Origin of the sequence: Nonomuraea sp. NPDC050556, from assembly GCF_044457355.1 — a bacterium.
Taxonomy (GTDB): domain Bacteria; phylum Actinomycetota; class Actinomycetes; order Streptosporangiales; family Streptosporangiaceae; genus Nonomuraea.
The window spans coordinates 296,325-353,995 of sequence record NZ_JBITGU010000003.1 but is presented as its reverse complement, the minus strand read 5'-3'; the positions used below and the strand labels follow the sequence as shown (position 1 = coordinate 353,995).

The following is a 57,671-nucleotide window of genomic DNA, read 5'->3' as shown; positions in this document are numbered from 1 at the left end:
TCCTGGCCAAGCGCATCGTGCTCGAACGCGCAGCCGACGGCCGGGCCCGTGCGGTCGGGGTGGAGTGCCTGGTCGGACGGCACCTCTACGGGGCCTCGCCGATGGCCGAGCCGGGCGCGCCGCGCACGCTCAAGACGATCAGGGCGCGGCGGGAGGTCATTGTCGCCGGTGGCGCGTTCAACAGCCCGCAGCTGCTCATGCTCTCCGGCATCGGGCCGCGCGAGCACCTGGCCAAGCACGGCATCGCCGTACAGGTGGATCTGCCGGGGGTGGGGGGGAACCTCCAGGACCGGTATGAGGTGACGGTTTCGTCCAAGCACCGGCCGTTCGACCTGATCCAGCTCTGCACGTTCGGCAAGGGCGCCGACCCGTGCCAGGCGATCGCGTCTGGGGTGGACCAGTTCGGGTTCGGCGGGTTCAGCCCGTACTCGTTCAACGGGGTCGTGGGCGGGATCAAGCGGCGGTACGGCAGCGACCCGCGGGCGCAACTGTACGTCTTCGGCGCTCCCGCCGACTTCCGCGGATACGTGCCCGGGTACGGCGAGTCCGGATATGTCCACGACACGTTCTCGTGGCTGGTGCTCAAGGGCTACGCGCAGTCGCGCATGGGGACCGTGCGGCTGCGCTCCGCCGACCCGACGCATCCGCCGTTCGTGAACTTCCGCAAGTTCGACGACGGGAAGGGGGGCGACGAGGACGTGGCGGCGATGGTCGACTCGGTGGAGATGGTCCGCCGGATCAACACCGCCGCCGGGGTGGGCACCGAGGTGTGGCCCGGTCCCGGGGTGACGAGCCCGGAGCAGCTCGCGCAGTGGATCCGCAAGGAGTCGTGGGGGCACCACGCGTCCTGCAGCAACCCGATCGGGGCCGACGGGGACCCGGGGGCGGTGCTGGACAGCAAGTTCAGGGTGCGGGGGACGGTCAACCTGCGCGTCGTGGACGCCAGCGCGTTCCCGCGCATCCCCGGCCTGTTCATCTGGGCCCCGACGGCGATCATCTCGGAGAAGGCCGCCAGCGACATCCTGTCAGAGGCCTGACCATCACCGTCCAGGTGGGAGGCGACGTCTCCCACCTGGAGTCTCTAGGCTCTGGAGACATGACAGACCCCCTTGAGCGGTTCGACGAGGAAGCCACCCGCTTCGTCGCGCTGATCACCGGCGCCGACCTGACGACGCCCGTGCCGACCTGCCCCGGCTGGACCCTCGCCGACCTGGTGACCCACCTGGGCCAGGTCCACCGGTGGGCCGAGCACACCGTCAGAACCCACGCCACCTCTCGCCCGTCCTTCCGCGAGGCCGCCCCAGAGCCCCCGCCCGGCACGGACCTGCCCGGCTGGCTCGCGTCGGGCATAGAGCCGCTCAAGGCCACCCTGCGGGCCGCCGACCCGGACGCGCCGGTGTGGGCGTGGGGCGCCGACCAGCACGTGCGTTTCTGGCCGAGACGGATGTGGCACGAGACCCTCATCCACCGCACGGACGTGGAACAGGCGCTGGGCCTGTCCGTCACCATCCCGGAGGACGCGGCGGTGGACGGGATCGACGAGTTCCTCGCCAACCTGCCGCACGCGCGCAACATCGCGCCGCGCCTGGCCGACCTGACCACGGACGGCCAGACCCTCCACCTGCACGCCACGGACACCGACGGCGAGTGGCTGGTCACGATGCCCCCGGCGTACTCGTGGACCCGGGGGCACACCAAGGCCGACGTGGCGGTGCGCGGTCCTGTGGCCGAGCTCTTGCTGATGGTGTACGGCAGGCGCCCACCGGAAACCCTCACCACCTTCGGCGACCCCACCCTCCTGACCACCTGGCTGAACGCCACCGCCCTCTAACCCACCCCAGGGAACGCCCCGCCCTCACACCCCACCGCGAGGCCCATAAACGCGGGGGCCTTGAGGGCGCGGGGCCTTAGGGGGCGTGGGGCCTTAGGGACGTAGGGCCTTACAGACGTGGGGGCCTTAGGGGCCTGGGGGCCTTGGGGACGCGAGGCACTGGGGCGCGGGACCGTAGAGGCGCAGGGCCTCGAATCCGCGAGGGCCATGGAAGCGGAGCGCACCAGCACAGGCGGGCGGCGCGGCGCGTCTCCCACGACGCGGCCATCCCTGCGACCCGCCCCGTCACCAACGGCGCTCGACGTGTGTGCCGTGACGGCGGGTCGTTGCGCGCTCGGGGAGCGTTGCCCTGGACGGGGCCCGGCCACGGTCGGCGGGTGGCGGGTTCCGTGGCCTGCCGTACCAACAAGCCTCTAAGAAGCCCCGAAAGGGCGTGGACATGGGGAAATCGGCGGGCCCGGGCGCGCTGCCGGTCGGCGGGCGGCGGCGTGCCCGGGCGGGCGGCCGCGAAGACGCGGCCGCTGCATGACGACCGAACGCCGGCCCGGACAGCGGGGAAGGTGCCATCTCGGGGCGTGACGGACGTATGCCAGCTCACCCCCGCGAAGGCGGGAAGGTGCCCCACGCAGGGTGAGCAACCCCTCCGCGACCCCTCACAGGAGCAGCCACGGAGAGCGCCAGCGACGACGGAGACCGCCCGTCGCTGGTTCCGGTGACGGCGGGAAAGTGGCCGTCACTGGGGTCGAAGGGAAACAACCAGAGAGTCAGGCCTGCGTGAACACGCCGAACATGTTGCCCGACGTGTCGTGCAGGTAGGCGAAGTCCGTGCCGGACCCGTCACCCACCGACTTGTGCAGCACCTTCCCGCCCAACTCCTCCGCCTGCGCACACGCCGCCTCCACGGAAGCCACCTGCACGCAGAAGATCGCATGCCCGGGCAGGTCGCCCTTGGTGTTGAACAACCCACCCGCAGGCTGCGAGCCCCCCGCATAGGTGATCATCCGGTAGTCCACCGGCGCGTTCGGATCGCGCTGGTACGTCCACCCGAACAGCGACCCGTAGAACCGCTCAGCACCCTCGGGGTCGTCGGTGGCGACCTCGAACCAGGTGACGGTGTTGTCCATGGCATGCCCTCCTCGTTTGTCGAACACAACAACGATATGACGGCATGGCGACAACCCTATGTCGGTGTTTTCGATTGACTAATCGATAATCGTCCCTCTCACGATCATCTCGGGGACGTCGGAGACGTACCCCTCCAGCGGCCGCTCCGGCGACCGCTCGTTGGTGACGGCCGCCGCCGCGATGCGGTCGAGCCTGAACACCCGCACGTCGTCACGGAGCCTGCACCAGGCCACCAGATACCAGAACCCGCCACGCCCGCCCAGGAACACACCGGGCTCGACGTCGCGCGAGGTCAGGATGCCCTTCCTGTCGACGTAGTCGAGCGTGAGCACCCGCCGACGCAGCAACGCGTCCTCGATCGCGCGCGAGATGCCCTCGCCGCCCAGTGGCAGCGCCACCTCGTCCCCGGGAGCGGGCTCGACGAGCTGCACCCGCCTGGCCAGCTCCCTGGCGAGCTCCCCCTCGGGCCCCGGCATGGCCGCGACCACCTTGCGTAACGCGCTGCGCGCCTGGCGGCCGAAGGGCTGGTCGCCCGAGCGGCTGAGCGCGACGGCGATGGCCACCGCCTCGGCAGGGGTGAAGTTGAGCGGCGGCAGCGACATCTTCTTGTCGATCGCGTAGCCGCCCTTGCGGCCCGGCTCGGCGTAGATGGGCACGCCGGACTCCTGGAGCGCGGCGATGTCACGCTCGATGGTCCGCGCGCTCACCTCGAACCGCTTGGCGAGGTCGCGCGCGGATCGGCACTTGGGGGCGATCGCCCGCAGGTCCTCCACGAGCGCGTAGAGCCGATCGGTACGGTTCACAACCGGGACGCTACGCCGAGCCACCGACAATATCCCGTGGCGAGCCTCCGACCAGCCTGCCTATACTCCGGGACGTGGCTACGTCACGTATTTCCTAGCCGGGAAACCAGGTCCCACACCACACCTGTGTCTTCTGGCTAATACGGAGCGTAACCAAAATGCTTACCGCAAGTGATATTTCTGTCCGCGTCGGCGCCCGCCTGCTGCTGTCCGGCGCCACCTTCCGCGTCGCCCCCGGCGACAAGATCGGACTCGTCGGCCGCAACGGCGCCGGCAAGACGACACTGACCAGGATCCTGTCCGGCGAAGGTGAAGGTGAAGGCGGAGCCGTACCCGCCGAGGGTGAGATCACCCGCGTCGGCTCGGTCGGCTACCTGCCGCAGGATCCGCGCACCGGCGACCTCGACATGACGGCCGCCGACCGCGTGCTGTCGGCGCGCGGCCTGGACGAGATCGTCAGGTCGATGCGTGCCGCCGAGGCGCGGATGGCCACCCACCCCGACAAGGCGATGAAGGCCTACACCAGGGCCGAGGCGCGCTTCACGGCAGCGGGCGGCTACGCGGCCGAGGCGGAGGCCGCGCGGGTCACCGCCAGCCTCGGCCTGCCCGACCGGCTGCTCGCCCAGCCGCTGCGCACCCTGTCCGGCGGCCAGCGCAGGCGGGTCGAGCTGGCCCGCATCCTGTTCGCCGGGCACGACACGCTGCTGCTCGACGAGCCGACCAACCACCTCGACGCCGACTCGGTCACCTGGCTGCGCGACTTCCTGGTCGCCTACAAGGGCGGGCTCATCGTGATCAGCCACGACGTCTCCCTGCTGGAGCGCACGGTGAACCGGGTCTTCGCCCTCGACGCCAACCGCGCCGTGATCGACGTCTACAACGTCGGCTGGCAGACCTACCTCACCCAGCGCGACGCCGAGGAGCGCAGGCGCAAGCGCGAGCGCGCCAACGCCGAGCGCAAGGCGAGCTCGCTGCTCGCCCAGGCGGACAGGATGCGCGCCAGCGCGGGCACGGCCATGGCCGCCAAGAACATGGCCCGCCGCGCCCACCGCATGCTGGACGGCCTCGAGGAGGTACGGCGTGGCGACAAGGCGGCCAAGCTGCGCCTCCCCGACCCCGCGCCATCGGGCAGGACGCCGCTGACGGCGTCCGGCCTGTCCAAGTCGTACGGCTCGCTGGAGATCTTCACCGGCGTGGACCTGGCCGTCGACCGGGGCAGCAGGGTCGTCATCCTCGGTTTCAACGGCGCGGGCAAGACCACGCTGCTGCGCATCCTGGCCGGCGAGATGAGCCCGGACACCGGCATGGTCGTGCCTGGCCATGGGCTCAAGATCGGCTATTACGCCCAGGAGCACGAGACGCTCGACACCGCGAAGACCGTCCGCGAGCACCTGGCGCACCTCGCGGACGGCGAGGCCCGCCGGGTGCTCGGCTCGTTCCTGTTCTCGGGCGACGACGTCGACAAGCCCGTCGGCGTCCTGTCGGGCGGCGAGAAGACCAGGCTGGCGCTCGCCACCCTGGTCACCTCGGGGGCGAACGTGTTGCTGCTCGACGAGCCGACCAACAACCTCGACCCGGTCTCGAGAAAGGAGATCCTGGCCGCCATCGAGAGCTACCGCGGCGCGATCGTCCTGGTCACCCACGACGAGGGCGCGGTGGAAGCGCTGTCCCCCGACCGCGTGCTGCTGCTCCCCGACGGCGTCGAGGACCTGTGGACGGCCGACTACGCCGACCTCGTGTCACTGGCCTGAGGTCCAGGCCAGCAGGTCGTCCAGCGGCCAGGTGTCGACGACGCGCTCTGCGGGGATCCCGCAGAGCGCGGCGCGCTCGCAGCCGAAGCGCTGCCAGTCGAGCTGGCCCGGCGCGTGGGCGTCGGAGTCGATGGAGAAGTAGCAGCCCGCCTCGAAGGCCTGGCGCATCAGGCGCTTCGGCGGGTCGGCGCGGTCCGGCCGGGAGTTGATCTCCACGGCCACGTCGAACTGCCTGCACGCCTCGAACACCAGCTCCGCGTCGAACTCCGACTCCGGCCGCAGCCCGCCCCGCCTGGTGCCCGCCTTGACGATGCGGCCCGTGCAGTGGCCGAGCACGGAGACCAGCGGGTTCGCGATGGCCGTGACCATGCGCCTGGTCATCTCGTAGCGGTTCATCCGCAGCTTGGAGTGCACGCTGGCCACCACCACGTCCAGCCGCTCCAGCAGGTCGGCGTCCTGGTCGAGGGTGCCGTCCGCGTTGATGTCGACCTCGATGCCGGTGAGGATCCTGAACGGCGAGAGCCGTACGTTGAGCTCCTCCACCACCTCCAGCTGCCTGTGCAGCCGCGCGGCTGACAGGCCGTTGGCGACGGTCAGGCGCGGGGAGTGGTCGGTGAGCGCCAGGTAGGAGTGGCCGAGCGACCGCGCGGCCGCGGCCATCTCCTCGATCGGGGAGCCGCCGTCCGACCAGTCGGAGTGGCTGTGCAGGTCGCCCTTGAGCGCGGCGCGCAGCTCAGCAGCGGCGGCGTCCAGGTCGGTGCCCTCGGTGGCCTGGAGCCTGCGCAGGTAGGTGGGCACGTCGCCGGCGAGCGCCTCGGTGACGGCGAGCGCGGTGACCTTGCCGATGCCGGGAAGCGCGGCCAGGCCGCCTGTTTGGGCCAGCCGTACGAGCTCGTCCTGGGGCAGGTCGGCGACGACGGCCGCGGCGTTGCGGAAGGCGCGGACGCGGTAGGTGGGCTCGCCCGCCCGCTCCAGCAGAAAGGCGATGTCACGCAGTGCTTCGACCGGCTCCATTCCGGTTATCTACCCTCCATGAGCGAACGACTCGAAGGTGCCGTGCGTTAGACATTGAACCAGGACAAAACCCGCCGATAGGCTGTGCGGTCACCGAGAGCAGGAGCACATGGCAGCGCCCACCCCTTCGCCGCAACCACCGCAGCCCCCCAGGCCGCCCCAGAAGAAGTCGTCGAAGGTCATCACCCTTACCGTCATCGGCGCGATCTCCGTGCTCGTGGTGGGTTACTGCGCTGCCCAGAGCCAGGACGACGTCACGGCCGACTGCATCGACTCCAGCACGCAGCTGGCCGACGGCTCCTACGCGGTGGTCGACGACGACTACTGCGACGAGAGCAGCAGCCACTACCGCGGCTCGCACGGCGCGTTCCTCTGGTACTACGCGGGCACCAGGATCGGCGCGCGGGTGATGAAGGGCAGCACGATCCGCCCGGCGAACGTGAACATCTCCAGCCGGGGCGGGCACGAGATCCAGCGCGGCGGCTTCGGCAGCCGCTCGTCGAGCGGCGGCTGACCGTGCGCAGGCAGACGGGCGCTCCCCGCGAGGGCTGGGAGAAGATCATCGAGGGCCACGGCCTGGCCTACCACCGCGCCGCGCACCCCGCGGGCCTGGCCCGGCCGTACTGGGACGAGTCCGTTCACTACGTCTTCTCCATGGACGAGGTGCTCGCCCTGGAGGCGCAGGTGGAGGAGCTGCACCAGATGTGCCTGGCCACCGTCGAGCACGTGGTGGCCAACCGGCGGTTCGCCGAGTTCGCGATCCCCGAGTGGGCCTGGCAGGACGTCGCCCGCTCGTGGGAGCGTCGCGACCCGCACCTCTACGGGCGTTTCGACCTGCGTTACGACGGCAACGGGCCGGCCAAGCTGCTGGAGTACAACGCCGACACCCCGACCTCGCTCGTGGAGTCCTCGGTCGTGCAGTGGTTCTGGCTGCAGGACACGCATCCGGACGGCGACCAGTGGAACTCCGTGCACGAGCGGCTCATCGACCGCTGGCGCGAGCTCGACCTGCCCTCCGGGCCCACCCACTTCGCCTGGACGAACATGGACGAGACCGGCGAGGAGGCCATGACCGTGGCCTACCTCCAGGAAACGGCCGACCAGTCCGGGCGCACCACCGTGGCCATCGCCATGGAGGACATCGGCTGGGACGCCCACAACGGCCGGTTCGCCGACGTCGAGGGGCGGATGATCCGGTCGGTGTTCAAGCTGTATCCGTGGGAGTGGATGCTGGCCGACCCGTTCGGGCGGCAGGCCGTACGGCACGGCACCTGGATCGAGCCGCTGTGGAAGGCGCTGCTGTCCAACAAGGCGCTGCTGGCGCTGTTGTGGGAGCTGCACCCCGGCCATCCGAGCCTGCTGCCCGCGTATCTGGACGGGCCGCGCGAGCTGACCTCCTACATCGCCAAGCCGCTGTTGGGGCGCGAGGGCGCGTCGATGCGGATCGTCACGCCCGCCGGGACGCAGAGCACGCCCGGGTCCTACGGCGTCGAGGGGTACGTTTACCAGGGCTTCGAGCCGTTGCCGGTGTTCGACGGGCAGCGGCCGGTGCTGGGCGCCTGGATGGTCGCCGACGAGTCGGCCGGCCTCGGCATCCGCGAGACCACAGGTTTGATCACCGACGACACCTCATCGTTCGTCCCGCACCGAATCGAGCAATGATGACGCTTCTGGAAACCCTCGCGCGTGGCGCCGGAGCGATCGCGGCGTACGCGGCGGTCGGGCTGGTTCTGCTGATCGTCGGCTTCTTCGTGATCGACCTGGCGATTCCCGGCAAGCTCAGCACGATCATCAAGACCGAGCGCAACCCGAACGCGACGCTGCTGACCAGCTCGGGGCTGGCGGCGATCGCCCTCATCGTCGCGGCGTCCATCTGGGCCTCGGGCGGCAAGCTGGCCGAGGGCCTCACGGCGACGGCGGTGTTCGGTCTGGTCGGCATCGCCGTACAGACGGTCGCCATGCTGGTGTTCGACCGCGTTGTCGGCATCTCGGCCCGCGAGCTGGTCAAGGAGCCCGAGCTCCAGCCCGGCACCCGCGTCCTGGCCGTCACCCACGTCGCCATCGGCCTCATCACCGCCGTCGCAGTGATCTGACCACCCCTCCGAGGCCCTGAGCTCCTCCAGGGAGCCCAGGCCGTAACCCCTTGACCTCCTTCCCTTTCGGGGCAGGTCCCCCGGGGATCCCCGAAGCCCCTAAAGGACCTCAAGGGCCAGTCCCTTCAGGGGCCAGGTCGTCCGAGGGGTGGATCCCCTAAAGGTCCTTTGGGGTTGAGGTCTTGTGGGGGTTTTTCTGGGGTCTGGTGGGGGTACGGCTGGCGCATCGGTGAACGAATGGCACCCTTAGGAACGTGAACGACCGAGCGCGCGAGGACACCACGCGGAGACTGGAGCGAGCCATGGGCTCCCTGGGCACCGCCGCCATGTCCAGGATGGACGACCAGCTCCCCTGGTTCAGAGCCCTCAGCGCGGAGGACCGCTCCTGGGTGGGCCTCGTCGCCCAGGCGGGCATCGCCGCGTTCGTCGAGTGGTTCCAGCACGCGGGCGACGACCGCCCCACCCCGTCCATAGAGTTCTTCGGTACGGCTCCGCGCGAGCTCAAACGGTCGATAACCCTCCAGCAGACCGTCGACATCATCCGCATCGTCGTCGAGGTCGTCGAGGCCCAGACCGACGAGCTCGCCGCCCCCGGCGGCGAGGAGGTGCTGGAGCAGGCGATGCTCCGCTACACCCGCGACGTCGCCTTCGCCGCCGCCCACGTCTACGCCCGCGAGGCCGAGGCCAGAGGCGCCTGGGACGCCCGCCTCGAAGCCCTCATCGTCGACGCCCTCGTCAGGGGCGAGGTCGACGACGGCCTCCACTCCTGGGCCGCCGCGCTCGGCTGGACCTCCTCCCCCGTGGTGGTCATCGCCGGCCACGCCCCCGACGACGACCCGAGGTCGGTCATCGACGGCCTGCGCGAGAAGGGCCGCCGCATCGGCATGGACCTGCTGGCCGGCGTCCAGGCCGACCGCCTGATCGTGATCGTCGGCGGCGCGGAGAGCGTCGAGCACGCCGCCAGGCAGGTCGTGGCGCGCTTCGGCACGGGCCCGATCGTGATCGGCCCCGAGGTCCCCGACCTGCACGCCGCAGCCCGCAGCGCCCGCGCCGCGATCGCCGGGCTCAAGGCCTCGTCGGGCTGGCCGGACGCCCCGCGTCCCGTACACGCCGAGGACCTGCTGGCCGAGCGGGCGCTGGACGGCGACGAGGACGCCAGGGCCCAGCTGGTCGAGAACGTGTTCCTGCCGCTGGCCGGCACGCCACTCCTGGACACCCTCGCCACCTACCTGGAGCAGGGCACCTCGCTGGAGGCGACGGCCCGCCTGCTGTTCGTCCACCCGAACACGGTCCGTTACCGGCTGAAGAAGATCACCGAGCTCACCGGCTACCAGCCGACCGAGGGAAGATCGGCCTTCACCTTGCAGGTTGGGCTGATCCTGGGCAGGCTGTCAGAGAGCGCGGTAACGTGGCGAGCCCTAACGTAACAAGGACGAAACCCGCGCTGTAGGGTTCCTACAAAACGTTGGGGACAAAGTTCGTACGGATCTCTACCCCCGTGTCGAACTTCTACAGGGCATGGTGGATTGCGTGCTCGTACTCGTCGCCCCGGGCCAAGGCGCCCAGACTCCAGGCTTCCTGACCCCTTGGCTGGAACTACCCGGCCTCGCCGACCGGCTGTCGGCGTGGTCTGACGTCGTCGAGCTCGATCTCATCGCCTACGGCACCACCGCCGACGCGGACGCGATCCGTGACACGGCCGTCGCGCAGCCGCTCCTCGTGGCCGCCTCCCTCGCCGCCGCCGAAGCACTCGGCGCCAAGCCCGACCTCCTCGCAGGCCACAGCGTCGGCGAGCTCGCCGCCGCAGCGCTGGCCGGGGTGATCACCCCGGAGCAGGCCCTCGCGCTCGTGCGCGAGCGGGGCAGGGCCATGGCGAAGGCCGCCGCCGTCACCAAGACCGGCATGACCGCGGTCCTGGGCGGCGTCGACGTGCTGGAGGCGCTCGACAAGCACGGGCTGACCCCGGCGAACATCAACGGCGCAGGACAGATCGTGGCCGGCGGAACACTCGAGCAGCTCGCCGCGTTCAAGGAAGAGCCCCCGGTTCGCGCGCGGCTCATGCCGCTGTCCGTCGCAGGCGCCTTCCACACCGTGCACATGGCACCGGCCGTGGAGGAACTGCGCCGGGCGGCCGAGGGCCTCACGCCGCAGGACCCGGGCGTGAAGCTGCTGTCGAACGCCGACGGCGCCGTCGTGACCAGTGGAGCCGCCTTCGTGGAACGCCTGATCAACCAGGTGAGCAACCCGGTCCGCTGGGATCTCTGCATGGAGACCATGGCGGCCGAGGGCGTCACCGCCATGATCGAGCTGCTCCCTGGCGGCACGTTGACCGGCCTGGCCAAGCGCGCGCTCAAGGGCGTGGATACCGTGGCTCTGAAGACTCCAGACGACCTCGACGCGGCCAGGGAGCTGACGAAGTGAGAATTCCCGACGCATCGCCGGGCGCCAAGGTGCTGGCTTTCGGCCACTACCAGCCCGCCAACATCGTCACCAACGACGACCTGGCCAAGACCATGGAAACCAACGACGAGTGGATCCAGTCCAGGGTCGGCATCAAGGAGCGCAGGATCGCCCTCGAAGGCGAGTCCGAGGTCGACATGGCGGTCCAGGCGGGCGGCAAGGCCATCGCGGCCAGCGGCCTCGCGGCCACCGAGATCGACCTGGTGATCGTCGCCACCTGCACCCCCGAGTCCACGATCCCCAATGTCGCCGGGCGGGTCGCCCACCGGCTGGGCATCGGCGCCCCTGGCGCCTTCGACGTCAACGCCGCCTGCGCGGGGTTCTGCTACGCGCTGGCCACGGCCAGCGCCGCCGTACGCGGCGGGTCCGCGCGCAACGTGCTGGTCGTCGGCACCGAGAAGCTGTCGCAGTGGCTCGACTGGACCGACAGGGCCACCGCGGTGATCTTCGCGGACGGCGCGGGCGCTGCCGTGGTCGGCCCGGCCGAGACGCCGGGCATCGGCCCCGTGGTCTGGGGCAGCGCGGGCGACAAGTCCGACGCGATCAGCATCAAGGACCGCAACTCCTTCCTCACCCAGGAAGGCCAGACCGTGTTCCGCTGGGCCACCACCGCGCTTCACCCGGTGGCCAGGGAGGCCTGCGAGCGTGCCGGGGTGGACCCGTCGGAGCTGGCGGCGTTCGTGCCGCACCAGGCGAACCTCCGCATCATCCAGGCCATCGCCCGCAAGATCGGCGCGGACAACGCGATCGTCGCGGACGACATCGTGCTGGCAGGCAACACCTCGGCGGCGTCCATCCCGCTGGCGCTCTCGCGCATGATCGAGCGCGGCGAGGTGCAGTCGGGCGAGCTGGCCCTGCTGCTCGGCTTCGGCGCGGGGCTGACCTATGCCGGCCAAGTGATCGAGATTCCCTAGGATCTCGTACGTCCCACAGCTTGTACGGCGTTGCCGTACAGAACCCAGAAATCACCAAAGGAGAACTACCGACATGGCAGTCAGCGAGCAGGAGATCCTCGAGGGCCTCGGCAAGATCGTCAACGAGATCACCGGGATCCCGGCGTCGGACGTCACCCCGGAGAAGAGCTTCGTGGACGACCTCGACATCGACTCCCTGTCCATGGTCGAGATCGCCGTTGCCGCTCAGGACGAGTTCGGCGTCGAGATCCCCGACGACCAGCTCAAGAACCTGAAGACGGTCAAGGACGTCCTCAACTTCATCCAGGCCTGACCTAACCCAGAAGAGGACCACCCTCTGACGGGCCAAGGTCCCAAAAGGACAGCAGCCCTCTACGGGCCGAGGTCCCTGAAAGGACATCAGCCCCAGAGGGACGGGAGGTCCGTGAGGGGTTCTCTCTGGAAGCTCGACCAGCACTGAGACTCGATCAGCAAGGAGCGTAAAACACGTGAGTGCAAACCGGGTACGTGTCGTCGTCACCGGCCTCGGCGCGACGACGCCCGTCGGTGGAGACGTCACCTCGACCTGGTCGGCGCTCCTCGCCGGTCAGTCTGGTGTGGAGACCCTCACCGAGGACTGGGTCGACGCCGTCCCCGTGAAGTTCGCGGGCAAGGCGGCCGTCGACCCGACCGAGGTGCTGCCCAGGCCCGAGTCGCGCAGGCTCGACCGCAGCGAGCAGTTCGCGCTCGTCGCGGCGCGCGAGGCATGGCAGGACGCGGGCGCGCCCGACGTCCCGTCCGAGCGCCTCGGCGTGGTGGTCTCCTCCGGCATCGGCGGCATCAGCACCACCCTGGCCGCCTACGACACGTGGAAGGAGAAGGGCTGGAACCGCCTTTCCCCGTTCACCGTCCCCATGCTCATGCCGAACGGCCCAGCCGCCTGGATCGGCCTCGACCTGAAGGCCCAGGCCGGTGTGCACGCCACGGTCTCCGCCTGCGCGTCGGGCGCCGAGGCCATCGGCTACGCGATGGACATGATCCGCTCCGGCCGCGCCGACGTCGTCGTCGCCGGTGGCACGGAAGCCGCGATCCACGGACTCAACATGGCCGCGTTCGCCGCGGCCCGCGCGATGTCGACGCGCAACGACGACCCGGCGGGCGCCTCGCGCCCCTGGGACCGCGACCGCGACGGGTTCGTGCTCGGTGAGGGCGCCGGCATCGTGGTGCTGGAGTCCGAGGAGCACGCGAGGGCCCGCGGCGCCCGCATCTATGCCTACGCCTCCGGCGTCGGCTACTCGGCGGACGCCCACCACATCACCCAGCCCGAGCCGGACGGCAAGGGCATCATCATGGCGATGACGCAGGCGCTCAACGACGCCGGGCTGACCGGCGCCGACATCAAGCACATCAACGCGCACGCCACCTCGACCCCGGCCGGCGACGTCGGCGAGGTGGTCGCCATCGCCAAGGCGATCGGCACCCACCCGCTGGTCACCTCGACCAAGTCGATGACCGGCCACCTGCTCGGTGGCGCCGGCGGCATCGAGTCCGTCTTCGCGATCAAGGCGCTGGAGAACCGCATCGTGCCCGCCACGATCAACCTCGCCAACATCGACGACGGCATCGAGGTCGACCTCGTCCACGGCAAGAACCGCGAGCTCCCCGAAGGCGACATCGCCGCGGTGAACAACTCGTTCGGATTCGGCGGCCACAACGTGACCGTCGTCTTCTCGTCACACTAAGTCGCACTAAGTCGCACTAGGAACGCCTAACAAGGAGACCTCTCTCATCTCCCTCACCTGTGTGAGCAGGTAAGGGAGACCAGGAGTGTCGGGAAGGGTCCTTTGTTGGGAGCTCCAAGTCGCACTGAGGGAGAGCCCATGACCGTGCTCGGCAACGGGGTGGTGAAGGGCTCCGATCAGGAGCCCGCCGATCCGCGTGACCCTGTCGTACGCCTGTCCGCCCTGCTGGACGAGGGCACGGTCCGGCTGATCACCCCGCAGGACGAGAGCGGCGTGCTGGCCGCCATGGGTCGCGTCGAGGGTGTGCCCGTCGTCGCCTTCTGCAGCGACGCCCGCTTCCAGGGCGGCGCGATGGGCAGTGAGGGCTGCGAGCACATCGTCCACGCCTACGACGTCGCTGTGCGCGAACGGGTGCCGGTCATCGGCATCTGGCACTCCGGCGGTGCGCGGCTCGCCGAAGGCGTCGAGTCGCTGCACGCCGTCGGGCGCGTCTTCTTCGCGATGACCAAGGCGTCCGGCGTCGTGCCGCAGATCTCCGTGGTCGTCGGCGCCGCGGCGGGCGGCGCCGCCTACGGCCCGGCGCTGACCGACCTGGTGATCCTGGCCGACGAGGGCCGCATCTTCGTCACCGGGCCCGACGTGGTCCGCAGCGTCACCGGCGAGGACGTCACCAGCGCCGCGCTGGGCGGCCCCGAGCCGCACAGCAAGCGCAGCGGCGTCGTGCACATCGTGACCAAGACCGAGACGGACGCCTACGTGCAGGCGCGACGGCTGTCGGTGCTGCTCGGCCACCAGGGCCGGGTGCGCACCTCCGCCGTCGAGGAGACGGACTTCTCCACGCTGCTGCCCGAGTCGGCCCGGCGGGCCTACGACGTCAAGCCGCTGGTGAACGGCCTGCTCGACGAGCCCGGTCTCGAACTCCATCCCAAGTGGGCGCCGAACATCGTCACCTCGCTCGGCCGCCTCGGCGGCCGCACTGTTGGCGTCATCGCCAATAACCCGATGCGACTCGGCGGTTGCCTCGACGCCACGTCCGCCGAGAAAGCCGCCCGCTTCGTTCGTATGTGTGACGCTTTCGGGGTTCCTTTGGTTGTCCTGGTGGACGTGCCCGGTTATCTCCCGGGTGTCCAGCAGGAACACGACGGCGTCGTACGGCGGGGCGCCAAGCTCCTGCACGCCTTCGCCGAGGCGTCCGTGCCGCGCGTCACGCTCGTCACCCGCAAGGCGTACGGCGGCGCCTACGTCGCCATGAACTCCCGCGCGCTGGGCGCCACCAAGGTGTTCGCGTGGCCGACGACGCAGGTCGCGGTCATGGGCGCGGTGGCGGCTGTCCGCATCCTCAAGCGCCGCGAGCTCGCCGCCGCCGCTGAAGAGGACCGCGCCGAGCTGGAGCAGAGGCTGGCCGAGGAGCACGAGCGGCTGGCCGGTGGGCTGGAGCGCGCGCAGGAGCTGGGCGTGATCGACGAGGTCATCAAGCCCGAGGAGACCCGCGGCGCGATCGCCAAGATCATCGCCCAGGCGACCCCGGCGCGCGGCGCCCACGGAAACATCCCGCTTTAGGAGCACCGGGAAAGCCCCTGAGAAAAGGCCCCGCACCACTGTGGTGCGGGGCCTTTCTGGTCGGCGGATCGAGAGGAGAGCGGGGCCGCTCGCGGTGGCCGACCACGGAGCGGCCCTACGGGACGACGTTACGGCGGCCCGCCGTCACCGCTGGATGGCTGTGATGGACAGGCGGACGGGAGGTCGGCGAGTGGCCGTCCGCCGGCGCCAGCCGTACGAGAAGGTCATACGGCAGCGTGGAGCCAGCGCACCGGTGCGCCGTCCCCCGCGTAGCGGAAGGGTTCCAGCTCCTCGTCCCACGGCTTGCCCAGGAGCTTGTCCAGCTCGTCCTCCAGGACGCACCGCCCCTGTGACGCCATGAGCATCACCGCGCGCAGCCGGTCCTCGGGCACGAGGATGTCCCCCGCCGCCCCGATGATCGACGTGAACGCGCCCAGTGTCGGGGTGTAGGCGTGGCGAGACCCGTCGACGCCCGGCGAGGCGTCCTCGGTGATCTCGAAGCGGATGCGCTGCCAGCCCATGAGCGAAGAGGTGATCGCCGCGGCGATGCCGGGACGGCCGTCCCACTCCGCCTGCGCGCGCACGACACCGGGCGCGGCGGGTTGCGGAGTCCACTTCAGGTCTACGGGCACGCCAAAAACACCCGCGACCGCCCATTCGATATGAGGGCACAGCGCGGGCTGAGCCGAGTGGACGTACAGCACGCCACGAGCAGACACCGGACCTCCCGTTTCGGTACGAGGTGCGCCTTCCCCAACGGCCTCGAGCTAACAGGATGATCACAAGTGACTAGGGAGAGACTACCGGTGACCGTCAGCGCGCACCAGAGGGGGGCCATACCAAGATGTTGCGGCTGTGGCACGTGACACAGGCCCCTGCTGGGTTAGATACAGCGGCATGGACGTCGAAGCCGCCGGCGCGGCCCTTATCCGCCCAGGTCAGCTCCTGGCCGACCGTAGCGCGCTGTCCGCTGTGTCCCGATGGACGCAGGCGGTCGCAGAGGCGGACGGGATCTGCACGATCAGGCTCTCCCCGGGCGTCGACCCGTGCGAGCTCGCCACCGAGCTGCGCGGCCAGGGCCACCGCGCCTCCCCCAACCACGTCTTCACCGGGCAGCCGCTCTTCTTCGGCGGCCCGGCGTCAAGACCGTTCCCCGCCGACCCGATCGCCTACCGGCCGGGCAGGTCCCGCTCCCCCGTCACCGTCGCCCTGCTCGACACCGGCGTCGCCGAGCACCCGTGGTGGAAGGCCGGCCCGTGGTACGCCAAGGAGCAGGCGGACGCCGAGAGCGGCGCCCAGGCCGGACACGGCACGTTCATCGCCGGGCTGCTCCTGCGCCGCGCGCCCGGGGTGTCGCTGCGGGTGGCCAGGGTGCTCGACGGCGACGGCGTGGGCGACGAGGCGGGCGTGGTGCGCGCGCTGCACCGGCTGCGCGGCAGCGTCCCGCAGGTGCTGAACCTCTCCTTCGGCGGCCACACCTTCGACGACGGGCCACCCAAGCTGCTGGCCGACGCCATCGGCGCGCTCGACGGCTGCGTCGCGGTCGCCTGCGCCGGCAACACGGCGGCCGACCGCCCGTTCTGGCCCGCCGCCCTGCCGAAGGTGGTGGCGGTGGCCGCGCTCGACAGGACCGAGCAGCAGCGGGCCCCCTTCTCCGCGCACGGCCCCTGGGTGGACGCCTGCGCCCGCGGGGAGTGGCTGAGCAGCACGTTCCTCAGCCAGGGCGACTTCGCCGGGTTCGCGAGCTGGAGCGGCACCTCGTTCGCGACCGCGCTGGTCGCCGGGGCGATCGCTGACGCGGCCAGGGACGCGCCGGTGGCCGAGGCGGTCGCGAGGGTGCTGGGCGGCCGACAAATTCCCGATCTGGGGGCTCTCGTCCCCGCGAATCTGTAGAGTTTACGCAGAGTCCTCGTTCCAACACGGGGAGGCAACATGGCGTACACAGGGCTCCCTCACGGGAGTCATCGCGTGGATCCGGCGGAGGAGGGCCGCAGTGACGGACCCGCGTGACACTGTGCAGCAGCTGCTCAGGGCAGCGGCTGAAGGGGAACACGAGGCATGGGATGACCTCGTCGACCTCTTCGGCCAACGTATGTGGTCGGTGGCTCACGCCTGCGGGCTGAGCAGGGCCGACGCTGCGGATGCGGTGCAGGGCGCCTGGTTGAGACTCCTCGAAAACCTTCACACGATCAGGGATCCAGCGCGGCTAGGCGCATGGCTGGCCACAGTGACCAGACACGAGGCGCTCCTGATCGGTCGGCATGGCGATGTACTGGGCACGCCTGTGGACTGCGCCGATTTGTTGTCCGACCCCGCCACACGCGTACTGGAAGAGGAAGGTCTCGATCTTCTGTGGCAGCGGGTTACCTCCCTGCACGAGCCCTGCAGCACGATGCTTCGCCTGCTGGCCATGAACGTCGGCCATCAGCAAGTCGCCGTGCGCATGGGCGTGCCGCCAGGCACCGTCGGTCCTACTCGCACCCGATGTCTGCATAAGTTACGCACCCTGCTCTTACTAGAGGAAACACGGTGCAATGAATGATGACTTTCTCCTCGCTGCGATCCGCCTCGCCGCGGGCAGTGACCCCATCCCACCCGACGTCACCGCCGCGGCGCGTGACCTCTACGCGCTGCGACTGCCCAACGCCGTCACAGCATCCCCTGTCGAATGCTCCGCGACCCGCGGCGTACGAGACGAGCAAGGATCCCGCCTGGCCAGCTTCGAAGCGGCCGGGCTCGCCTTCGAGCTGGAGGTGACGGTGAGCGACGGGCTCATCGATGTAGCAGGACAGGTCTCTCCTCATCCAGGTGCGGGGAGTCAGGTCACGATCAGGACCCCGCATGTGTCGATGACGCGCGAGCTCGGGGTCGGCGGGCAGTTCGCCGCCACCGGCCTGCCGCCAGGCTGGTTCAGCGTGATCTGCCACCGGCCGGGCCGCGACCCGGTCGTCACGCGCTGGGTGCGGATCCGGCCGTGAGGAACACAGGCCCGGTCGCGCCCGCGGTGGCGCCGGCCGGGCCTGAGCCGCACCTGGTCGCCGCCGCGGAGGCCGCGGTGTCGCGCTCCGGCGCCGACCCGCACCAGGCCCTGCTGGCGGGCGCCGAGGTCCTGGCCGAGGCCGAGCGGGCGGGTCTTGTGGAACCCGCCGTCGTCGCTCAGCGCGCCATGGCTCTCGCCGCGCGCGAGCTGGGTGACCTCCAGGCGGCCGAGCGCCACCTGCGCCGGGCGATAGCCACCCCCGGCGCGCCGCGCGAGCGCGTGGCACAGGCAAGGCTCTCGCTGGTGACGGTCAGGACGGAGCGCGGCCACCCGTTACAGGCGTTGCGCATCGCCGCGCTGGCCTGGTCCTACCTGTCGCCGCTCGACAAGGCCAAGCTCGACACCCAGCGCGCCGTCGCGCTGGCCCATCTCGGGCGATACCAGGAGGCGGTCGCGTGCTGCGACCGGGCGTTGTCCGTCCTCGCCGTCGCGCCGGAGAGCCCGGACGACCTCAGGTTCCTGGCGGGCGGGCTGCTCAACAGGGGGCTGGTGCACGGCTACCGGGGCGACTGGCACCGCGCGATGCACGACATCACCGCCTGCATGGAGATCTCGCAGCAGGCGGGCCTCGACCACCTGGCCAGGATCGCCGCGGCCAACCTCCCCTTCCTCGCCGTACGGCAGGGCGACATCGCCACGGCGTTCGCCCACTACCGCGACTGCGAGGACACCCTGTTCGGCTACCCGGAGCGGCTCGCCACGATGCGCGCCGACTTCGCCGCCGCGCTGCTTGCCGCGCACCTGCCCGGCGAGGCGAGGGCGCTGCTGTGCCTGGCCGTACCCGAGCTGGAGGCGTCGAGCGCGCACGTCGCGCTGGCCGAGGCGCGGATGCGGCTGGCCCAGGTCGAGCTGCTCACCGGTGACCCGGCCAGCGCGCTGCTGATCGCCGAGCGGGCCAGGGCCGAGCTAGCCGCCCAGGACCGCGACGCGTGGCTGCCGCTGGCCACCGAGGTACGCCTGCGCGCCCGCCTGTCGCTGGGCGAGCGTGACGCCGAGCTGCTCGCCGGGCTGGTGGAGTGCGCCGACGCCCTGGAGTTCAGCCCTGCGCTCGCCGAAGGCGCGGGCGCGCTCCGGCTGGTGGCCGCCGAGCTGGCACTCGACCTGGGCGACCGGCGCACCGCCGAGACCGAGCTCGGCGTGATCACCTTCTCCACGGCGCCCTGTCCAGCACCAGCCGACGAACGGCTGATCCGGCTCGCCTCAGAGCAGCAGGCCGCCCACCTCGCCGGAGAGCGGTCCGGCCCGGCCTACCGGCTGGTGCGCCAGCACGCGCTGGCCATGGAGGCGGCGATGCAGGGCGACCTGGACGGCGCGTTCCTCGCGGCGCACGACGGGCTGCGGGTGGTGGGGACGAGGGTGGAGTCGCTGTCGGACCCGTCGGTGCGTGCGCACGCGGCTCGGGCGGGCGAGCGGCTGGCCGCCTTCGCCCTGGGGCTGGCGGTCGGCACGGGCGTGGCCGAGCAGGTGTTCGCGTGGTCGGAGCGCTGGCGCGCTGTGTCGGCCGTCCGGGCGCAGGACTCCTGCGACCTGGCCGCGATGCGGTCGGCGCTGGGCGAGGCGGCGCTGGTGGAGTACGTGGCGCACGAGGGCGGGCTGCTCGCGGTCGTGGTCGGCGCGGACATCGTCGAGGTGCGGGCGCTCGCGCCGGTGGCCGAGGTGGCCGACCGCCTGGTCCGCCTGCGTTACGCGCTGCGCAGGGCGACGCTGGGCGACGGGGCGGCCTGCCCGTCCCTGGCGGCCGACGAGGTTGAGGCGCTGGTGATGGCGCCGCTGGCCGACCTGGTCGGCTCGAGGCCGCTGGTGGTCGTGCCCACCGGGCCGCTGCACACGCTGCCGTGGTCGGCGCTGCCGTCCCTTCACGGGCGGCCGGTGAGCGTGGCGGCCAGCGCCTGCGCCTGGTACCGGGCCCGCAGGCCGCCGCTCGCCCAGCCTCCGCAGGTCGCTGCGGCCTCTGGGCCGTGGCTCGACCACGCGGGCATCGAGGTGGACCGGGTCGTGGCGACCTACCGGGACGCCTGGACGGTCCCGGGGCGCAAGGCGGACGTGCTGGCCGTGCTCGACGTCGCGGACGTCGCGCACCTGGCCGCGCACGGCATCTTCCACGCGCGCAGCCCGCTGCTGTCGAGCATCACGCTGGACGACGGCCCGCTCATGGCGCACGACCTGCTGGGCCTGGCAGGACCCGCGCGCCTGGTGGTGCTGTCGGCGTGCGACTCCGGCATGGCCCGCGCCCCGGCCGAGGGCGCGCCGCTCGGGCTGGTGGGGACGTTGTTGTCGCGCGGCACGTCGTGCGTCGTCGCCGGGGTGATCCCGGTGCCCGACGAGGAGACCGTCGCGCTCATGGCCACCTTCCACGAGCTGGTGGCGGCCGGGCAGCCGCCCGCCTCGGCGCTGGCGACGGCCTCGGCCAAGACGGGCGTGCTGGGATTCGTCTGCTTCGGTGCGGGTGATCAGCCGGTCTCGACGGGCCTCGACGGGTCGGCCACCCAGTTGGACCACGAGCCGACGTACAGCGCGGCGGGCAGCCCGGCCAGCTCCAGCGCCAGCACCTCGTGCGCGGCCGTCACCCCGGAGCCGCAGTAGGCGCCGGTCGGCACCCCGTCGGCCACGCCGAGCGCGGTGAACCTGGCGCGCAACTCACCGGCGGGCAGGAACTTCGCGTCCGGCCCGACGTTCTCCGTCGTCGGCGCGCTCACCGCGCCGGGGACGTGCCCGGCGACCGGGTCGATGGGCTCCACCTCGCCGCGGTAGCGCTCGGCCGACCTGGCGTCCAGGAGCACGCCGCGCCCGGCCAGCTCGACCGCCTCGTCGGCGTCGAGCATCGGCATGCCGCCCGGCCTGGCGGTGAAGTCGTCCTCCTCGTTGTGGTGGTCTTCCTTGCTGAGCTCGCGGCCCGACTCGATCCAGGCGCGCAGGCCGCCGTCCAGGACGCGGACGTCCTCGTGGCCGAAGTAGCGCAGCAGCCACCAGCCGCGCGCGGCGATCGTGGAACCGGTGTCGTCGTAGACGACCACGGGGTGGTGACCTGACACGCCGAGCCTGCGCATGGCCGCCTGGAACGCCTCGGTGTCGGGCATCGGGTGCCTGCCGCCCGCGCCGGGCGCCGAGGCCAGGTCCCTGTCGAGGTCGCAGTAGACGGCGCCGGGGATGTGGCCCTCGCGGTAGAGCTCGATGCCGGGCGGCCCGCCCAGGCGCGACCGGATGTCGAGCACGGTCACGTAGTCGAGGGCGGCCAGGTCGTCCGGCGTGATCAGCGGGGTCATCGGGTGCTTACCTCCAGAAGCGGTACGTGCTGCTCTGCCGCGGTCAGCGAGCCGTGGTAGCCGGTGAACTGGGCCTCGAACGAGTGGTTCACCGACGCGGTGATCGCCAGGTCACCGTACGGCACGGCCACCACGTCGCCGATCCGGGGGAGCCATTCCGCGCGCACTCTTGGACCGAACCAGCCTTCGTCGACGGCCTCCTGCCTGGAGACCACCCAGGCTTTACCGTCCAGCACGGACCGCCATGTGCCGAGCACGTCGGCCGCGGCGCCCTCTGCCGCGTAGACGTGCCTGGCCCTGGCCTCGCCGCCGAGCATCGCCACGCCCTGGACGAGCTCGGGAACGGTCTCCGCGTCGATCTTCTCGGTGGAGTTGACCATGCCGTGGTCGGCGGTGACGTACATCGCCGAGCCCGGCGGCAGCGTGGCGGCCAGCCGTTCTGCCAGGTTGTCGACGATGGCCAGCTGCTCCAGCCATTCCTTGCCGCCCCAGCCGACCAGGTGGCCCATGGCGTCGAGGTCGCCGTAGTAGACGGTGACGTGCGCCCTGGGCTCGGCCATCGCCCGGCGGACCTGCTCGACCCGCTCGTCGACGGTGTCCGCCGGCAGGTAGGTGACGCCGCGGTAGACCGCCTCGGTCAGCCCGGTGCCCTGGAACTGCGCCGGGCCCACGTAGGCGGGCGCGAGCCCCAGCGCCGAGGCGCGCTGGTAGACGGTGTCGGCCGGCTGCCAGGTGAGCGGGTCCATCACCTGGTGGTCGGGCAGCGTCCAGCGCAGGCAGTTGAACAGGTGGCCCGCGCCGGGCACGGCCAGCATCATGCCGAGCATCCCGTGCTCGCCCGGCGTCATCCCGGTGCCGATCGAGCACAGGCTGGTGACCGTCGTGGAGGGAAATCCGGCGGTCAGCGTTCTTTCCGCGAGTGAGGACAGGAACGGCGCCGCCTCCGGGTGGTCACGGAGCAACTCGGCCCCGAGCCCGTCCACCAGGAAGAGGCAGACCCGATCGGCGGGCGCCAGCCCCAGCACGTTGCCGTCACCGATGCCGAGCGCGCCTAACAGGGAACCGGATAGGTCGGCGAGCGACGACCCGCCGTAGCCGGGCACCACGGGATCATTCATGCCCCGATCCTAGGCACCCGGCTCCGGCCCTGCCTATGAAGTGGATCTTGCCGTTGCCTCGGAGAGCGCCTTGGCGAAGGACAGGACGTGGGAGACGGCGTCCGCGCCGTCGGCGGCCTCGCTCACCCGGAGGGACAGGTCGTCGGCGGTGATGGCGCCGGTGTAGCCGTGGTCGGCCTCGCAGTTCTCGTCCCCGCAGGTGGCGGGTTCGAGGTCCACGTGGGAGATGGCCCCCCAGCCGATCGTGAGCGTCACCTCGGTCGGCGGCACCCCGGGCACGTATTTCTCCGGCTCGGGCACGAGCCGCGTCACGGCCACCGACTGGACGCGGCTGAGCCGTACGGCCTCGGTCGTCGTGGAGGCGTGCGAGCCGGCCACGCCCTCGACGGCCGGGTGCTCGTCGGTGTGGCACACCAGCAGGCGCGTGGCGGAGAGCACCAGCACGGTGACGTGCCTGCGCACCTCCATCGCGGGGTCGAACGTGGCCTCGTGGTGGACCACGAAGGCGGTCACAGCCTCCTTGCCCAGCGCGGAGTCGACCGCGTCAGCGACGAGGTCGGGGTAGTAGCCGCTGCGATCGATCGCTTCACGCAGGCTCGCGGCTGAGACTCGGGTTTCCCTCATGGGTCCATCCTGCCAGGGTCGCGCCGTGCACTCACCTGCAAGCGCGAACACGGACAAATCCCTTTATAACGCCTTTTATGCTGTTATTTCCACATGTCTGATGGCAAGCATTACCCGCTATGGCAAATTCGGCCGGTTTGTTATCAGACAGAGCTGGTTATCGGTAGGACGTAGACAACGGTTGCCCGTCCCGTTGGCATGCCGTCGAATCACCGGACTTCGCTGATCGATACCGCATTGCCGAAACAGGGGCGGGCATTCTCGATAGATGTCAATTCGGGGGAACAAACATGGACTACGGACTCCTCCGTCCGCACACTCGTGGAGGTACGGCACGCCGTGCCGGCCTCGCGGCAGCGACGGCCCTGCTGGCTGGAATCGGCTTCGCGGCCGCTGCCCTGCCCGCCCACGCGGAGACTCTCAACCAGCAGACCTTCGCCGGGGACAGCGTTCCCGCGTCGGACTGGACGGTCACCAGCCTGGGTGCGGGCGTGGACCGCCCCTGCCTGACCGCCGCCGCGTCGACCCAGCCCGGCTCGCTGGACGCCTGCGTCCAGGGCGCCGCTGACGAGGTCGGCTCCGGCGTCTTCCGCCTGACCGACAACGTCGCCGTCAAGGGCGGCAACGGCGGTGCGCTGATGCTGAACCGGACGATCGAGTCCGGTCGCGGCCTCAGCCTCGAGTTCGACACGTACCAGTGGAACGCCAAGCAGTACAACGAGAAGACGCTCGGCCCGCGCGGCGGCGACGGCATCTCGTTCTACCTGGTCGACGGTGCCTCACCCGCATCCGTCGGTGAGCCGGGCGGCGCGCTGGGGTACCGCAACCTCAAGGGCGCGTTCGTCGGCATCGGCTTCGACGAGTACGGCAACTTCTCCAACCCGACCGTGTTCAAGCCCATCTCGGGCAAGGACACGGGCAAGCCCACGGGCTGCAACACCACCGCCCCGGCGCCGAACGGCTGCGTCGTTCCCAACAGCGTCGTGGTGCGCGGTGCGCAGAGCACCGACTACGCCTACATCACGGGCAAGCAGCTGTCCAAGGACGAGCCGATCGCGGTCGACGAGGCCACGGAGAAGGCTCCGGCCAAGCGCCACGTCGTGATCGACATCACCACCAAGAACCTCATGACCGTCAGCATGCGCTTCGCCGACGGTGGTCCCTTGGTGCCCGTGGTCGAGAACCTGGACCTGGACAACCTGCCCGGCCAGCCGAAGCTCCCGCCGACCATCAAGGTCGGCTGGGCCGCCTCGACCGGCGCCGCCACGGCCAACCACGCGATCGGCGGCTTCATCGCCAACACGCTGAACGCCGACCTCAAGCTGGCCATCACCAACGACGGCCCGTGGGACGGCGGTGGCACCGGTTCCTACACCGCCACCGTCTCGTCCAACCCGGAGTACGGCTTCGCCGACGACCCGATGAAGCTGTCGGTCGACATTCCGGAGGGCGTCACGCCCACCGCTGCCGCCGGTGACGGCTGGACCTGCGCCGTCGAGGGCCAGAAGGTCACCTGTGACCGGGACGAGGACCTCGCTCCCGGCGCGACAGCGCCGCCCGTCAAGATCGACGTGGCGATCGCCAAGCCCACCTCGGGCACGGTGACCGCGAACGGCGTCGTCGAGTCGGTCACCGAGGTTCCCGGTGGCGTCGAGATCAACCCTGAGGACAACAAGGCCTCCAGCGAGACCACCGTCACGCCTGCCGCTCTTCCGCCGGTGCTGACCACGGTTCCCGGTGGGGACACCACCATCCCGGCCGGTGGCACCGGCGAGGTCACGCTGACCACGTCGAACGACCCGGCTGCCGGCCCGACCACCGACACGGTGACCGAGGTCTACACGCCTGGTCCCGGCACCGAGGTCACCGGCGCGTCCGGTGACGGCTGGACCTGCGTGGTCACCGAGGTCGTCACCTGCACCCGTCCGGGCAGCGGCGACGACGCGCTGAAGCCTGGCGACTCGTACCCGCCGATCAAGATCGGTCTGAAGGTTCCCGCGGACGCGGCTCCTGGCGACTCGACCGGTACGGTCACCACCAGCACGCCCGGCAACGAGAACGCGGCGGGCGACAAGGGCACCCCGGTGCCGGTGAAGATCACGGCCGCGCCGACGCCTGACGGCAAGCTCGACGTGGCGATCACCTCGAAGCCGAACCCGTACGTTCCCGGCAAGCCGTACACCTACCAGGTGACGGTCAGCAACACCGGCACGACGGACGTCACCGGCGCCAAGGTCGTGGCCGACTGGCCGCAGCCGTGGGACACCATCAAGTGGACCTGCAAGAGCGACGGCGGCGCCTGCCCGGCCGCCAGCGGCGTGGGTGACCTGAACGAGGTCATCGACCTGGCCGCGGGCGGGTCCATGACCTTCACGGTCACCTGCAAGATGCCTGAGGGTGTCGACGAGTCCTACACCGCGACCGCCACGGTCACGGCTGCGGACACGAACTGCGCCGAGGGCTGCAAGGCGACGGACGAGAACGCTCCGGCCGCCGGCTAGTAACACCGCCTGAAAAGGGGCGGGCGACCTCACCGGTCGCCCGCCCTTTCACGTGCCCACGCTCAGAACACCTGACAGAAGATCCCCCACACACGTCTCTCCTCAGAAGGAGGGGGCAGATCTCCTCTCTGGGCCTTCTGGCCGCTCTCGAGGAAGGGTTCCTTCTGTCACGAGCTCTCAGAGGCGGCGCGGGGTGTCGTCGGGGCGGGGCGCCTGGGGGTGCGACAGGTGGGCGCGGGCGCCCAGCACGATGACGCCGGACTCCCCCACCAGCACCTGGTCGAGGTCCAGGCGGGCCACCTGCGGCAGGTCGTGGGCCAGGCGGCCGACGCGGACCAGCAGATCCTCCAGGGCGTCCACGGCCACGGGCGGGTAACCGTACTCGCCGAACAGCAAGGGAGCGGCCCGCACCGAGCGCACCAGGCCCGCCGCGTCCTCCGAGGTCAGCGGCGCCAGCCGGTACCCCTGGTCGCGCAGCAGCCGCGCCGTCACCTCGCCCAGCCCGAACGAGACCACGGGACCGAACGCCGCGTCCTCGATCACGCTCACCACCGTGGGCACCGCGGGCTGCGGCGCCATCCGCTGCACGGCCAGGACGTCCTGCCCCAGCTCGGCGTAGGCGTGCCGCACGCTGTCCGGCCCGGTCAGCCCCAGCCGTACGGTGCCCGCGCGCTGCGAGGCCGCCGGGTCGGCCACCTTCAGCACGACGGGCCACCCCAGCCGCTCGGCAGCGGCCACCGCCTCGTCCGGCGACTCGACCACCTCGGCCGGCCACACCTCCAGCCCGTAGCAGGCCAGCAGCTCGGCGGCGTCGATCTCGACGGGTCCGTCCTTGACCGCGTCCTCGACCAGGGTCCTGGCCAGCGCGGTGTCGATGTCCTCCAGCGCGGGCGGCTGCGCGAGCGGCTGCCTGCGCCAGTCGGCGTAACGCACCACGCGGGCCAGCGCCCGCACGGCCTCCTCCGGCGCGGCGAAGGACGGGATCGATCCGCGCTGCGGAGGCGCGCCGAGGCGGAGCGCCCGGTGCATGCCCAGGTGCCCCTCGAAAGTGGCGACGACCGGTTTGCCCGACTCCCCCGCCACCTTGACCAGCTCCGCCGCGACCTCGTCGGCCTTGCCGGGGATCGGCGGCATGTAGATCACGACGGCCGAGTCGACCTCGGGAACGGCCAGCACCTCGGCGAGAGCCGTACCGAACTCCGCCGCTCCGGCCGCGGCGCCCAGGTTGACCGGCGGGCGCGGCTCCAGGCCGGCGCCCACGCACGCGTCGACGGCGAGCAGCCCGAGCGCGTCAGAGTTGGTCACCAGGCCGACGCCGGACCCGGCGGGCAGCGGCTGGTAGGCCAGCAGCTGGCCCACGTCGAACAGCTGGATGAGGTCGTCGACCCGGATCACGCCCGCCTGCTCGAACAGCGAGCTGAGCGCGGTGTCCGGCAGGCCGAGCGCGGGCACCGAGTGCCCGGTCGGCACGCCCTGGGTGGTGCCGCCGCTCTTGACCACCACGATCGGCTTGCTGCGCGAGATGCGCCTGGCCAGACGGGTGAACTTGCGCGGGTTTCCGAGCGACTCCAGGTAGAGCAGGATGACCTCGGTGGCCGGGTCCTCCTCCCAGTACTGCAGGAGGTCGTTGCCGGAGACGTCGGCGCGGTTGCCCGCACTCACGAAGCTGGAGATGCCCATGCCGCGCTGCGCCACCCGCTGCAGCAGCGCGGTGCCGAGGGCGCCGGACTGGCTGAAGAAGCCCACCCGCCCGCGCCCCGGTACGGTCGCCGCGAGCGTGGCGTTGAGGCGCACGGCGGGGTCGGTGTTGGCGATGCCGAGGCAGTTGGGGCCCACCACGCGCAAGCCGTACGACCTGGCCAGGCGCGCCAGCTCGTCCTGCCTGGCCCGGCCCTGGGCGCCGGTCTCGCCGAACCCCGACGACACCACGACCAGCCCGCGCACGCCCTTCTCAGCGCACTCCTTGACCACGTCGATCACGCTGTCGGCAGGCACGGCCACCACGGCCAGGTCGACGTCGCCGTCGATGGCGGTGACGCTCGGGTAGGCGCGCACGCCCGCGACCGCCCTGACCTGCCGGTGCACCGGGTAGACCGGGCCGGTGAAGTCGGCGGCGAGCAGGTTGCGCAGCACGGTCTGGCCGACGCCGCCCGGCTCGCGCGAGGCGCCGATGACGGCCACCGAGGTAGGCGTGAGCAGCCTGGCGATCGAGCGGGCCTCGGCCCGGTGCTCGCGCGAGGTGGTGACCTCCTCGGCCGTGTCGGTGGGCGTGAGGTCGAGGATCATACGGACCACGCCGTCGGCGAACTGGCTCTGCGCGGTGTAACCGGCCTGGCGCAGCACGCCCATCATCTTCATGTTGGCCGGGAGCACGTCGGCGACGAACCGCTCGATGCCGCGCTCGCGCGCCGTGGCGGCCAGGTGTTCGAGCAGGACGGAGGCGACGCCGCGGCCCTGGTGGGCGTCCTCGACGAGGAAGGCCACCTCGGCCTCGCCCGGCCCGGTCCTGTCATAGCGGATGACGGCCACCATCTCGGTGCCGATGGTGGCGATCAGGGCCACCCTGGCGTCGTAGTCGACGTTGGTGAACCAGGCCACCTCCTTGTCGGACAGCCGGGGGCGCGGGCCGAAGAACCTGAAGTAGATCGACTCGTCGGACAGCCTGGAGTAGAAGGAGCGCAGCCTGTCGGCGTCCGCCGGCCTGATCGGCCGCACGTGAGCCGTGCCGCCGTCGGCGAGCACGACGTCGGCCTCCCAATGAGCCGGATACTGAGCCTCCACAGCACCGAGCGTAGACCTGTACCCCAGATGGTGCGTCTGCTGGGCAACGCTTGTGCATCGACTGCTGCCGTCTGTCCGATGTATGCCCCACGAGCAGCCCGGAAGCTGTTAGTTTTCTCGACGTCAGCTCGTTCTGAAGCAGCAAGGTGGTGACATCATGACGCGGGTCGTCGTGGTGGGCGATCTCATGACCGACGCCGTGGCACGCGCCCGTTATGCCTTGGCCAGAGCGAGTGACACACCCGCGACCGTGACGATGCACGGGGGCGGCTCAGGGGCCAACATCGCCTCCTGGCTGGCCGTCGAGGGAGCCGAGGTGGCCTTCATCGGCCGTCGCGGCGCCGACATCACCGGGCGCAACCGCGACATGGAGCTGATGGGCTACGGCGTCGACGCCAGGCTCGTCATGGATCCCGAGCGGCCCACGGGCACCTGCGTGGTGCTCGTCACGCACAAGGGCGAGCGCACGATGCTCTCCGACCCCGGCGCCAACGCCGCCCTGTCGCCTGAAGACCTGCCGCGCGACCTGTTCAACGGCGGCGGCCACCTGCACCTGTCGGGCTACACCCTGATCAACGAGGGGTCCCGCGAGGCAGGGCTGGCCGCGCTGGAGGCGGCGCACCGCACCGGCATGTCGGTCTCGATCGACTGCTCCTCCTCCGCTCCGCTGGAGCGCACGGGGGCCGAGCCGTTCCTGGAGTGGACCAGCGGCGCCAAGCTGCTGTTCGCCAACGTCGACCAGGCCAAGATCCTCACCGGGCGCGACGACCCCGAGGCCGCTGCCAAGGTGCTCACCGCCTGGTTCCCGCACGTGGTGATCAAGATGAACACCGAGGGCGCGCTCTGGTACTCCAACGGCCGTCCCGAGCCCGTCAGGGCGGCGGCCGACCCGGTCGACCGGGTGGTCGACGGCACGGGCGCGGGCGACGCGTTCGTCGCCGGGTTCCTGCCGCCGTGGCTGGAGGGCAAGCCGCCGGCCGAGGCGCTGGCGTCCGGGTGCAGGCTCGCGTCCAAGGCCATCTCCCATCTCGGCGCCCGCCCGCGCCTCTAACGGATGGTTCGTTCCCTACGTGCCGGTGATCCCGCACAGGTCGGCGCCTACCGGCTGACCGGATTCATCGGCGAAGGCGGTCAGGGCGCTGTCTACGCGGGCCTGTCGCCGTCCGGCGAGCAGGTCGCGATCAAGCTGCTGCACGCCAGGCTGGCCGACGACTGGCAGGCCGTGGCGAGGTTCCAGCGCGAGGCCGAGTCCACCCGGCGGGTCGCGGAGTTCTGTACGGCGCGCGTCCTCGACGTCGGTGCTGCCGACGGGCGACCGTACCTGGTGAGCGAGTACGTCGAGGGGCCCTCGCTCCAGCACCAGGTCGGCGCTGGGGGGCCGCTTCGCGGGGATCAGCTCGTACGGCTGGCCATCGCCACGGCCACCGCGCTCGTGGCGATCCACCGGGCGGGGGTGGTGCATCGGGACTTCAAGCCGTCGAACGTGCTGCTGGCTCATGGCGGGCCGCGGGTGATCGACTTCGGGATCGCTCGGGCGCTCGACGTGAGCATGAGCCTGACGACCAGCGTGGTGGGGACGCCTGCTTACATGGCGCCCGAGCAGTTCAACGGGACGCCTGAGCAGGCTTCCGACCTGTTCGCCTGGGCGGGGACGATGGTGTTCGCGGCTACGGGGCGGCCTGCTTTCGGGAACGGGCCGCTGCCTGCGGTGATCCATCGGATCCTGACCTTCGGTCCTGATCTTTCCGGGGTGCCTGAGCAGTTGGGGCCGCTGGTGTTCGCCGCCCTGAACAAGGACCCGCGGATGCGCCCCACGGCCGAGCAACTGCTACAGGGCCTCCTCACCCTCCCCGCCCCCAGCCCCGTCGGCCCTTCCGACCCCGCAGGCCCCTCCGGCCCCGCGGGCCCCGGCCCCTCCGGCTTCGCGGGCCCCTCCGGCCCTGCAGGAGCCTCGGCCCATCCGGGCGCGCCCGGCCCTTCGGGCGGCCCTGGACCACTTGGAGGATCCAGCCCCGCGTGGCACTCCGGCCCCGTGGGCACCCCTGTCCCTGGAGGAGCCTCCGCCCATCTGGGCGGACACGGCCCCTCAGGCGGGCCCGGACCACTGGGAGGGCCCAGCCCTGTCGGAGGGCCCGGCCATCTCGGGGGTCCCGGTCCTGTCGGAGGAGCTGGCCAACTCGGGGGGCCTGGGTATCCGGGTGGGCCTGAGTATCCGGGTGGAGCTGGGTATCCGGGTGGGCCCGGGTATCCCGGTGGGGCTGGGTATCCGGGTGGGTATCCGGGGTCTGGGCCGGTTACTCCTACGACCCGGCCGTCGACCCGCAGGCGGCGTGGGTTGCTGGTGTCGGCTGGTGCGGGTGTGATGGCGGTCGTGGTCGGGTTGGGCGTGTGGTTGTGGCCGCGTCACGACACCGCGACGCAGGGCGGCGGCGACCCGCAGAAGGTGACGACCGGCAGCCCCGACGCCGCACTCACCGGGGTGGTCAACCCGTCCGACAGGAAGGGCGGCACGCTGAAGATGGCGACGTCCTCCGAGCTCGACTCCCCCGACCCCGGCGACACCTACCTCAACGACGTGTGGAACGTCGCCCGCCTCTACAGCCGCTCCCTGATGCTCGTCAAACCCGCGAGATCGGGCACCCAGGTGGTCCCCGACCTCGCCGAGAGCGCGGGAAAGGCGTCCGACGGCGGCAAGACCTGGACCTACCGCCTGCGCCAGGGCCTCAAGTTCTCCGACGGCACCCCCATCACCGCAGCGGACGTGAAGCACGCCGTGGCGAGGACGCTCGACAGGAAGGTCCTCGAACGCGGCCCCGCGCTCTTCTCTACCCTGCTCGGCACCAAGGGCGCCGACGCGATCACCGTCCCCGACGACTTCACGATCATCTTCAACCTGGCCAAACCGATGGCCACCTTCGACTACGCGGCAGCCCTCCTCCAGACCGCCCCCGTTCCCGAAAAAGCCGACACCGGCGCGAAATATCGTGAAAAAGTGCTCTCCTCCGGGCCCTACATGATCACGAGCGTCGCCGCCGATCGCCTCACCCTGGGCCGCAACCCCCAGTGGGTCCAGAGCACCGACCCCAACAGGACGGCCCTGCCCGACGCCTACGAGATCACCTTCGGCCAGCAGTCGGAGCAGATCGCCGCCCAGCTCCTGGCAGGCCAGATCGACGTCGGCCCGTACCTGGCTCCCCCGGCGTACGCCAGGGTGTCCGCGCAGCCGGCCCTGAGGGCCCGCACGGACATCATGACCACCGGGGTCCTGCGCTACCTGTCGGTCAACCCGCAGGTGCCGCCGCTCGACAAGATCGAGTGCCGCAAGGCCGTCCTCCAGGCGCTCGACCACACGTCACTGTCCATGGCCTTCGGCGGCGCGACGTCGGCCCAGCAGGCGACCAGCCTGCTGCCGCCAGACGAGCCCGGGTACCAGCCGCTCGACCCGTACAAGGACGACCTCAGCGCGGCCAGGGGGTGGTTGAAGGAGTGCGGTCACCCCGACGGCTTCCCGCTGACCATGGTCTATCGGGAGACCGCCAAGGACACACCGGCCGCTGAGGCGGTCCAGGCCGCGCTGGCCAAAGCGGGGATCAAGGTCACCCTCAAGGGTGTGGAGATCACGAAGTTCTACCGCGACTACGGCAAGGCGTCGACGCTGACCAAGGAGAAGGTCGGCCTGGTCTCCCGGCTCTGGGGCGCCGACCTGCCCGAGCCGGGGTCATTCCTCGCGCCGCTGGTCGACAGCAGGCTGATCCAGCCCGGCGAGGACTCCTCCAACCAGAACGTGCGCATCCCCGAGGTGGACCAGCTCATCGACAAGGCCGACGCCGAGCTCGACCCCACCCGGCGGGCCGCCCTCTGGAGCGAGGTGGACCAGCGGGTCATGAAGGAGGCGCTCCTCCTGCCGACCGTCTGGGACCGCGCGCCGCTGCTGCGCGGCGACCGCCTCACGAACGTGCAGGTGAACCGCGCGCTCCAGAACTACGACCTGCTCACGCTCGGGCTGTCGCGGTAGAAGCGCGCCGTCCCCGCCTCCACGTCGTCGGTACGGCGGGCGAACCCGGCCTTCTCCAGGACCCGGATCGACGGCGGGTTGGACAGCTCCACGTTGGCGAACACCGTGTGCACGCCGGGCGCGGTGAGGGCGAACTCGGTCAGCGCCCGCGTGGCCTCCGGCGCGTAACCCAGCCCCCGGCGGGACGGCACGACCCCGTAACCGATCTCCAGCAGCCCGTCGCCTGGCGGCCAGAACAGGCCGAGCGACCCGACCACCTGGCCGCTCTCCCGCTCGATGATCAGCCGGTGCCCGTACGGCCCCAGCCAGTCGGGAAACTTGCCGAACAGCCCGGCGATCACCTGGTCGCCCTCGGCGGGGAAGTCATCGGCCCAGCCGGGCAGCCGTGAACCCGCGACGACGGCCTGACCCTCAGCCGCGGTCCAGACCCGCAGGACGAGACGCTCAGTGGTCAGATCGGGTGTTGATGACACGTGAGGTGCTCCTAGGACGTAGCAGCGAGGGCAAGGGGAAGGACGGCCGGCGCGCCCGCGTGCCTGAGCAGCGCCGCGCCCAGCGTCATCGTCCAGCCGGTGTCGACGCGATCGTCCACCAGCAGCACCGGCCCTCCGCACGCCGCGACGGCCGCGCCCAGCTCCTTCGGCATGGCCAGCGTCCCGCGGATCGCCTGCACCCGCTTGGCGCTGTTGAACTGGCTCCCCGGCGTCCCCGCCCGGTAGCCGAGCTCCCCGAGGTAGGTGAGCCTGCCCACCTGCGCCAGCCGTTCGGCGAACCCACGCACCAGCGTGGGACGCGAGGCCGACGGCACGTTGACCACCGCCACCGGCCGCTCGCGCCACTCCCACGACGCCAGCACCTGGATGACCGCCTTGAACATGTCGTCGGGCATCGCCGCGTCACCGGCGTGGAAGAGGTCGCGCAGCCGGTTGCCCCACCCGATGTCGGTGAGCCTGCCCAGCGCCCGGCCGGGCTCCGCGCCGAGGTCGGGCTTGATCCGGCCGGACAGGTCGGACAGGCCCGTCGGCCACTGCTTGCGCGCCTCGATCTCGATGCCCGGCCTGCCCAGGCTGGCCCTGGCCGCCTCGACCGAGGCCTGGGCCAGGTCGGGCGAGCGGTGCTCGCCCGTGCAGTTGTCGCAGCGCCCGCACGGCTTGGCCGCGTCGTCGTCGAGCAGCTTGCGCAGGTATTCCTCGCGGCACTCCGTCGTGGTCAGGTAGCCGAGCATGGCCTCCTGCTCGCTCCTGCGCTCTGCCGCGATGCGGGAGTAGCGCTCGGAGTCGTAGGCCCATGGCTCGCCGGTCGCCTGCCAGCCGCCCTTGACCCGCTGGACGGCGCCGTCGACGTCGAGCACCTTGAGCATCATCTCCAGGCGGCTGCGGCTCAGGTCGACCCTGGTCTCCAGCGCCTGCGTGGACAGCACGCCACCGGCCTCCTCCAGCGCCCGCAGTGTGGACTGCACGACCGGCTCCGGCGGGAAGGCCAGCGAGGTGAAGTAGGCCCAGATGTCGCGGTCCTCCGTGCCGGGCAGCAGGACGACCTCGGCGCGCTCGACGCCGCGGCCCGCCCTGCCGACCTGCTGGTAGTAGGCGACGGGCGACTGCGGCGCGCCGACGTGGATGACGAAGCCGAGGTCGGGCTTGTCGAAGCCCATGCCGAGGGCGCTGGTGGCGACCAGCGCCTTGATCTTGTTGTTGAGCAGCGCGTCCTCGGCCGCCAGCCGTTCCGCCGGGTCGGTCTGGCCACTGTAGGCGGCCACCTCGTGGCCCTGCTCGCGCAGGAAGCTCGCGATCTCGTTGGCCGCGGCGACGGTGAGGGTGTAGACGATGCCCGAGCCCGGCAGCTCGTTCATCGCCTGGGCCAGCCAGGCCAGCCGCTGCTCAGCCGTGGGCATGCGGACGACGCTGAGGTGCAGGCTGTCGCGCTCCAGCGGGCCGCGGAGCACCATGGTGTCCTCACCCATCTGCTCGGCCACGTCGCGGGTGACCCGGGCGTTGGCCGTGGCCGTGGTGGCCAGGACGGGCACGCCCGGGTCGAGCTCCTCGAACAGCCTGGCCAGCCTGCGGTAGTCGGGTCTGAAGTCGTGGCCCCAGTCGGAGATGCAGTGGGCCTCGTCGACCACGATCAGCCCGGCGCTGTCGGCCAGCTCGGGCAGGACGTTGTCGCGGAACTCGGGGTTGTTGAGCCGCTCGGGGCTGACCAGCAGCACGTCGACCAGCCCGTCGGCGACGCGCTCGTAGACCTGGCCCCACTCCTCGGGGTTGGCCGAGTTGATGGTGACCGCCCTGATGCCCGCGCGCTCGGCCGCGGCGATCTGGTTGCGCATCAGCGCCAGCAGCGGGGAGACGATGACCGTCGGGCCCTCGCCCAGGTCGCGCAGGAGCGCGGTGGCCACGAAGTAGACGGCCGACTTGCCCCAGCCGGTGCGCTGGACGACCAGCACCCGGCGCCGGTCGACCACGAGGGCCTGGATGGCCGCCCACTGGTCGTCGCGGAGCCTGGCATGCTCGCCGGCGAGCGCCCTCAGGCGCTCCTCTGCCTCTTCGCGCAACGCCGCCACGTCTTCAAACATGTGCACCTTGTTATCAGGTTTCCCCGACGTTTTTTGCCCGAGCCGAGGCGGGAAGCAGTTCGCGCAGCTCAGAAGCGCCCGCCCGCCTGCCGTATCCGGCGAGCTGGAAGGTCTCCGCCTCCAGGAACTCGGCCCAATGCTCCAGCACGAAGGTACGGCAGGCGGCGGCGTCCCCGGCGTCCGGCGCCCGGTCCAGGAAGCCGCGCTGCCAGGGGGCGTACTCCAGGAACTGCGAGGCATGCGCCACGCAGGCGTCCAGCTTGGCCTCGATCACCTCGTCCACGTCCACGACCACGTCGTCGCGGTGGACGGGCCGCGAGGCGTAGTCCGTCATCAGCAGGCACACCGGCTGGCGCTCCAAGGGCGGGCCCGCGTCGAGGTTGCGCACGGTGACCAGCTCGACGGCGTGCTCGACCAGCTTGCCCGCCGCCCGGTTGTCCGGGTGCCCGGCGCCGTCGCCGTGCAGCGCGATCACCAGGTCGGGCCGCCAGGCGCGCAGCTCGCGCATCACCCGCATCCGAAGCTCCACGGTGGGTTCGAGCAAGCCGTCCGAGACGTCGAGGATCTCGTAGTCGACGACGCCGAGCGCGTCGGCGGCCCGCCTGGCCTCCTGCGCCCTCCGCCTGGCCAGGGGGAGCCGTTCCAGCACGTGGTGTCCGCCGTCGCCGTTGGTGAGCGTCAGGAACTTCACCGCGTGGCCGCCGCGGGCCAGCAGAGCGGCCGTGCCGCCCGCGTAGATCTCGGGTTCGTCGGGATGGGCGGCAATGATCATGGTTCGCAACATGGATTTCCTCAAGATGGAGTAAGGCCGGCCGTTCCGGCTTGGAAGACCCGCTCGCGGGTCAGGTCCAGGGCATAGCAAAGGGCGCCGTCCAGAACGGCGTTGCCCGAGGCGCGGCTCGTCACCACGCGCACGGCCGCCAGTCCTGTCGGCACGAGGAGCTCGGCGACCAGGGCGCGCAGGGGCTCGCCCGCCGCTGTGCAGAGGGGGCCGCCGAGCACGAGCATGCCCGGGTCCAGGACGCCGACGGCCGCAGTGGCGCCGAGCGCCACGCGGGAGGCCACGTCGGCGAGCAATGCGGGAGGCGCGTCTGCCAGCAGCGCGGCGACGGCTTGGAGCGTGGGTTCGACGGTCAGGCCGTGCGCCTGGGCGAGCTCGGCGATGGGACGGGTGCCGAGCAGCGCGCCCAGGGGGCCGCCGTCCGGGCCGTAGACCCGCCCGCGCGAGACCCGGTCGGGCACGACCACGGAGCCGACCTCGCCGCCCCTGCCGGTGACGCCGCGCCAGAGCGCGCCGTTGAGCACGGCTCCCGCGCCGACGCCGCCGCCCACCCACAGCAGCACGAAGCTGCTGCCCTCGTGCTCGGCAAGCTCCCTGATGGCGACGAGGTTGACGTCGTTCTCCAGGCGGAAGCGCTCGGGCCCCAGCCGTTCCCGCAGGTCGGACAGGTCGTCCAGATGCGACCACCCGGACAGCTGTACGGCCTGGCTGAGCCGTACGCCCTCGGCGTCGACCACTCCTGGGACGCCGAGCACGATCTGGTCGAGGTCGCCGAGCACGAACCCCGCCTCGGCGGCCGCCGTCTCGACGGCCGCGGTGAGGAACTCGACCGCGTCGGCGCCCTCGCCTGGGGCCTGTGACGCGTGCCGTACCAGGACGCGGCCGGTCAGGTCGGCGACGGACACCTCCACGCCGCGCGCGGTGAGGTCGATGCCCGCCACCAGCGCTGCCGAGCCGTCCAGCTCCCACATCTGCGCCGCCGGGCCCGCGTTGCCCGGCTTGTGGCCCGCCTTCCTGACCAGGGCGCCCTTCTCCAGCCTGCGCAGCACCTCGGCTGAGGACGCCTTGGACAGGCCCGTGTGCAGCTCCAGCTCGGCGCGGGTCAGGGTGCCGTGCGCCAGGAGCAGTTCCAGGGCGGCGCGCTCGTTGAGCGTGCGGAAGACCTTGGGGTTGGCTGCGGACATGCTCACTTCACGGCTCCCGATGTCAGCCCGGACTGGATATGTCGCTGGAAGACGATATACGCGAGCACGACCGGCAGGACCGTCATGCTGAGCGCCGCGAACAGGGCGGGCCAGTCGGCCTCGTACCCGGCGATGACCGAGATGTCGGCCACCCCCTGGGTGATCACCCACTTGCTCTTGTCGCCGGAGAGCAGCACGAGCGGGAGCAGGTACTGGTTCCACTGGCCGAGCACGTTGAAGATCGTCAGGCTGACCAGCCCTGGCTTGGCCATGGGCAGCATGACCTGGAAGAACGTCCGGGTGTGCGAGGCGCCGTCGATCAGCGCCGCCTCGGCGACCGCGTCGGGCAGCCCCCTGAAGAACGACGTCAGGAAGAACACCGTGAACGGCAGCGAGTAGGCGATGTAGACCAGGACCAGCCCGACGTGGGTGTTGAGCAGGCCGAGCCCGTCCACCACGAAGAAGAGCGGGACCAGGGCGAGGAAGACGGGGAAGGCCATCCCGGAGACGAACAGGCCGTAGATCAGCCGGTTGCCCGGGAACCTGTAGCGGGCCAGCACGTAGGCGGCCATCGAGCTGAGCAGCATCGTGCCCGCGACGCCGAAGAAGACCACGACGACGGTGTTGAGCAGGTAGCGCCCGACGTTGGCCCGCTCCCAGGCCCTGACCCAGTTGTCCCAGCGCAGCTCGCCGGGCAGTTGCAGGGCGTCGCCGAAGATCTCGGCGTTGCTCTTGAAGGAGGCGAGCAGCGTCCACACCAGCGGCGCGACGATGAGCAGCGCCCAGATCCCCAGGACTACCTGGATACCGATTCTCTTCGACATTTCAGTACACGACCCTTTCGCGGCGGGTGACGCGCATCGTCAGGGCGGCGAACGTGAGGGTCAGGAAGAACAGCGCCACGCCCATGGCCGAGGCGTAGCCGAAGCGGGAGTAGCCGAACGCGTTCTTGTAGATCTCCACGGCCAGCACCGTGGTCGCGCCGTCCGGGCCGCCCTGCTCCATGGACAGCACGTTGACCAGCGCGAACCCGTCGAACGCCGCGATGCCGAGATAGACCCAGCCCACCTGTACGGTGTCCCAGATCAGCGGCAGCGTGATCGAGAAGAACATCCGCAGCCGCCCCGCCCCGTCGAGCGAGGCCGCCTCGAACACGTCCTTCGGGATCGCCGCCATCCCGGCGGAGAACAGCACGACGTAGAAGCCGACCCCCTGCCAGACCATCACCGCGATGATCGACCACAGCGCCAGGTTCTGGTCGGTCAGCCAGCCGACCGGCTCCACGCCGAGCCTGGCCAGCGCGCCGTTGACGACCCCACTCTGGTCGGGGCGGAACACCGCCTTGAACAGCACGCCGACCACGGCCACGGCCAGCACCTGCGGCAGGAAGAACACCACCCGGTAGAACCCCGAGCCGCCGGTCTTCCCCGTGCCCGGGTCGAGCAGGTAGGACAGCGCCAGGGCGACGGCGATGGTCAGCAGCGGCATGGCCGCCAGCAGGATCGCGTGGTTGCGCAGGGCCTGCCAGAACGGCGTGCTGCCGAACAGCCGGGTGAAGTTGTCGAACCCGACGTAACGCAGGTTCGCCGACACTCCGCGCCAGTCGGTGAGCGCGATCTGGAACGCCTGGGCGTACGGACTGATCACGAAGACCGCGTAGAGGGCGACGGGCAGGACCAGGAACCCGGCGACGAAGCCGTATTTCCTCACCTGGTCTGCTTGGCGATCGAGGAGTCCCCCTTGAGGTCGTCCGCCTTCTTCTGCATGTTGGCGCAGAACTCCGCCGGGGTGATCCGTCCGGCCATGACCGAGTTAGTCTGGGTCTGCCCGTAGTCGAACAGCTCCTTGTACCAGCCCTCGAAGCGGGCGTCGGTGATGGTGTTCTGCCCGGCCGCCTCCTGCGCCCTGGCCGCGCTCTCGACGGCCGAGGTGAGCTTGAGCCCGTCCACCACCCCGTTGACCACGGTGAGGTTCCTGGTCATCTCGGTGTAGCCGCGTGCGCCCTCGCGCGACAGCATGAGCCGCAGGTACTCCAGCCCGCCCTGCGGGTTCTCGCCCTTGGCCGAGACGAAGAAGGCCTCGGACACCCCGATCATGATCGCCTCGTACGGCAGGGCGTCGGCGGCCGTGATGCTGGGCACCGGGGCGATCGCGTACTCGAAGGTGTCCGGCTTGTCCTTGGCCATCTCGTTCTCCAGCCACGAGCCGCACGGGTAGAACAGCACCTTGTCCTGGAGCTGCTTGACCTGCGTCTGGGTGTGGTCGAGGCCGAAGTAGGCCGGGTCGCCGTAGTCCTTCTGGAGCTTGGCCCACGCGGTGACCGCCTGGAGGACGGCGTCGGCCTTCCACGCCCCGTCGGCCAGGTTGTCGATGTCCACGATGACCTTGTTGCCACCGATCTTGGCGGCGCTGTAGACGAGGTTCCACAGCTGGTAGAACGGCCCGACCTGGCCCGGGTACGCGAACAGGGCGATGCCCTCCGCCTTGGCCTTCTCCCCCAGCGCGGTGAACTCGGCCCAGGTACGCGGCGCCGTCCAGCCCTTGGCCTGGAACAGCTTGGCGTTGTACCAGAGCGCGCGGTGCGCCACGGTGTACTGCAGGACCCTCGGCACGCCGTCGATCAGGGAGTTCTCGTAGACGCCGCCGACGAGCGTCTCGCGGACGGTCTTGCCGGGGAAGGCGAGCGACGGCGCGGCGAACAGCGGCGTCAGGTCGGCCAGGTGGCCCTCGGCGACCAGTGACTGCAGGTCGAGCGCCTCGGGGCCCGAGTTGTTGACCACGTCGGGGGCGTCGCCCGCGATGAAGCGGGGGCGCAGCTGCGTGCCGACCTTCTGGGTGGCCACGTGCTTGATCTTCGCCTGCGGGTAGGCCTTGCTGTAGGCGGCCTCGTGCAGGTCGACGGCGTACTTGTCGCTGTTGCCCCCACTGAAGATCACCACTTCGAGCGGGCTCGCCGCCTGGACGCCGAAGGGGTTGGCGGCGGAGGTCGCGGCGGCCGAGGCCGTGGCGGAGGGGGCCGGGGTGGCCGACCGGCCGGTGGCGCAGGCTGCGAGGGGGGCGGCCAGCGCGGCGAGGCCGAGACCACGCAGGACGTCGCGGCGGGCGAGGGACATGGTTCCTCCTGAGCGCTAACCGTCTGGATACCTTCCAGACGGTTAGCGGCCGACTATAGGTTGACGTCGCGAAGAGCGTCAACCTTTCGTCCTCAGAACTGCGCGCGCAACGCCGCCTTCGCCGCCTCGGGCGCGCCGATCAGGTCGAGGCAGCTCAGCGCCGCCCCCACGATCGGCGGCGCGTCGGCGACCACCCGTTTCGCGTGCGGCGCCCTGGCGGAGAACCGCTCCTCCAGCAACGCGCCGAGCAGCGGGTCGCGGGCGCGCAGCACTCCCCCGCCGAGCACGATCTCCGTCGGCGTCTCCAGCAGGTCCAGACGGCGCAGGCAGACCTCGGCCATGGTCACGACCTCGTCGGCCAGCCGTTCGACCAGGCCCCTGGCGATCCCGTCGCCCTGGGCAGCGACCTGGAGCAGGCCGGGGGTGAGCACGAACAGGTCGGCCCTGGACAGCCGCCCGAAGTGCAGGTCGAGGATGACCTGCTCGACCGTGTCCGCGCCGAAGGTGGCCTTGATCAGCCCGGCCAGCTCGGTCGGCCCGCCCCTGCCGTCCTCGGCCCTGGCCGCGTGCCACAGCGCCTCGTCGGCCAGGCCGCCACCGCCGCCCCAGTCGCCGCTGATCGCGCCGAGCGACAGGAACCTGGCGACCCGGCCGTCCGGCGCGACGCCGACCGCGTTGATCCCGGCGCCGCAGACCACCGCGACGCCCCACGGCCCTGACGCTCCTGAACGCAGCAGGGCGAACGTGTCATTACGCACCAGCACGCTGCCCGCGAGGTTGCGCCCGGAGATTTCCGCACTCAGGGCGTCTTCTTCCTCCGGAAGATCCGCCCCCGCCAGGTAGGCCACCAGGTGCTCGGCGCGGCCGTCGAAGCCCAGGGCCTGCCGTACGACGTGGTCGATCACGTCGACCGCGGCCGGGGCGCCCTCGCTCTGGGGGAGGAACGGCCCGCCCTTGCCCCTGGCGAGGACCTGGCCGTCGGGGGTGAAGAGGAGCACGTCGGTCTTGCTGTTGCCGCCGTCGACGGCCAATAGGGTCACCACGGCAGGAACCCGCGGTTGTTGTCCAGCAGCAGCCCGGTCAGCTCGGCGGCGACGGCCTCCTGGCCGACCAGCGGGTGGGCGAGCAGGGCGTTGCGCACGCGGTCGGCTCCGCCGTACAGGGCCGCCTGGAGGGCCAGTTCCTCGTAGGCCGACACGCCCGCGACCAGGCCCGCGTAGAGCGGGTCCAGGGGTTCGACGGGCAGGGGTACGGCTCCCGCCGCGGTGATCCGCGCCGGGACCTCGATGACCGCGTCGTCGGCCAGGAAGGACAGCGTGCCGTTGTTGCGGGTGTTGACGACCTGGACGTCGCCCCTGTCGCCCAGGAGTGAGGCGATGAGCGCCACGGCGGCCTCGGAGTAGAACGCGCCGCCGCGCTTGGAGAGCAGCTCGGGCTTGGTGTCCGTGGCCGGGTCCGCGTACAGCTTGAGGAGTTCCTGCTCCATCGCGGCCACCTCGGCGGCGCGTGACGGCTTGGCCTTCTGCTCGCCGACCACGATGTCGTGGGCGTAGAAGTAACGCAGGTAGTAGGAGGGCACCGTCCGGAGGCGGGTGACCAGCTCCAGCGGCAGGCCGATGTCGTCGGCGATCTCCCGGCCGTGGTCGGCGATGAGCTGCGGCAGCACGTCGACGCCGTCGACGTGGACGGAACGCTCCCAGGTGAGGTGATTGAGGCCGACGTGGCCCAGGCTGACCTGTTCCGGCGCGACGCCCAGGTGCTTGGCGAACCTGCGCTGGAAGCCGATCGCGACGTTGCAGAGCCCGATCGCGCGGTGTCCCGCGTCGAGCAGCGCCCTGGTGACGATGCCGACCGGGTTGGTGAAGTCGACGATCCACGCGTCAGGGGCGTGCGCGCGCACCTTCTCGGCCAGCTCCAGGACGACGGGGACCGTACGGAGCGCCTTGGCCAGGCCGCCCGCGCCGGTCGTCTCCTGGCCGACGCAGCCGCACTGCAGCGGGAAGGTCTCGTCCACGTCGCGCGCCGCCTGGCCGCCCACGCGGAGCTGGAACAGGACGGCCCGCGCGCCCCGGACGCCGGTCTCGACGTCCGGGGTGGCGACGACCTCGGCCGGGTGCCCGGCCTTGGCGAGCATGCGACGGGCCACCCCGGCGACCAGCTCCAGGCGATGGGCGTCGGGGTCGATCAGCGCGATCTCGCTGAGCGGCAGGTCGTCGCGCAGCCGCGCGAACCCGTCGATCAGCTCGGGGGTGTAGGTGGATCCGCCTCCTACGACGGCGAGCTTCATGGGGGCTCCAAGAATTAGGAAACTTTCCTAAATGTTAGCCCCCGGTGGGTTTCACCGGTCCTGGTGTTCCGGGAAGGCGTTGACGGTCACGCGGTGCATCCTGCGGCGCTCGGTGTAGTCGGCGACGGCGTAGTGCTGGGTGGGCCGGTTGTCCCAGAAGGCGAGGGTGCCGGGCGCCCACTTGAGCCTGCACTGGTACTCGGGCGACCTGATGTGGTCGATCAGCAGGGGCAGCAGCGCCTCGTTCTCCCGGTCCGTGAGCCCCACCAGCCTGGTCGTGGAGGCGCGGTTGACGAACAGCGCCTTGCGCCCGGTCTCCGCGTGCACCCGCACCACCGGGCGCTCGATCGGCGGCCACTTCGCCTGGATCTCCTCCAGGACGAAGGGGTGTCCCTTGGAGATGGCCTTCTTCATCGACATCGTGATGTCGTGCACGGCCGTCAGCTCGTCGCACAGGCGCTGCAGGGACGGCGACAGCGTCTCGTAGGCCAGGTAGGTGTTGGCCCAGCAGGTGTCACCGCCGACGCTCGGCAACTGGACGCAGCGCAGCAGCGACCCCATGGGCGGGGTCGGCTCGAAGGTGTTGTCGCTGTGCCACTCGTCGCCGCCCTCGCCCTTGGGGTCGGTCTGGTCGAGGACGTGGATGGGGCTGTCGCTGTCCTTCTTGAAGGCCGGGTGGTTGAGCGAGCCGAAGTTCAGCGCGAACTGCAGGTGCTGCTCGTCGTCGATGTGCTGCTCGCGGAAGAACAGCACCAGGTGCTTCAGCCAGCCCTGCCTCAGCGTGGCCACTTCCTCGGGCGACAGGGGTTTGCGCAGATCGACCCCGGTCACCTCGGCGCCTATGTGCTTGGTCACGGGATGGAACTCGATCACGACGGCCTCCGGCAGCTCAGGGGGTTCTTACGCTATAAACAAGCAACCGCTTGGTCAAGGTTACTATGGTGCCGGTGGACGTCACTACGTGGTACCTGGAGCAGACCTCCCCCGCCGACCTCCTCCCGGCGAAGCCGCCGCGGCTGCCCGTGGAGATCGTGCGGGCCGAGGTGGTCTCGCCGGAGTTCAGCCGGTTCCTGTACGCGTCGGTCGGCGGCGACTGGCAGTGGACCGACCGGCTCTCCTGGACCTTCGCCGAGTGGACGTCCTACCTGGAGCGGCCCGGCGTGGAGACGTGGGTGGCCTGGCATCGGGGCACCCCGGCCGGATACGCGGAGTTCGACACGTCGGGCGACGGCCAGGTGGAGATCGCCTACTTCGGGCTGCTGCCGTACGCGATGGGCGGTGGCGTCGGCGGGGCACTGCTTCATGCTGGTACGGCTCGCGCCTGGGACCTCGCCTCGCGCCATCCGTCTGTTGCTGAGACCACGCGCGTCTGGTTGCACACGTGCTCGCTGGACGGGCCCGCGGCGCTGGCCAACTACCAGGCTCGCGGCTTCCGCGTCTACGACGAGCGGTTGAACGAGCCCGGCGACCTGGACGCGGGCACCACCCCCGGCCCGTGGCCGGGAGCCATGCGCGGGCTTCCCCCGCAGCGAAATTCTCCGGCGTAAGCCGTACAGAACGGGCGCTGAAGTCGCGAGCACCCGTGCCATTCGGCACAATGTTCGACATGGCCCGACGCACGACCACACCCCCGCCTGAGGACTTCGAGGAGCGGATCGTCGATATCGACGTGTCCTCGGAGATGCGCAACAGCTACCTCGAGTACGCCTACTCGGTCATCTACCAGCGTGCGCTCCCCGACGCGCGCGACGGGCTCAAGCCCGTCCAGCGCCGCATCCTCTACTCGATGAGCGAGATGGGGCTGCGTCCTGACCGCGGCCACGTCAAGTCCTCGCGCGTGGTCGGCGACGTCATGGGCAAGCTGCACCCGCACGGCGACACTGCGATCTACGACGCGCTGGTCCGCATGGCGCAGCCGTTCTCCATGCGGCTCCCGCTGGTCGACGGGCACGGCAACTTCGGCTCCCCCGACGACTCGCCGGCCGCCATGCGTTACACCGAGGCCAGGCTGTCGCCCGCGGCGATGCTCATGGTGCAGTCGCTCGACGAGGACACCGTCGACTTCAAGCCCAACTACGACGGGCAGGAGACCGAGCCCACGGTCATGCCGTCGGCGTTCCCCAACCTGCTGGTCAACGGCACGACGGGCATCGCGGTCGGCATGGCGACCAACATGGCGCCGCACAACCTCGTCGAGGTCGTCGCCGCGGCCCGCCACCTCATCAAGAAGCCGGGCGCGACGCTCGACGAGCTGATGAAATACGTGCCGGGCCCCGACCTGCCCACCGGCGGTTCGATCATCGGGCTGCAGGGCATCCGCGACGCCTACGAGAGCGGGCGCGGCACCTTCCGCATGCGCGCCAAGTGCGCGATCGAGCAGGTCACACCGCGGCGCAAGGGCATCATCGTCACCGAGCTGCCCTACAACGTCGGCCCCGAGCGCGTGGTCACCAAGATCAAGGAGCTGGTGACCTCCAAGAAGCTGCTGGGCATCTCCGACCTCAAGGACCTCACCGACCGGCACAAGGGCCTGCGCCTGGTCATCGAGGTCAAGAACGGCTTCATCCCCGAGGCGGTGCTGGAGGAGCTCTACCGGCTGACGCCGATGGAGGAGACCTTCGGCATCAACAACGTGGCGCTCGTCGACGGCGAGCCGCGCACGCTGGGCCTGCGCGAGATGCTGCAGGTCTACGTCGACCACCGCCTCGAGGTCGTCCGGCGGCGCTCCGAATACCGCAGGCGCAAGCGCCAGGAGCGGCTGCACCTGGTCGACGGCCTCATCATCGCGCTGCTCAACATCGACGAGGTCATCCAGGTCATCCGCACCTCCGACGACTCGGGGCAGGCGCGCGCCCGGTTGATGGAGATCTTCGACCTGTCCGACATCCAGGCCGCCTACATCCTCGACACGCCGCTGCGCCGCCTGACCCGCTTCGACAAGCTCGAGCTCGACCGCGAGAAGGAGACGCTGAGCGAGGAGATCGCGGCGCTGACCGAGATCCTGTCCTCGCCCGAGCGGCTGCGCCAGGTGGTCTCCTCCGAGCTGGCCGAGGTCGCCAAGCAGTACGGCACGCCCCGCCGTACGGTGCTGCTGGAGGCGTCCGGGGTGGCGCGCAGCGCGGCGGTGACGCTCGAGGTCGCCGACGACCCGTGCCTCGTGCTGCTGTCGTCCACCGGCCTGCTGGCCCGCACCACCGACGCCTCCCCGCTGGCCGGGGGCGCGGAGCGGGCCGCGCACGACGTGCTCGTGTCCGCGATCCGCTCATCCGTGCGCGGCGACGTGGGGGTGGTGACCTCGCTCGGGCGCATGATCCGCGTCTCCGTCGTCGACCTGCCCACCCTGCCGCCGTCGGCCAACCCGCCGTCGCTGTCCGGGGGGCACCCGATCGCCGAGTACGTCACGCTGGGCGCAGGGGAGGTCGTGGTGGGTCTCGGCTCGCTCGACCCCGACGGGCCCGGGCTCGCGCTGGGCACGGCGCAGGGCGTGGTGAAGCGGGTGGTACCCGAATACCCGGGCAACCGGGACGACTTCGAAGTGATCGGGCTCAAGGACGGGGACACCGTGGTGGGCGCGGTGGAGCTCACGTCCGAGGACCACGACCTGGTCTTCATCACCTCCGACGCGCAACTCCTCCGCTACCCGGCCTCCGTGGTACGCCCGCAGGGCCGTCCCGCCGGGGGGATGGCGGGCATCCGGCTGGACGACGGGGCGCGGGTCATCTGGTTCGGCGTGGTGAACCCCGCGCATCCCGCCCAGGTGGTGACGGTGGCGGGCACCTCGACGGCGCTGCCGGGGACACAGGTGGGGGGCGGCAAGGTCTCCGACTACGCCGAGTTCCCGGCCAAGGGGCGGGCTACCGGTGGTGTGCGGGCGCAACGGTTCCTGAAGGGTGAGGACGTTCTGCTGCTGGCGTGGGCCGGTCCCGCGCCTGCCAAGGCGGTGTCGGCGGTGGGCAAGCCCATCCCGCTGCCTGACGAGATCAGCAGGCGGGACGGGTCGGGTTTGCGCCTCACCCACACGATCGGCGCGGTGGGCGGCTCGCTGGCCGCCTCGCCCGACGACCAGCCCGCTGCTTCGACGGAGTCAACGGAACTCTTCTGACACCGCTCCCCGCGGGGTCCCCTGAGGGACTACCGCGGGGGGTTTCCGATCTCCCGGGGCACTGCGCGGCATCCCGGCGAGGGGATCATCTCGCCCTACTGACGAGACCACCGCGCAGGGCTGAGGGCATCAGCGCGTTGCTGCATCATGCGGGGGCTGCACGCCATGCGGGCCATCGTGATGTCCTGGCGTGCGCGGGTCTGCGTTCACCAGGTCGCCGCACGACGCGCCCCTGCCGTCCCATGACGCCTCAGCGCTTGAGGGGTCGTGCCTTCACACCCGGCGGTTTCGTTCCAGCGACGCGGGTGATGGGGCTTCGGGGTCAGGGGAGGGTGGTGAGCTTGCCTGCGAGGCGGGTCAGGTCGGCGGGGTGGTCGGCTGCCGTGGTGGTGCCCGCGACGGTGATCGAGGCGGCGACCGCGGAGTCGAGGAAGATGTTGACGCCCTTCACGATGAAGTCGTCGGCGACACCGTCCACGATGCGGATCACGGCGCCGCCTCCCCTGCACGTCACGACCTCCACCTCACCGAGGGGGGTCTCGACGCGTACGGGACCGTCGTTGTCGGCGGCGGCCAGGACGGTGAGGTAGGCGGTGCGGTTCCCGCCGGTGGTGCGCAGGAACGCGTCGGCCTTGCCGTACACGACCCTGAGGGTCTTGGGTGACGGGACCTGGGTGGGACGAACTGCGGCAGGAGCGCGGGTGGCCGACGTTGCGCCAGTCGGGGAGGTGTCGGCCTGCGAGAGCGCGGCTTGGGAGGGACGATCCGTCTGGGCGGGCCGATGCTTCTGGCTGCTAGCTGCGGAGGCGCCCTCGACGTGGAGGGTTGGGGTGAAGCGGGCGTAGGGGTGGAGGTGTTCGTCGAGGGTGGGGGGTGGGCCGTCCATGTGCAGGGTGCCGCCCTGGGCGACATAGGCGGCCAGGAGGTCCTGGGCGTGGCGGTGCATGAAAGGGCCGCTGGGAACGGTCAGCACTGGGTGCTGGGAGAGCTCGTCCAGCGTGGCGGTCTCCAGATCGACGATGGCGTAGTCGTGGCCTGCCGCCCTCATGCGGTCGTGGAAGGCGCGTAGAAGGCGGCCGCACTCTGGAGTGCGGGCGTCTTCCGAGGTACGGGCGTCCTCTGCTGTGCGGACGCCATCCGGAGTGCGGGCGGCTTCTGGAGTGCGGGCGTCATCCGGAGTGCAGGCTTCTTCTGGGGCATCGGGCGACGTCTCTGGCGTCTGTGCTGTGGGGGTTTGGGCGGCTATGGCCGCGTAGGGGGTGTAGAGGGCGAAGGCGCCTGTCGTTACGGGGGTTGCGGTGAGGAACTCCTGGCCGTGTTGGGCGAAGAAGTCGGCCAGCGCCTTGACCACCGGGGCCTTCACGGTCGGGGTGCCGTCGGCGGCGATCGGGGCGCAGTCGGGGTACGGCGCGCTGTGCGTCGAGTCCAGCGTGTCGGGCCAGGTGGAGGTGGAGGCTCCGGTGTAGACGTTGAAGCCGGTCGCGCCTGTTGCCAGGGCCAGGAGGGTTTGGTGGTAGCTGGTGGTGGCGTCGGCGTAGGCGCGGTCGTACAGCTCGGAGAAGCCCCAGTTCTCCTCCAGGTTCGGTCCTGGGGCGAGTTTGGCGGCGATCACGTAGCGGGCCTGGGCGTCCGGGGAGGCGGAGACCACGCCCATCCAGTTGGTGAAGCCGTAGTGGATGCCGTCCCAGGTGCCTGGGCGGACTCGGGTGAGCCAGTCGTCCAGGTCTTCGACGGTGGGCGGGTTGAGGTTCACCACCACGGGGACCCGGCAGCCTACGGCGTCGCTCCAGCGACGGTAGACCTCGTGCAGGTAGGTGGCGTGGAAGCGGCCCCAGTCGACGTACGACTGGAGTGCAGCCAGGGACCCGATAGCGGAGGCGAGCGTCTCAGGGGTGGGCGCTGCTTTTGTGGCGGTGGACGTCGCTTCGGCCCGGGTCAGTGTTGCCTGGGCGGGAGTCAGTGCCTCTTGGGTGGGGGTCGGTGCCTCGTGGGCGGCGGTCAGTCCCTCTTGAGCGGGCGAGGGTGTCTCCAGAGGGGGTTTCGTGGGGTGGGGTGGGGTGGGGGCGGTCCAGGTGGTGTGGGTGGTGTGGTGGGTTCGGTTGTATTCGTCCAGCGTGCCGTACCACTCGCGCAGGCAGTCGCGGAAGAACGCCACCCCCGACGCGCTGTAGTCGTACGCCGTCAACGGCAATGCCCCGTTGGTGAAGATGCCCTCGTTGGCGATCTGCATCATGATCACCGGGCCCTCCGGATACGTCGCCGCGTCGAGGACCTCCTTGCCCACCGCCGCCAGCCACTGCCCGGCGTGAGCGGCGAAAGCCGTACCCAAAGGCGCCGGCAACGTCAGGCCCGCCCATCGCGACGGCTGGCCCCACGCGTCCAGAAGGGGTTCGATCGTGGGGTTGTGTTCCGGGCACACCCAGTCGGGCAGGCCCCCGAAGTCGGTCTCGGCGTGGATGAAAGGGCCGGGTTTGGCGATGACCTTGAGGCCGAGCGAGTGACATAGGCGGAAAAATCCGACGACGTCAGTGGCTGCCCCTGTCTGGCCGGTGAAGTCGGGGTCCATGGACGCCACCGGCTGGTGGTGCCGCCACGGCAGGTAGCTGCTGATCACCTCGATGCCCAGGTCGTCGCGCATCGCGCGCAGCCGGTCCGCCCACACCGCCGGATCGTCACGGTAGTACGGGTAGTCGGCGGTGACGAGCACGCGCGGTGCTCCGTCGATGACGGTGACGCCGTCGCGCACGTCGATGGTCACGCTGGTACCCCCTAGGGTTAATTTACGCCTTGGAAGAACCATGCCACGCGCCTCACCTGGAGCTCAAGACCCTCCAGCCTGACTTATTTCGAACCGTGGCCTAAGATGGACGGCATGGCTGAGGCACGACGCAGGACCGTACGCGACCTTCGGCGCGGCAACCGGGAGGTCCTCCTGCGCGCCCTCTACTTCGGCGGTCCCGCCAGCCGCCAGGAGCTCGGCACGGCCACCGGGCTGAGCGCGGCGACGGTCAGCAACGTGACCGGCGACCTGCTGGCCGATGGCGTGATCGTCGAGGCCGGGCAGGTCGGGTCGGACGGCGGGCGGCCCCGCGTGATCCTGCGCGCCAACGCCGAGCACGGTTACGCCATCGGCGTGGACGTCGGCGAGACGCACGTGCGGGTGGAGCTGTTCGACCTGGGGATGGCCGAGCAGGCCAAGGTCGAGTACGCCCTGCGCCCTGCGCGCCACGACGTGGAGCTCGTCGTCAGGCACATCCTCGCCGGGATCGACCTGGTCATGGCCGAGGCGGGGGTGTCGCAGGAGCGCGTCCTCGGCGTGGGCATCGGCGTCCCCGGGCTGGTCGAGCGCGGGCCGGACGCGGTGATCCACGCTCCGACGTACGGCTGGCAGGGCGTGCCTCTGGGCGCCCTCCTTCGCGGCGCTTCGGTGTTGCCGAGCAGCCAGGGCCTGCTGGGCGCCCAGACGCGGTCGCCGCGCACCGGCACCGAGCTGCCGCTCTACGTGGACAACGGCGCCAAGACGATGGGGCAGGCCGAGCTGTGGTTCGGCGCCGGGCGCGGGGCGCGGCACGCCATCGTGGCGCTGATCGGGTCGGGCGTCGGGGCGAGCATCGTCACCGACGGGATGACCTATCGGGGGGCGAACGGCAGCGCCGGCGAGTGGGGGCACACGCCGATCGCGGTCGGCGGGCGGCTGTGCCGTTGCGGGGCTCGGGGGTGCCTGGAGGCGTATGTGGGGGCGGAGGGGTTGCTGGAGCGGTATCGCGAGGTTTCTCCTTCTGCGGATCCGCTGGCGGAGGAGGTGGCGGGGCTGGCCGCGCTGCTGGCCGACGGGTCCGCTGCCGCTCGCGAGCTGATGGCCGACACGGTCACGTGTCTGGGGGCCGGGCTGGGGAACCTGGTCAACCTGTTCAACCCGGAGCGGATCGTGCTCGGGGGGTGGGCGGGGTTGATGATGGGGCGGCGGCACCTGGAGGACATCCGCGCGGCCACGGCGCGGCACGCGCTGGCGCAGCCGTACGCGCAGACGGCGATCGAGCTCGGGCAGTTGGGGGCGGACGCGGTGGCGCTGGGGGCGGCGACGCTGGTCATCGACGCTTTCCTGCTGGACAGCGCACCCCGCACCACCGACGCGGCCGTCCTGAGCTGACGCCACAAATCACCTGACCGCCGTGAGAGGTGGACACCCACGCGGCTGCGGGCATGCGGGTAGCGCATGCGTGGAGAGCGGTGCGTGGGCGCCTGGGCACGCGCGCAAACCCTGAGCGGGCGCGCAAACCTTAAGCGGGCGTGCAACCTCGCCGCGTGGCGCATGCGGGCGCGCGAACGGCGCCGGCGCGCGGGGCGTAGCCGTACGTCGACAGAAGGCCCTATCCGAGGGTTGTCACGGGGCTGTTAACAGTCGGGGCACTTTTTTTACGACTTATATTGAAGTTTGTTCTAAGCCGCCGTAGGGTCTGGGCAATTTCCTCAGGGACTACGGAGGTGCGGTTCGATGCGTTACCAGCGCGGATTGATCCTGCCCTTGCTCCTCGTCGCCGCCACCGCCTGCGGTAGCGGCGGCCCGAGCACAGTGAGCACCGGCGACGGCGGCACCAAGGCCAAAACAAAGCTCGTCATAGGCACGTTCGGCGAGTTCGGCTACAAGAGCCTGTACGACGAGTACGAGAAGCTCCACCCCGACATCGACATCGTCGAGCGCGTCACAGCCGCAGAGGACCACCACCGCCGCATCGCCACCAACCTGGCCACCGGCAAGGGCGCGGCCGACATCGAGGCGATCGAGGAGGGCTGGATCGGCCAGTTCAAGGCCACCCCCGACAAGTTCGTCAACCTGCTCGACCTGGGCGCCGACAAGATCAAGAGCCAGTGGCCCGACTGGAAGTGGGCGACCTCGCTGTCCAAGGACGGCAAGCAGATCGGCCTCGGCACCGACGTCGGCGGCATGGCCATGTGTTACCGCACCGACCTGTTCAAGCAGGCAGGTCTCCCCACGAACCGCGACGAGGTCTCCGCCCTGTGGACGGACTGGGACGGCTACATCGCGACCGGCAAGAAGTTCGCCGCAGCGAAGCTGCCCAAGAGCGCCTTCATGGACGGCCCGAGGGTGATGTACCGCTCGGTGCTCGGCCAGTCGGAGGTCGGCCTGTACGACAGCAACGACCAGGTCGTCGTCGAGACCAACCCGGCCGTCCGCGCCGCCTACGACAAGACGATCGAGGCCGTCCAGGCGGGCCTGTCCGCCAAGATCGAGGCCTGGACCCCCAACTGGAACGCCGGCTTCCAGCGCGGCTCGTTCGCCACGATCGCCTGCCCGAGCTGGATGATGGCCTTCATCCAGGAGCAGGCCAAGAACGCGGCGGGCAAGTGGGACATCGCCAGGATCCCCGGCGGCACCGGCAACTGGGGCGGCTCCTTCCTCACCCTCCCCAAGCAAGGCAAGAACATCGACAAGGCGTACGCCCTGGCCACCTGGCTGACCGCGCCGGAGCAGCAGGCCAAGGTGTTCCGCTCCAAGGGCAACTTCCCCTCGACCACGAGCCTGTACAGCGACCCGGTGATCACCGAGTTCACCAACCCGTTCTTCAACAACGCCCCGGTCGGCAAGATCTTCTCCGAGTCCGTGCAGACGATGAAGGCGCAGTATCTGGGCCCGAAGGCAGGTGACATCAACACCGCCATCCAGAACGCGCTGGTCCGCGTCGAGCAGGGCAAGCAGAACCCGGACGAGGCGTGGACCCAGGCCGTCGCCGAAGTGAAGAAGATCGTCTGACGATGAGGACCTGGCTGTATCGCCTCGACACGAAAGCGTCGCCGTACGCATATATCCTGCCGTTCTTCGCGCTGTTCGCGGCGCTCGGCGCCTTCCCGCTCGTCTACACCGGCTGGGTGTCGCTGCACGACTGGAGCCTGCTCGAGGACGACCACACCTTCCTCGGGCTGGGCAACTACGCGACGCTGCTGGCCGACTCCGCCTTCTGGAACGCCCTGTTCAACACCGTCTCCATCCTCATCCTGTCGACGGTCCCGCAGCTGCTGCTGGCGCTCGTGCTCGCGCACGTGCTCAGCAGCAGGCTGCGGGGGCAGACGTTCTGGCGGGTCGGCATCCTGCTGCCCAACCTCACCAGCGTGGTCGCGGTCGCGATCATCTTCGGCCAGCTCTACGGCCGCGACTACGGCATCGTGAACTGGGTGCTCGGCCAGTTCGGCGCCGGGCAGATCGACTGGAGCGCGGGCACGGCGACGAGCCACATCGCGATCTCCAGCATGGTGATCTGGCGCTGGACCGGCTACAACGCGCTCATCTACCTGGCGGCCATGCAGGCCGTACCGCACAGCTTGCACGAGGCGGCGATCATCGACGGAGCGACCAGCCTGCAACGGCTGCGGAAGATCACCATCCCGGCGATCAGGCCGACGATCATCTTCACGGTCATCGTGTCGACGATCGGCGGGATGCAGATGTTCGCCGAGCCGCTGTTGTTCGGCGGCGGCCAGCCGACCGGCGGGTCGGACCACCAGTTCCAGACGCTGACCCTCTACCTGTTCGAGGCCGGGTTCGGGCGGTTCGACTTCGGCTACGCCTCGGCGACGGCCTGGCTGATGTTCGGCGTCATCCTGGTCATCGCCGCGATCAACTACCTGTTCGTCCGACGTATCAGGAGCTCCTGATGCGGCGGAGGATTCCCAGGCTCACCTACTTCATCCTGGCGGCGATCGCGTTCTTCTCGGCGTTCCCGCTCTACTACAGCCTCGTGGTCGGCTCGCTGGACAACTCGGCGCTCGGCCAGGTGCCGCCGCCGCTGCTGCCCGGTGGCAACCTGCTCGCCAACATCGAGCGCGTCTTCACCCAGGTGTCGTTCGGCACCGCCCTGGTCAACAGCGTGATCGTGGCCTCCTCGATCACGCTGAGCCAGATCCTGTTCTCCACGCTGGCCGGGTTCGCCTTCGCCAAGCTGCGGTTCAGGGGGCGCAACGCGCTGTACGTGTCGGTGGTGGCGACGATGATGGTGCCGACGCAGCTCGGGATCATCCCGCTCTACATGATGATGGCCAACCTCGACCTGATCGACAGCCTCTACGCGGTGGTGGCGCCTAACCTGGTCAGCGCGTTCGGCGTGTTCTTCATGGCGCAGTACCTGACGGCCGCCGTTCCGACGGAGCTCATCGAGGCGGCCAGGGTGGACGGCTGCACCACGTTCGGCCTGTTCTGGCGGGTGATCCTGCCGCTGGCCAGGCCGGCGGCAGCCGTACTCGGGATGTTGACGTTCATGAACGCGTGGAACGACTTCTTCTGGCCGCTGGTCGTGCTCACGCCGGAGAACCCGACCGTGCAGGTGGCGCTGTCGTCGGCGGCCAGCGGCTACTCGGTCGACTACTCCTTCGTGCTGGCCGCGACGGTCGTCGGCACGGTTCCGCTGCTGGCGGTCGCCGCGATCTTCGGCAGGCAGATCATCCAGGGCATCATGCAGGGCGCCATCAAGGGCTAGAGAGCGCTCTCTCAATGGAGGAGTATGACGCTATGCGCTTATTACACTGGTTATTCGCGCTCTCCCTCGCCGCCCTCCCCGTCATCACCGACTTCGAGACGGAGGGCCTGCCGCCCGGCGTGATCGCCTGGGGCAACAACGCCACCTCGACCCCCACCCTGACCGTCGAGCCGGGCACCGACCGTCCAGGCAAGGTGCTGAAGGTCGGCTACACCGTCGGCGACTGGGGCGGCTGGTCGCACGACCTGTCCGCCGCCCAGGACTGGTCGCCGTACGAGGGCTTCTCGTTCTGGGTCAGGGGCACGGGATCCGGGCAGAAGATCTTCTTCGAGATCAAGGACGGCGGCGCCAACGCCGGAGCGTCCGAGCTGTTCGAGTCGTCCTTCACCGACGACACCAACGGCTGGAAGCAGGTCAGAACCAGGTTCGCCGACTTCACCCGCCGCACCGACTACCAGCCGGGCGGCGCCCCGACCGACGGCGAGCTCGACCTGGTCGCCATGTGGGGCTACGCGATGCGCCTGCAGGCCAACTCGTCCGGCACCCTCTACTGGGACGACGCCGAGGTGTACGGCACAGCCCCGCCGAGACCGCCGAAACTGGACACCGACCGGCCCGTCTACCCGACGGACGAGGGCGGTACGGTCACCGTCAAGGTCTCGGTGACCACGCCGGACGCCAGACCGCTGCCCGCCGACCTGACCGTCACCTACAAGACAGGGACGGGGACGGCTACCGCCGGACAGGACTACACGCCGGTGGAAGGCACGCTGGCCTTCGCAGCAGGCACCCCCTCCGGCGAATCCCGAAATTTCCAGGTAAAAACCACCAAAGACCCCGACGCCGAGACCGCCGAGACGGTTCCGATCGTCCTGGGAGGCGCCAGGCCTCCTTCCGACGAGCCCGCGATCGTCATCAACGCGCACGGCCTGCCGTACCTCGACAGGAAGAAACCCGTCAAAGAGCGGGTGGCCGACCTCCTGGGCAGGATGACGCTCGCCGAGAAGGTCGGCCAGATGACGCAGGCCGAGCGCGGCGCGCTGGCCAAGCAGGACGACATCGCCACCTACCTGCTCGGCTCGCTGCTGTCCGGCGGCGGCTCGGCCCCGGCGACGAACACCGCCAGGGGCTGGGCGGACATGGTCGACGGCTACCAGCTCAGGGCGCAGCAGACGCGGCTGCAGATCCCGCTGATCTACGGCGTGGACGCCGTGCACGGCCACAACAACGTCGTCGGCGCCACGATCTTCCCGCACAACGTCGGCCTGGGCGCCACCCGCGACCCCGCGCTCGTCGAGAAGGCGGGCAAGGTCACCGCGCAGGAGGTCAGGGCCACGGGCATCCCGTGGGACTTCGCGCCGTGCCTGTGCGTCTCGCGCGACGAGCGCTGGGGCCGCGCCTACGAGTCGTTCTCCGAGGACCCGGCGCTGGTCGGCAGGCTGGCGAGCATCATCGACGGGCTGCAGGACAACGGGGTCATGGCCACGGCCAAGCACTACGTCGGCGACGGCGGCACCGAGTACGGCTCGTCCACGACCGGCGACTACACCATCGACCAGGGCGTCTTCACCGGCACCCGCGAGCAGTTGGAGGCCGTCCACCTCGCGCCGTTCGCCGAGGCGGTCAAGCGCGGCGTCGGCAGCGTGATGCCGTCCTACTCCAGCGTCGGCCCGCTCAAGATGCACGCCAACCGCGAGCTGATCACCGACGTGCTCAAGGGCAGGCTCGGCTTCAAGGGCTTCGTGATCAGCGACTGGCAGGCGATCGACCAGATCCCCGGCGACTACCCCAGCGACGTCCGCACCTCGATCAACGCGGGCCTCGACATGATCATGGTGCCGCACCGGTACCCGGAGTTCGTCTCGACGCTCACGGCCGAGGCCGGGAGCGGGGTGCCGATGGCGCGGATCGACGACGCCGTGGCCAGGATCCTCACCCAGAAGTTCAGGTTCGGCCTGTTCGAGCACCCCTTCGCCGACCGCTCCGGCCTCGCCGACGTGGGCTCGCCCGCGCATCGTTCCGTCGCCCGTACGGCGGCGGCCGAATCGCAGGTGCTGCTGAAGAACGAGGGGAACCTGCTGCCGCTCAAGCCTTCGGCGAAGGTCTACGTGGCAGGGTCGAACGCCGACGACGTCGGCAACCAGTCCGGCGGCTGGACGATCTCCTGGCAGGGCTCCTCGGGCCCGATCACCCCGGGAACCACGATCCTTCAGGGCATCAAGGCCCAGGCGGCCACGGTCACCCACTCCCCCGACGCGTCGGCCCCGATGGCCGGGCACGACGTGGGCGTGGTCGTCGTGGGCGAGCAGCCGTACGCGGAAGGCTTCGGCGACGTCGGCCGCCAGGGCCGCACGCTCGACCTGCCGGCCGCCGACCGCGCGGCCGTAGACAAGGTGTGCGCGGCCATGAAGTGCGTGGTGGTCGTCGTCTCCGGCCGTCCGCTGCAGCTCGGCGACATGTCCGGCGCCGAGGCCGTGGTCGCCGCCTGGCTCCCGGGTACCGAGGGCGCCGGGGTGTCCGACCCGCTGTTCGGCAAGGTCCCGTACACGGGGCGCCTGCCGTTCACCTGGCCGAAGGCGCAGATCCCGACCAACGTGGGCGACGCCGTCTACGACCCGCTGTTCCCGTACGGCTGGGGCCTCAGGACGGACGCGCCGCGCGAGCGCGTCGCCGGGCTGCGCGCCCAGCTGGCCAGGGGCGACGCGCTGTCCAAGGCCGCGGCGGCGACGTTGCTGGCGGTGAGCTGGCGTCCCGACGGGCAGGTCCGCGACGTCAGGGTGCTGAAGGCGGCGGCGACGCTCCTGGAGAAGTCCAGGTCGGACACCTACGCCCAGGACGACACGCTGATCAGCCTGGCCATGCGGCCTGACTCGGGCTTCACCGCCCTGGCCGCCGCCGACCACGAGCTGGCCGGGGGCAACCTCAGGAGGGCGGTGGACCTGCTGAGCTAGACGCAGAGGCAGAACGGGTGCCCGGCCGGGTCGAGGAAGACGCGGAACTGATCGTCCTCGCTCGGCTGGTACTCGTGCTTGCGCGCCCCGATCGCCAGCACCTGCTTCTCCGCCACGTCCATGTCCTCGACCGTGACGTCGATGTGCATCTGCTGCGGGTGCTCGGCGCCCGGCCAGACCGGCGGGCGGTAGCCGTCCACCTTCTGGAAGGCGAGCCTGGCCGGCGGTCCGCTCTCGGTGATGGTCACCCACTCGTCGTCGGCGTAGCTGATCGGCCAGCCGACGAGCTGGGAGTAGAACTGCGCCAGGGCCATCGGGTCCGGGCAGTCGAACACGGTGGTCCGCATCGCGGCGATACCGCTCATGGCTCGTCCTCCTTCACGCGACAGGGGACAATGATCCCATGGCAGTCAATTCCTCCATGGTTCCCCTAGGTACCCCCGCTCCCGCCTTCGACCTCACGGCCGTCGAAGGCGGGAGCGTCGCGCTCAAGGAGTTGAAGGGCTCTCCGGCCACGCTCGTGATCTTCCTGTCGAACCACTGCCCCTACGTGCGTCACATCGAGTCGGGGATCGGCGCA

At 70.5% G+C, this 57,671-nt stretch carries 46 protein-coding genes and 1 pseudogene (2 of these 47 cut by a window edge); 27 read left to right on the top strand and 20 right to left on the bottom strand.

The window, feature by feature from the left end; genetic code table 11:
* Both ACIBG8_RS30745 and ACIBG8_RS30740 read left to right on the top strand, forming a co-directional pair.
* Positions 1–1,037: the 3' portion of a GMC family oxidoreductase gene (locus ACIBG8_RS30745; protein ID WP_397346508.1), read on the top strand. The gene continues 790 nt to the left of window position 1, outside the view; only the last 1,037 of its 1,827 coding nucleotides appear in the window; its start codon lies off the left edge, out of view; the stop codon is at positions 1,035–1,037.
* Between the two features lie 59 nt (positions 1,038–1,096).
* Entirely contained in the window at positions 1,097–1,831 is a 735-nt protein-coding gene (locus ACIBG8_RS30740) for a maleylpyruvate isomerase family mycothiol-dependent enzyme (protein WP_397346507.1), read from the top strand.
* 764 nt (positions 1,832–2,595) lie between these two features.
* Here the strand turns inward: ACIBG8_RS30740 and ACIBG8_RS30735 are convergent.
* Positions 2,596–2,955: a VOC family protein gene (locus tag ACIBG8_RS30735; RefSeq protein ID WP_397346506.1), complete on the bottom strand. Its 360-nt coding sequence runs from the start codon at positions 2,953–2,955 to the stop codon at positions 2,596–2,598.
* 78 nt (positions 2,956–3,033) lie between these two features.
* Positions 3,034–3,759: a helix-turn-helix transcriptional regulator gene (locus tag ACIBG8_RS30730; protein ID WP_397346505.1), complete on the bottom strand. Its 726-nt coding sequence runs from the start codon at positions 3,757–3,759 to the stop codon at positions 3,034–3,036.
* Positions 3,760–3,917: 158 nt separating this feature from the next.
* Between ACIBG8_RS30730 and ACIBG8_RS30725 the strand changes: the two genes are divergently transcribed.
* Positions 3,918–5,510, top strand: coding sequence for an ABC-F family ATP-binding cassette domain-containing protein (locus ACIBG8_RS30725; protein WP_397346504.1), 1,593 nt, complete (start codon positions 3,918–3,920; stop codon positions 5,508–5,510).
* On the opposite strand, the gene ACIBG8_RS30720 is transcribed toward ACIBG8_RS30725, so the two are convergent.
* Positions 5,499–6,524 carry a PHP domain-containing protein gene (locus tag ACIBG8_RS30720; protein WP_397346503.1) on the bottom strand — a complete coding sequence of 342 codons (1,026 nt, stop codon included), beginning with the start codon at positions 6,522–6,524 and terminating at the stop codon, positions 5,499–5,501. The two genes, ACIBG8_RS30725 and ACIBG8_RS30720, sit on opposite strands and share 12 nt — an antisense overlap.
* A 109-nt stretch (positions 6,525–6,633) precedes the next feature.
* Between ACIBG8_RS30720 and ACIBG8_RS30715 the strand changes: the two genes are divergently transcribed.
* The 9 genes from ACIBG8_RS30715 (at position 6,634) to ACIBG8_RS30675 (ending at position 15,272) form a co-directional block, all read left to right on the top strand.
* Complete coding sequence (locus ACIBG8_RS30715; RefSeq protein WP_397346502.1) at positions 6,634–7,038, top strand: hypothetical protein; 405 nt, start codon at positions 6,634–6,636, stop codon at positions 7,036–7,038.
* A 2-nt stretch (positions 7,039–7,040) separates the two neighbouring features.
* Positions 7,041–8,186: a glutathionylspermidine synthase family protein gene (locus ACIBG8_RS30710; protein WP_397346501.1), complete on the top strand. Its 1,146-nt coding sequence runs from the start codon at positions 7,041–7,043 to the stop codon at positions 8,184–8,186.
* Positions 8,183–8,617: a DUF350 domain-containing protein gene (locus ACIBG8_RS30705; RefSeq protein ID WP_397346500.1), complete on the top strand. Its 435-nt coding sequence runs from the start codon at positions 8,183–8,185 to the stop codon at positions 8,615–8,617. Before ACIBG8_RS30710 ends, ACIBG8_RS30705 begins: the two co-directional genes overlap by 4 nt.
* A gap of 302 nt (positions 8,618–8,919) precedes the next feature.
* The gene (locus tag ACIBG8_RS30700) at positions 8,920–10,044 is read left to right on the top strand and encodes a PucR family transcriptional regulator (RefSeq protein ID WP_397347805.1); all 1,125 of its coding nucleotides are present in this window, start codon (positions 8,920–8,922) and stop codon (positions 10,042–10,044) included.
* A 103-nt stretch (positions 10,045–10,147) separates the two neighbouring features.
* Positions 10,148–11,038 carry an ACP S-malonyltransferase gene (locus ACIBG8_RS30695; RefSeq protein ID WP_397346499.1) on the top strand — a complete coding sequence of 297 codons (891 nt, stop codon included), beginning with the start codon at positions 10,148–10,150 and terminating at the stop codon, positions 11,036–11,038.
* Positions 11,035–11,991, top strand: a complete 957-nt coding sequence (locus ACIBG8_RS30690; protein ID WP_397346498.1) for a beta-ketoacyl-ACP synthase III — start codon at positions 11,035–11,037, stop codon at positions 11,989–11,991. The genes ACIBG8_RS30695 and ACIBG8_RS30690 overlap by 4 nt, the downstream gene beginning before the upstream one ends.
* A 73-nt stretch (positions 11,992–12,064) precedes the next feature.
* Positions 12,065–12,304: an acyl carrier protein gene (locus tag ACIBG8_RS30685; protein ID WP_397346497.1), complete on the top strand. Its 240-nt coding sequence runs from the start codon at positions 12,065–12,067 to the stop codon at positions 12,302–12,304.
* 175 nt (positions 12,305–12,479) lie between these two features.
* Positions 12,480–13,712 carry a beta-ketoacyl-ACP synthase II gene (fabF, locus tag ACIBG8_RS30680; RefSeq protein ID WP_397346496.1) on the top strand — a complete coding sequence of 411 codons (1,233 nt, stop codon included), beginning with the start codon at positions 12,480–12,482 and terminating at the stop codon, positions 13,710–13,712.
* A gap of 138 nt (positions 13,713–13,850) precedes the next feature.
* Positions 13,851–15,272, top strand: a complete 1,422-nt coding sequence (locus tag ACIBG8_RS30675; protein ID WP_397346495.1) for a carboxyl transferase domain-containing protein — start codon at positions 13,851–13,853, stop codon at positions 15,270–15,272.
* Between the two features lie 224 nt (positions 15,273–15,496).
* Here the strand turns inward: ACIBG8_RS30675 and ACIBG8_RS30670 are convergent, their stop codons facing one another.
* Positions 15,497–15,991: a DUF3145 domain-containing protein gene (locus tag ACIBG8_RS30670; RefSeq protein WP_397346494.1), complete on the bottom strand. Its 495-nt coding sequence runs from the start codon at positions 15,989–15,991 to the stop codon at positions 15,497–15,499.
* Between the two features lie 178 nt (positions 15,992–16,169).
* On the opposite strand from ACIBG8_RS30670, the gene ACIBG8_RS30665 reads away from it, so the two are divergent.
* The 4 genes and pseudogenes from ACIBG8_RS30665 to ACIBG8_RS30650 form a co-directional block, all read left to right on the top strand.
* Complete coding sequence (locus ACIBG8_RS30665) at positions 16,170–17,165, top strand: S8 family peptidase (RefSeq protein ID WP_397346493.1); 996 nt, start codon at positions 16,170–16,172, stop codon at positions 17,163–17,165.
* Between the two features lie 121 nt (positions 17,166–17,286).
* The gene (locus ACIBG8_RS30660; protein WP_397346492.1) at positions 17,287–17,814 is read left to right on the top strand and encodes an RNA polymerase sigma factor; all 528 of its coding nucleotides are present in this window, start codon (positions 17,287–17,289) and stop codon (positions 17,812–17,814) included.
* Complete coding sequence (locus tag ACIBG8_RS30655) at positions 17,807–18,250, top strand: hypothetical protein (protein WP_397346491.1); 444 nt, start codon at positions 17,807–17,809, stop codon at positions 18,248–18,250. Before ACIBG8_RS30660 ends, ACIBG8_RS30655 begins: the two co-directional genes overlap by 8 nt.
* Positions 18,251–18,438: 188 nt before the next feature.
* A pseudogene (locus tag ACIBG8_RS30650) lies at positions 18,439–20,706 on the top strand (CHAT domain-containing protein); the annotation flags it as partial.
* A gap of 56 nt (positions 20,707–20,762) precedes the next feature.
* Here ACIBG8_RS30650 and ACIBG8_RS30645 read toward each other — a convergent pair.
* The 3 genes from ACIBG8_RS30645 to ACIBG8_RS30635 are packed head-to-tail and all read right to left on the bottom strand — an operon-like array spanning position 20,763 to position 23,317.
* Positions 20,763–21,575, bottom strand: a complete 813-nt coding sequence (locus ACIBG8_RS30645; protein ID WP_397346490.1) for a sulfurtransferase — start codon at positions 21,573–21,575, stop codon at positions 20,763–20,765.
* Positions 21,572–22,693: an alkaline phosphatase family protein gene (locus ACIBG8_RS30640; RefSeq protein ID WP_397346489.1), complete on the bottom strand. Its 1,122-nt coding sequence runs from the start codon at positions 22,691–22,693 to the stop codon at positions 21,572–21,574. Before ACIBG8_RS30640 ends, ACIBG8_RS30645 begins: the two co-directional genes overlap by 4 nt.
* Before the next feature lie 33 nt (positions 22,694–22,726).
* Positions 22,727–23,317 (bottom strand): DUF5998 family protein, encoded by a 591-nt coding sequence (locus ACIBG8_RS30635; protein WP_397346488.1) that lies wholly within the window; start codon positions 23,315–23,317, stop codon positions 22,727–22,729.
* A gap of 290 nt (positions 23,318–23,607) precedes the next feature.
* On the opposite strand from ACIBG8_RS30635, the gene ACIBG8_RS30630 reads away from it, so the two are divergent.
* Positions 23,608–25,818, top strand: a complete 2,211-nt coding sequence (locus tag ACIBG8_RS30630; protein ID WP_397346487.1) for a hypothetical protein — start codon at positions 23,608–23,610, stop codon at positions 25,816–25,818.
* Positions 25,819–25,995: 177 nt separating this feature from the next.
* Here the strand turns inward: ACIBG8_RS30630 and ACIBG8_RS30625 are convergent, their stop codons facing one another.
* Positions 25,996–28,599 (bottom strand): GNAT family N-acetyltransferase, encoded by a 2,604-nt coding sequence (locus ACIBG8_RS30625; RefSeq protein ID WP_397346486.1) that lies wholly within the window; start codon positions 28,597–28,599, stop codon positions 25,996–25,998.
* 157 nt (positions 28,600–28,756) lie between these two features.
* On the opposite strand from ACIBG8_RS30625, the gene ACIBG8_RS30620 reads away from it, so the two are divergent.
* Positions 28,757–29,650 carry a carbohydrate kinase family protein gene (locus tag ACIBG8_RS30620; RefSeq protein WP_397346485.1) on the top strand — a complete coding sequence of 298 codons (894 nt, stop codon included), beginning with the start codon at positions 28,757–28,759 and terminating at the stop codon, positions 29,648–29,650.
* A gap of 3 nt (positions 29,651–29,653) precedes the next feature.
* A complete protein-coding gene (locus tag ACIBG8_RS30615; protein ID WP_397346484.1) occupies positions 29,654–32,614 on the top strand; it encodes an ABC transporter substrate-binding protein in 2,961 nt (986 codons plus the stop codon).
* Here ACIBG8_RS30615 and ACIBG8_RS30610 read toward each other — a convergent pair.
* From ACIBG8_RS30610 to ACIBG8_RS30565, 10 genes are all read right to left on the bottom strand, one after another.
* The gene (locus ACIBG8_RS30610; RefSeq protein WP_397346483.1) at positions 32,581–33,087 is read right to left on the bottom strand and encodes a GNAT family N-acetyltransferase; all 507 of its coding nucleotides are present in this window, start codon (positions 33,085–33,087) and stop codon (positions 32,581–32,583) included. The two genes, ACIBG8_RS30615 and ACIBG8_RS30610, sit on opposite strands and share 34 nt — an antisense overlap.
* An 11-nt stretch (positions 33,088–33,098) precedes the next feature.
* Entirely contained in the window at positions 33,099–35,183 is a 2,085-nt protein-coding gene (locus ACIBG8_RS30605) for a RecQ family ATP-dependent DNA helicase (protein WP_397346482.1), read from the bottom strand.
* A gap of 13 nt (positions 35,184–35,196) precedes the next feature.
* Positions 35,197–35,955 carry a PIG-L deacetylase family protein gene (locus ACIBG8_RS30600; RefSeq protein WP_397346481.1) on the bottom strand — a complete coding sequence of 253 codons (759 nt, stop codon included), beginning with the start codon at positions 35,953–35,955 and terminating at the stop codon, positions 35,197–35,199.
* Between the two features lie 20 nt (positions 35,956–35,975).
* The gene (locus ACIBG8_RS30595; protein ID WP_397347804.1) at positions 35,976–37,148 is read right to left on the bottom strand and encodes an ROK family protein; all 1,173 of its coding nucleotides are present in this window, start codon (positions 37,146–37,148) and stop codon (positions 35,976–35,978) included.
* Positions 37,149–37,150: 2 nt separating this feature from the next.
* A complete protein-coding gene (locus tag ACIBG8_RS30590; protein ID WP_397346480.1) occupies positions 37,151–37,972 on the bottom strand; it encodes a carbohydrate ABC transporter permease in 822 nt (273 codons plus the stop codon).
* A 1-nt stretch (position 37,973) separates the two neighbouring features.
* Positions 37,974–38,858, bottom strand: coding sequence for a carbohydrate ABC transporter permease (locus tag ACIBG8_RS30585; protein WP_397346479.1), 885 nt, complete (start codon positions 38,856–38,858; stop codon positions 37,974–37,976).
* Entirely contained in the window at positions 38,855–40,261 is a 1,407-nt protein-coding gene (ngcE, locus tag ACIBG8_RS30580; protein ID WP_397346478.1) for an N-acetylglucosamine/diacetylchitobiose ABC transporter substrate-binding protein, read from the bottom strand. The genes ACIBG8_RS30585 and ngcE overlap by 4 nt, the downstream gene beginning before the upstream one ends.
* A gap of 92 nt (positions 40,262–40,353) precedes the next feature.
* Positions 40,354–41,304 (bottom strand): N-acetylglucosamine kinase, encoded by a 951-nt coding sequence (locus ACIBG8_RS30575; protein WP_397346477.1) that lies wholly within the window; start codon positions 41,302–41,304, stop codon positions 40,354–40,356.
* The gene (locus ACIBG8_RS30570; RefSeq protein ID WP_397346476.1) at positions 41,298–42,548 is read right to left on the bottom strand and encodes a 6-phospho-beta-glucosidase; all 1,251 of its coding nucleotides are present in this window, start codon (positions 42,546–42,548) and stop codon (positions 41,298–41,300) included. Before ACIBG8_RS30570 ends, ACIBG8_RS30575 begins: the two co-directional genes overlap by 7 nt.
* Before the next feature lie 51 nt (positions 42,549–42,599).
* A complete protein-coding gene (locus tag ACIBG8_RS30565) occupies positions 42,600–43,421 on the bottom strand; it encodes a TauD/TfdA dioxygenase family protein (RefSeq protein ID WP_397346475.1) in 822 nt (273 codons plus the stop codon).
* A gap of 74 nt (positions 43,422–43,495) precedes the next feature.
* Here ACIBG8_RS30565 and ACIBG8_RS30560 point away from each other — a divergent pair, with 74 nt between their 5' ends.
* Positions 43,496–44,095 (top strand): GNAT family N-acetyltransferase, encoded by a 600-nt coding sequence (locus tag ACIBG8_RS30560; RefSeq protein ID WP_397346474.1) that lies wholly within the window; start codon positions 43,496–43,498, stop codon positions 44,093–44,095.
* 50 nt (positions 44,096–44,145) lie between these two features.
* On the top strand, positions 44,146–46,650 hold the full coding sequence (locus ACIBG8_RS30555) for a DNA topoisomerase (ATP-hydrolyzing) subunit A (RefSeq protein ID WP_397347803.1): 2,505 nt from the start codon (positions 44,146–44,148) through the stop codon (positions 46,648–46,650).
* A 322-nt stretch (positions 46,651–46,972) separates the two neighbouring features.
* Here the strand turns inward: ACIBG8_RS30555 and ACIBG8_RS30550 are convergent, their stop codons facing one another.
* Complete coding sequence (locus ACIBG8_RS30550) at positions 46,973–49,408, bottom strand: beta-galactosidase (RefSeq protein WP_397346473.1); 2,436 nt, start codon at positions 49,406–49,408, stop codon at positions 46,973–46,975.
* Positions 49,409–49,522: 114 nt separating this feature from the next.
* Between ACIBG8_RS30550 and ACIBG8_RS30545 the strand changes: the two genes are divergently transcribed.
* From ACIBG8_RS30545 to ACIBG8_RS30525, 5 genes are all read left to right on the top strand, one after another.
* On the top strand, positions 49,523–50,800 hold the full coding sequence (locus ACIBG8_RS30545) for an ROK family protein (RefSeq protein WP_397346472.1): 1,278 nt from the start codon (positions 49,523–49,525) through the stop codon (positions 50,798–50,800).
* A 345-nt stretch (positions 50,801–51,145) separates the two neighbouring features.
* Positions 51,146–52,423 (top strand): ABC transporter substrate-binding protein, encoded by a 1,278-nt coding sequence (locus ACIBG8_RS30540; RefSeq protein WP_397346471.1) that lies wholly within the window; start codon positions 51,146–51,148, stop codon positions 52,421–52,423.
* Between the two features lie 2 nt (positions 52,424–52,425).
* Entirely contained in the window at positions 52,426–53,322 is an 897-nt protein-coding gene (locus tag ACIBG8_RS30535) for a carbohydrate ABC transporter permease (protein WP_397346470.1), read from the top strand.
* Positions 53,322–54,140, top strand: coding sequence for a carbohydrate ABC transporter permease (locus tag ACIBG8_RS30530; RefSeq protein ID WP_397346469.1), 819 nt, complete (start codon positions 53,322–53,324; stop codon positions 54,138–54,140). The genes ACIBG8_RS30535 and ACIBG8_RS30530 overlap by 1 nt, the downstream gene beginning before the upstream one ends.
* A gap of 32 nt (positions 54,141–54,172) precedes the next feature.
* The gene (locus ACIBG8_RS30525; protein ID WP_397346468.1) at positions 54,173–57,091 is read left to right on the top strand and encodes a glycoside hydrolase family 3 N-terminal domain-containing protein; all 2,919 of its coding nucleotides are present in this window, start codon (positions 54,173–54,175) and stop codon (positions 57,089–57,091) included.
* On the opposite strand, the gene ACIBG8_RS30520 is transcribed toward ACIBG8_RS30525, so the two are convergent.
* Positions 57,088–57,456, bottom strand: a complete 369-nt coding sequence (locus tag ACIBG8_RS30520; RefSeq protein ID WP_397346467.1) for a VOC family protein — start codon at positions 57,454–57,456, stop codon at positions 57,088–57,090. The two genes, ACIBG8_RS30525 and ACIBG8_RS30520, sit on opposite strands and share 4 nt — an antisense overlap.
* Before the next feature lie 38 nt (positions 57,457–57,494).
* Here ACIBG8_RS30520 and ACIBG8_RS30515 point away from each other — a divergent pair, with 38 nt between their 5' ends.
* On the top strand, positions 57,495–57,671 hold the start of the coding sequence (locus ACIBG8_RS30515; RefSeq protein ID WP_397346466.1) for a thioredoxin family protein. It continues 378 nt past the right edge of the window; only the first 177 of its 555 coding nucleotides appear in the window; it begins with the start codon at positions 57,495–57,497; the stop codon falls past the right edge of the window.

Coding starts and splice junctions, on each gene's coding strand:
- ACIBG8_RS30740 (WP_397346507.1), top strand. CDS start 1,097: ATGACAGACCCCCTTGAGCGGTTCGACGAGGAAGCCACCCGCTTCGTC.
- ACIBG8_RS30735 (WP_397346506.1), bottom strand. CDS start 2,955: ATGGACAACACCGTCACCTGGTTCGAGGTCGCCACCGACGACCCCGAG.
- ACIBG8_RS30725 (WP_397346504.1), top strand. CDS start 3,918: ATGCTTACCGCAAGTGATATTTCTGTCCGCGTCGGCGCCCGCCTGCTG.
- ACIBG8_RS30720 (WP_397346503.1), bottom strand. CDS start 6,524: ATGGAGCCGGTCGAAGCACTGCGTGACATCGCCTTTCTGCTGGAGCGG.
- ACIBG8_RS30715 (WP_397346502.1), top strand. CDS start 6,634: ATGGCAGCGCCCACCCCTTCGCCGCAACCACCGCAGCCCCCCAGGCCG.
- ACIBG8_RS30705 (WP_397346500.1), top strand. CDS start 8,183: ATGATGACGCTTCTGGAAACCCTCGCGCGTGGCGCCGGAGCGATCGCG.
- ACIBG8_RS30700 (WP_397347805.1), top strand. CDS start 8,920: ATGGGCTCCCTGGGCACCGCCGCCATGTCCAGGATGGACGACCAGCTC.
- ACIBG8_RS30685 (WP_397346497.1), top strand. CDS start 12,065: ATGGCAGTCAGCGAGCAGGAGATCCTCGAGGGCCTCGGCAAGATCGTC.
- ACIBG8_RS30675 (WP_397346495.1), top strand. CDS start 13,851: ATGACCGTGCTCGGCAACGGGGTGGTGAAGGGCTCCGATCAGGAGCCC.
- ACIBG8_RS30665 (WP_397346493.1), top strand. CDS start 16,170: ATGGACGTCGAAGCCGCCGGCGCGGCCCTTATCCGCCCAGGTCAGCTC.
- ACIBG8_RS30655 (WP_397346491.1), top strand. CDS start 17,807: ATGAATGATGACTTTCTCCTCGCTGCGATCCGCCTCGCCGCGGGCAGT.
- ACIBG8_RS30645 (WP_397346490.1), bottom strand. CDS start 21,575: ATGACCCCGCTGATCACGCCGGACGACCTGGCCGCCCTCGACTACGTG.
- ACIBG8_RS30640 (WP_397346489.1), bottom strand. CDS start 22,693: ATGAATGATCCCGTGGTGCCCGGCTACGGCGGGTCGTCGCTCGCCGAC.
- ACIBG8_RS30635 (WP_397346488.1), bottom strand. CDS start 23,317: ATGAGGGAAACCCGAGTCTCAGCCGCGAGCCTGCGTGAAGCGATCGAT.
- ACIBG8_RS30630 (WP_397346487.1), top strand. CDS start 23,608: ATGGACTACGGACTCCTCCGTCCGCACACTCGTGGAGGTACGGCACGC.
- ACIBG8_RS30620 (WP_397346485.1), top strand. CDS start 28,757: ATGACGCGGGTCGTCGTGGTGGGCGATCTCATGACCGACGCCGTGGCA.
- ACIBG8_RS30615 (WP_397346484.1), top strand. CDS start 29,654: ATGGTTCGTTCCCTACGTGCCGGTGATCCCGCACAGGTCGGCGCCTAC.
- ACIBG8_RS30605 (WP_397346482.1), bottom strand. CDS start 35,183: ATGTTTGAAGACGTGGCGGCGTTGCGCGAAGAGGCAGAGGAGCGCCTG.
- ACIBG8_RS30600 (WP_397346481.1), bottom strand. CDS start 35,955: ATGATCATTGCCGCCCATCCCGACGAACCCGAGATCTACGCGGGCGGC.
- ACIBG8_RS30595 (WP_397347804.1), bottom strand. CDS start 37,148: ATGTCCGCAGCCAACCCCAAGGTCTTCCGCACGCTCAACGAGCGCGCC.
- ACIBG8_RS30590 (WP_397346480.1), bottom strand. CDS start 37,972: ATGTCGAAGAGAATCGGTATCCAGGTAGTCCTGGGGATCTGGGCGCTG.
- ngcE (WP_397346478.1), bottom strand. CDS start 40,261: ATGTCCCTCGCCCGCCGCGACGTCCTGCGTGGTCTCGGCCTCGCCGCG.
- ACIBG8_RS30570 (WP_397346476.1), bottom strand. CDS start 42,548: ATGAAGCTCGCCGTCGTAGGAGGCGGATCCACCTACACCCCCGAGCTG.
- ACIBG8_RS30555 (WP_397347803.1), top strand. CDS start 44,146: ATGTTCGACATGGCCCGACGCACGACCACACCCCCGCCTGAGGACTTC.
- ACIBG8_RS30545 (WP_397346472.1), top strand. CDS start 49,523: ATGGCTGAGGCACGACGCAGGACCGTACGCGACCTTCGGCGCGGCAAC.
- ACIBG8_RS30540 (WP_397346471.1), top strand. CDS start 51,146: ATGCGTTACCAGCGCGGATTGATCCTGCCCTTGCTCCTCGTCGCCGCC.
- ACIBG8_RS30535 (WP_397346470.1), top strand. CDS start 52,426: ATGAGGACCTGGCTGTATCGCCTCGACACGAAAGCGTCGCCGTACGCA.
- ACIBG8_RS30530 (WP_397346469.1), top strand. CDS start 53,322: ATGCGGCGGAGGATTCCCAGGCTCACCTACTTCATCCTGGCGGCGATC.
- ACIBG8_RS30525 (WP_397346468.1), top strand. CDS start 54,173: ATGCGCTTATTACACTGGTTATTCGCGCTCTCCCTCGCCGCCCTCCCC.
- ACIBG8_RS30520 (WP_397346467.1), bottom strand. CDS start 57,456: ATGAGCGGTATCGCCGCGATGCGGACCACCGTGTTCGACTGCCCGGAC.